54 protein-coding genes and 1 tRNA gene (2 of these 55 only partly in view) are annotated in these 57,671 nt (G+C 63.4%); 34 read left to right on the forward strand and 21 right to left on the reverse strand.

The window, feature by feature from the left end:
• The 3 genes from IE071_RS09035 to upp form a co-directional block, all read left to right on the forward strand.
• A protein-coding gene (locus tag IE071_RS09035) for an aminotransferase class III-fold pyridoxal phosphate-dependent enzyme (protein ID WP_189440751.1) crosses the window boundary here: on the forward strand, positions 1-285 show its 3' portion. It extends 1,212 nt beyond the left edge of the window; the window shows 285 of its 1,497 coding nt (coding positions 1,213-1,497); its start codon lies off the left edge, out of view; it ends in the stop codon at positions 283-285.
• 189 nt (positions 286-474) lie between these two features.
• Positions 475-861: a PsiF family protein gene (locus tag IE071_RS09040; RefSeq protein ID WP_189440752.1), complete on the forward strand. Its 387-nt coding sequence runs from the start codon at positions 475-477 to the stop codon at positions 859-861.
• A 108-nt stretch (positions 862-969) separates the two neighbouring features.
• Positions 970-1,614 (forward strand): uracil phosphoribosyltransferase, encoded by a 645-nt coding sequence (upp, locus tag IE071_RS09045; RefSeq protein WP_189440753.1) that lies wholly within the window; start codon positions 970-972, stop codon positions 1,612-1,614.
• A gap of 40 nt (positions 1,615-1,654) precedes the next feature.
• On the opposite strand, the gene pip is transcribed toward upp, so the two are convergent.
• Together pip and IE071_RS09055 are read right to left on the reverse strand one after the other, a co-directional pair.
• A complete protein-coding gene (gene pip / locus IE071_RS09050; protein WP_189440754.1) occupies positions 1,655-2,611 on the reverse strand; it encodes a prolyl aminopeptidase in 957 nt (318 codons plus the stop codon).
• 62 nt (positions 2,612-2,673) lie between these two features.
• Complete coding sequence (locus tag IE071_RS09055; protein ID WP_189440755.1) at positions 2,674-4,065, reverse strand: FAD-binding oxidoreductase; 1,392 nt, start codon at positions 4,063-4,065, stop codon at positions 2,674-2,676.
• Positions 4,066-4,185: 120 nt separating this feature from the next.
• Here IE071_RS09055 and serA point away from each other — a divergent pair, with 120 nt between their 5' ends.
• Complete coding sequence (serA, locus tag IE071_RS09060) at positions 4,186-5,418, forward strand: phosphoglycerate dehydrogenase (protein WP_189440756.1); 1,233 nt, start codon at positions 4,186-4,188, stop codon at positions 5,416-5,418.
• 45 nt (positions 5,419-5,463) lie between these two features.
• Here serA and IE071_RS09065 read toward each other — a convergent pair whose 3' ends face one another.
• From IE071_RS09065 to thrS, 10 genes are all read right to left on the reverse strand, one after another.
• On the reverse strand, positions 5,464-6,213 hold the full coding sequence (locus IE071_RS09065) for a hypothetical protein (protein WP_189440757.1): 750 nt from the start codon (positions 6,211-6,213) through the stop codon (positions 5,464-5,466).
• Between the two features lie 115 nt (positions 6,214-6,328).
• Positions 6,329-6,405 (reverse strand) — tRNA-Pro (locus tag IE071_RS09070).
• A 69-nt stretch (positions 6,406-6,474) separates the two neighbouring features.
• A complete protein-coding gene (locus IE071_RS09075) occupies positions 6,475-6,831 on the reverse strand; it encodes a MerR family transcriptional regulator (protein WP_056386704.1) in 357 nt (118 codons plus the stop codon).
• Complete coding sequence (gene ihfA / locus IE071_RS09080; RefSeq protein ID WP_007804491.1) at positions 6,812-7,111, reverse strand: integration host factor subunit alpha; 300 nt, start codon at positions 7,109-7,111, stop codon at positions 6,812-6,814. The genes IE071_RS09075 and ihfA overlap by 20 nt, the downstream gene beginning before the upstream one ends.
• 1 nt (position 7,112) lies before the next feature.
• Positions 7,113-9,491 carry a phenylalanine--tRNA ligase subunit beta gene (gene pheT / locus IE071_RS09085; RefSeq protein WP_189440758.1) on the reverse strand — a complete coding sequence of 793 codons (2,379 nt, stop codon included), beginning with the start codon at positions 9,489-9,491 and terminating at the stop codon, positions 7,113-7,115.
• Positions 9,492-9,528: 37 nt separating this feature from the next.
• Complete coding sequence (gene pheS, locus IE071_RS09090; protein WP_189440759.1) at positions 9,529-10,524, reverse strand: phenylalanine--tRNA ligase subunit alpha; 996 nt, start codon at positions 10,522-10,524, stop codon at positions 9,529-9,531.
• 109 nt (positions 10,525-10,633) lie between these two features.
• The gene (gene rplT, locus IE071_RS09095; RefSeq protein WP_072757645.1) at positions 10,634-10,993 is read right to left on the reverse strand and encodes a 50S ribosomal protein L20; all 360 of its coding nucleotides are present in this window, start codon (positions 10,991-10,993) and stop codon (positions 10,634-10,636) included.
• 16 nt (positions 10,994-11,009) lie between these two features.
• Entirely contained in the window at positions 11,010-11,207 is a 198-nt protein-coding gene (gene rpmI, locus IE071_RS09100) for a 50S ribosomal protein L35 (protein WP_072757646.1), read from the reverse strand.
• A gap of 233 nt (positions 11,208-11,440) precedes the next feature.
• Positions 11,441-11,965, reverse strand: coding sequence for a translation initiation factor IF-3 (infC, locus tag IE071_RS09105; RefSeq protein ID WP_072757647.1), 525 nt, complete (start codon positions 11,963-11,965; stop codon positions 11,441-11,443).
• 44 nt (positions 11,966-12,009) lie between these two features.
• On the reverse strand, positions 12,010-13,911 hold the full coding sequence (gene thrS, locus IE071_RS09110) for a threonine--tRNA ligase (protein WP_189440760.1): 1,902 nt from the start codon (positions 13,909-13,911) through the stop codon (positions 12,010-12,012).
• 253 nt (positions 13,912-14,164) lie between these two features.
• Between thrS and IE071_RS09115 the strand changes: the two genes are divergently transcribed.
• Positions 14,165-15,169 (forward strand): NAD-dependent epimerase, encoded by a 1,005-nt coding sequence (locus IE071_RS09115; RefSeq protein ID WP_189440761.1) that lies wholly within the window; start codon positions 14,165-14,167, stop codon positions 15,167-15,169.
• 13 nt (positions 15,170-15,182) lie between these two features.
• Here the strand turns inward: IE071_RS09115 and IE071_RS09120 are convergent, their stop codons facing one another.
• From IE071_RS09120 to map, 3 genes are all read right to left on the reverse strand, one after another.
• Entirely contained in the window at positions 15,183-15,632 is a 450-nt protein-coding gene (locus IE071_RS09120) for a CopD family protein (protein WP_189440762.1), read from the reverse strand.
• An 80-nt stretch (positions 15,633-15,712) separates the two neighbouring features.
• Positions 15,713-18,361 (reverse strand): [protein-PII] uridylyltransferase, encoded by a 2,649-nt coding sequence (glnD, locus tag IE071_RS09125; RefSeq protein ID WP_189440763.1) that lies wholly within the window; start codon positions 18,359-18,361, stop codon positions 15,713-15,715.
• Positions 18,362-18,426: 65 nt separating this feature from the next.
• Positions 18,427-19,191, reverse strand: a complete 765-nt coding sequence (map, locus tag IE071_RS09130; RefSeq protein ID WP_189440764.1) for a type I methionyl aminopeptidase — start codon at positions 19,189-19,191, stop codon at positions 18,427-18,429.
• 312 nt (positions 19,192-19,503) lie between these two features.
• On the opposite strand from map, the gene rpsB reads away from it, so the two are divergent.
• From rpsB to dnaE, 17 genes are all read left to right on the forward strand, one after another.
• Entirely contained in the window at positions 19,504-20,379 is an 876-nt protein-coding gene (rpsB, locus tag IE071_RS09135) for a 30S ribosomal protein S2 (RefSeq protein WP_189440765.1), read from the forward strand.
• 93 nt (positions 20,380-20,472) lie between these two features.
• Positions 20,473-21,351 carry a translation elongation factor Ts gene (gene tsf, locus IE071_RS09140; RefSeq protein WP_189440766.1) on the forward strand — a complete coding sequence of 293 codons (879 nt, stop codon included), beginning with the start codon at positions 20,473-20,475 and terminating at the stop codon, positions 21,349-21,351.
• 214 nt (positions 21,352-21,565) lie between these two features.
• Positions 21,566-22,288 carry a UMP kinase gene (pyrH, locus tag IE071_RS09145; protein WP_189440767.1) on the forward strand — a complete coding sequence of 241 codons (723 nt, stop codon included), beginning with the start codon at positions 21,566-21,568 and terminating at the stop codon, positions 22,286-22,288.
• Between the two features lie 65 nt (positions 22,289-22,353).
• Complete coding sequence (gene frr, locus IE071_RS09150; protein ID WP_189440768.1) at positions 22,354-22,911, forward strand: ribosome recycling factor; 558 nt, start codon at positions 22,354-22,356, stop codon at positions 22,909-22,911.
• A 25-nt stretch (positions 22,912-22,936) separates the two neighbouring features.
• Entirely contained in the window at positions 22,937-23,677 is a 741-nt protein-coding gene (uppS, locus tag IE071_RS09155; protein ID WP_189440769.1) for a polyprenyl diphosphate synthase, read from the forward strand.
• Positions 23,678-23,686: 9 nt separating this feature from the next.
• Positions 23,687-24,505 carry a phosphatidate cytidylyltransferase gene (locus IE071_RS09160; RefSeq protein ID WP_189440770.1) on the forward strand — a complete coding sequence of 273 codons (819 nt, stop codon included), beginning with the start codon at positions 23,687-23,689 and terminating at the stop codon, positions 24,503-24,505.
• Position 24,506: 1 nt separating this feature from the next.
• Positions 24,507-25,682: a 1-deoxy-D-xylulose-5-phosphate reductoisomerase gene (locus IE071_RS09165; protein WP_189440771.1), complete on the forward strand. Its 1,176-nt coding sequence runs from the start codon at positions 24,507-24,509 to the stop codon at positions 25,680-25,682.
• A 36-nt stretch (positions 25,683-25,718) separates the two neighbouring features.
• Positions 25,719-27,065, forward strand: a complete 1,347-nt coding sequence (gene rseP, locus IE071_RS09170) for an RIP metalloprotease RseP (protein ID WP_189440772.1) — start codon at positions 25,719-25,721, stop codon at positions 27,063-27,065.
• Positions 27,066-27,263: 198 nt separating this feature from the next.
• Positions 27,264-29,681 (forward strand): outer membrane protein assembly factor BamA, encoded by a 2,418-nt coding sequence (gene bamA, locus IE071_RS09175; protein WP_189440773.1) that lies wholly within the window; start codon positions 27,264-27,266, stop codon positions 29,679-29,681.
• Between the two features lie 121 nt (positions 29,682-29,802).
• Positions 29,803-30,831, forward strand: coding sequence for a UDP-3-O-(3-hydroxymyristoyl)glucosamine N-acyltransferase (gene lpxD, locus IE071_RS09180; RefSeq protein ID WP_189440774.1), 1,029 nt, complete (start codon positions 29,803-29,805; stop codon positions 30,829-30,831).
• Positions 30,824-31,297 (forward strand): 3-hydroxyacyl-ACP dehydratase FabZ, encoded by a 474-nt coding sequence (fabZ, locus tag IE071_RS09185; RefSeq protein WP_189440775.1) that lies wholly within the window; start codon positions 30,824-30,826, stop codon positions 31,295-31,297. The genes lpxD and fabZ overlap by 8 nt, the downstream gene beginning before the upstream one ends.
• On the forward strand, positions 31,294-32,067 hold the full coding sequence (lpxA, locus tag IE071_RS09190) for an acyl-ACP--UDP-N-acetylglucosamine O-acyltransferase (protein ID WP_189440776.1): 774 nt from the start codon (positions 31,294-31,296) through the stop codon (positions 32,065-32,067). Before fabZ ends, lpxA begins: the two co-directional genes overlap by 4 nt.
• Positions 32,068-32,129: 62 nt before the next feature.
• On the forward strand, positions 32,130-33,347 hold the full coding sequence (lpxB, locus tag IE071_RS09195; protein WP_189440777.1) for a lipid-A-disaccharide synthase: 1,218 nt from the start codon (positions 32,130-32,132) through the stop codon (positions 33,345-33,347).
• A 70-nt stretch (positions 33,348-33,417) separates the two neighbouring features.
• Positions 33,418-33,996 carry a ribonuclease HII gene (gene rnhB / locus IE071_RS09200; RefSeq protein ID WP_229792814.1) on the forward strand — a complete coding sequence of 193 codons (579 nt, stop codon included), beginning with the start codon at positions 33,418-33,420 and terminating at the stop codon, positions 33,994-33,996.
• A gap of 223 nt (positions 33,997-34,219) precedes the next feature.
• Positions 34,220-34,417 carry a hypothetical protein gene (locus tag IE071_RS09205; protein ID WP_189440779.1) on the forward strand — a complete coding sequence of 66 codons (198 nt, stop codon included), beginning with the start codon at positions 34,220-34,222 and terminating at the stop codon, positions 34,415-34,417.
• A 96-nt stretch (positions 34,418-34,513) separates the two neighbouring features.
• On the forward strand, positions 34,514-35,062 hold the full coding sequence (locus IE071_RS09210) for a TlpA family protein disulfide reductase (RefSeq protein ID WP_189440780.1): 549 nt from the start codon (positions 34,514-34,516) through the stop codon (positions 35,060-35,062).
• A 109-nt stretch (positions 35,063-35,171) separates the two neighbouring features.
• On the forward strand, positions 35,172-38,711 hold the full coding sequence (gene dnaE, locus IE071_RS09215) for a DNA polymerase III subunit alpha (RefSeq protein WP_189440781.1): 3,540 nt from the start codon (positions 35,172-35,174) through the stop codon (positions 38,709-38,711).
• A gap of 130 nt (positions 38,712-38,841) precedes the next feature.
• Here the strand turns inward: dnaE and IE071_RS09220 are convergent, their stop codons facing one another.
• Entirely contained in the window at positions 38,842-39,219 is a 378-nt protein-coding gene (locus IE071_RS09220; protein WP_189440782.1) for a YajD family HNH nuclease, read from the reverse strand.
• Positions 39,220-39,380: 161 nt separating this feature from the next.
• On the opposite strand from IE071_RS09220, the gene IE071_RS09225 reads away from it, so the two are divergent.
• The 6 genes from IE071_RS09225 (at position 39,381) to IE071_RS09250 (ending at position 45,104) form a co-directional block, all read left to right on the forward strand.
• Positions 39,381-40,337, forward strand: coding sequence for an acetyl-CoA carboxylase carboxyltransferase subunit alpha (locus IE071_RS09225; RefSeq protein ID WP_189440783.1), 957 nt, complete (start codon positions 39,381-39,383; stop codon positions 40,335-40,337).
• Positions 40,338-40,457: 120 nt separating this feature from the next.
• The gene (locus tag IE071_RS09230; RefSeq protein ID WP_189440784.1) at positions 40,458-41,672 is read left to right on the forward strand and encodes a hypothetical protein; all 1,215 of its coding nucleotides are present in this window, start codon (positions 40,458-40,460) and stop codon (positions 41,670-41,672) included.
• Between the two features lie 73 nt (positions 41,673-41,745).
• Entirely contained in the window at positions 41,746-42,489 is a 744-nt protein-coding gene (locus IE071_RS09235; protein ID WP_189440785.1) for an NYN domain-containing protein, read from the forward strand.
• Positions 42,486-43,787: a tRNA lysidine(34) synthetase TilS gene (gene tilS, locus IE071_RS09240; RefSeq protein ID WP_189440786.1), complete on the forward strand. Its 1,302-nt coding sequence runs from the start codon at positions 42,486-42,488 to the stop codon at positions 43,785-43,787. Before IE071_RS09235 ends, tilS begins: the two co-directional genes overlap by 4 nt.
• Before the next feature lie 182 nt (positions 43,788-43,969).
• The gene (locus IE071_RS09245) at positions 43,970-44,227 is read left to right on the forward strand and encodes an exodeoxyribonuclease VII small subunit (protein ID WP_189440787.1); all 258 of its coding nucleotides are present in this window, start codon (positions 43,970-43,972) and stop codon (positions 44,225-44,227) included.
• Positions 44,211-45,104 (forward strand): polyprenyl synthetase family protein, encoded by an 894-nt coding sequence (locus IE071_RS09250; RefSeq protein ID WP_189440788.1) that lies wholly within the window; start codon positions 44,211-44,213, stop codon positions 45,102-45,104. The genes IE071_RS09245 and IE071_RS09250 overlap by 17 nt, the downstream gene beginning before the upstream one ends.
• Before the next feature lie 75 nt (positions 45,105-45,179).
• On the opposite strand, the gene IE071_RS09255 is transcribed toward IE071_RS09250, so the two are convergent.
• Together IE071_RS09255 and pmbA are read right to left on the reverse strand one after the other, a co-directional pair.
• Positions 45,180-45,578, reverse strand: a complete 399-nt coding sequence (locus tag IE071_RS09255) for a DUF4870 domain-containing protein (RefSeq protein ID WP_189440789.1) — start codon at positions 45,576-45,578, stop codon at positions 45,180-45,182.
• 138 nt (positions 45,579-45,716) lie between these two features.
• Positions 45,717-47,084: a metalloprotease PmbA gene (pmbA, locus tag IE071_RS09260; protein ID WP_189440790.1), complete on the reverse strand. Its 1,368-nt coding sequence runs from the start codon at positions 47,082-47,084 to the stop codon at positions 45,717-45,719.
• A gap of 106 nt (positions 47,085-47,190) precedes the next feature.
• On the opposite strand from pmbA, the gene IE071_RS09265 reads away from it, so the two are divergent.
• From IE071_RS09265 to IE071_RS09275, 3 genes are all read left to right on the forward strand, one after another.
• Positions 47,191-47,433, forward strand: a complete 243-nt coding sequence (locus tag IE071_RS09265) for a DUF1653 domain-containing protein (RefSeq protein ID WP_189440791.1) — start codon at positions 47,191-47,193, stop codon at positions 47,431-47,433.
• A 44-nt stretch (positions 47,434-47,477) separates the two neighbouring features.
• Complete coding sequence (gene yjgA, locus IE071_RS09270; RefSeq protein WP_189440792.1) at positions 47,478-48,032, forward strand: ribosome biogenesis factor YjgA; 555 nt, start codon at positions 47,478-47,480, stop codon at positions 48,030-48,032.
• Between the two features lie 543 nt (positions 48,033-48,575).
• A complete protein-coding gene (locus IE071_RS09275; RefSeq protein WP_189440793.1) occupies positions 48,576-49,442 on the forward strand; it encodes a TIR domain-containing protein in 867 nt (288 codons plus the stop codon).
• Positions 49,443-49,712: 270 nt separating this feature from the next.
• Here the strand turns inward: IE071_RS09275 and IE071_RS09280 are convergent, their stop codons facing one another.
• A complete protein-coding gene (locus IE071_RS09280) occupies positions 49,713-50,024 on the reverse strand; it encodes a hypothetical protein (protein ID WP_189440794.1) in 312 nt (103 codons plus the stop codon).
• Positions 50,025-50,080: 56 nt separating this feature from the next.
• Here IE071_RS09280 and IE071_RS09285 point away from each other — a divergent pair, with 56 nt between their 5' ends.
• A complete protein-coding gene (locus IE071_RS09285; RefSeq protein ID WP_189440795.1) occupies positions 50,081-50,422 on the forward strand; it encodes a hypothetical protein in 342 nt (113 codons plus the stop codon).
• A gap of 818 nt (positions 50,423-51,240) precedes the next feature.
• The gene (locus IE071_RS09290; protein ID WP_189440796.1) at positions 51,241-52,110 is read left to right on the forward strand and encodes an NUDIX hydrolase; all 870 of its coding nucleotides are present in this window, start codon (positions 51,241-51,243) and stop codon (positions 52,108-52,110) included.
• A 187-nt stretch (positions 52,111-52,297) separates the two neighbouring features.
• On the opposite strand, the gene tldD is transcribed toward IE071_RS09290, so the two are convergent.
• Entirely contained in the window at positions 52,298-53,737 is a 1,440-nt protein-coding gene (tldD, locus tag IE071_RS09295; protein ID WP_189440797.1) for a metalloprotease TldD, read from the reverse strand.
• 134 nt (positions 53,738-53,871) lie between these two features.
• On the opposite strand from tldD, the gene IE071_RS09300 reads away from it, so the two are divergent.
• Positions 53,872-55,077, forward strand: coding sequence for a sterol desaturase family protein (locus IE071_RS09300; RefSeq protein WP_189440798.1), 1,206 nt, complete (start codon positions 53,872-53,874; stop codon positions 55,075-55,077).
• A 9-nt stretch (positions 55,078-55,086) separates the two neighbouring features.
• Here IE071_RS09300 and IE071_RS09305 read toward each other — a convergent pair whose 3' ends face one another.
• Positions 55,087-57,671, reverse strand: partial view of a YhdP family protein gene (locus IE071_RS09305; protein WP_189440799.1) — the 3' portion only. 1,342 nt of this gene lie beyond the right edge of the window; only the last 2,585 of its 3,927 coding nucleotides appear in the window; the start codon falls outside the window, past its right edge; it ends in the stop codon at positions 55,087-55,089.

Consider the following 57,671-nt stretch of genomic DNA (forward strand, 5'->3'; position numbering starts at 1 on the left):
AAGCTCAGCGCGCTGAAGAACGAGCTGGGCGGCCTGATCACCAAGGTGCAGGGCACCGGCCTGCTGTTCTCCTGTGAGCTGGCCCCGGAGTACAAGTGCTACGGCGCCGGCTCCACCGAGGAATACATGCGCGAGCACGGCGTCGGCGTGATCCACGGCGGCGTCAACTCGCTGCGCTTCACCCCGCACTTCAACGTCACCAGCGCCGAAATCGATCTGGTCGTGGCACATGTGCGCAAGGCGCTGCTGGAAGGTCCGCGCAAGGCCAAGGCCGAGGCGGCCTGATCAGCCGCCCCGCCCCCTCCTGCCTGAGTAAATGCTTTGCTCAGGACATATCTGCGGCAATGCAGTCAGGCTGTGTTGTCGTAGATGAATGCGGCGTGCACTGAATATCTGGTGATCTACCACCGCAATCGTCAGCCAGCATAGACTTGCGTCGCCGGCAGCTGCCGGTCACCTAGGGAGGACTCCACCATGTCGATGTCACTACGCCTGCTTGCCATCAGCACCGCTTTCGCCTTTGCCGGCGCCGCCTTCGCAGCGGCACCGCAGGCCGGCACTGCCGCTCCTGCCGCCAAGACGCTCAGCTCGTCGCAGCAGCGCATGTCTGATTGCAGCAGTGCCGCGAAGGGCAAAAAAGGGGCCGACTACAAGAGCGCAGTAAGCACCTGCATGAAGGGTGGCAGCACGACCGCGGCAACACCCGCCGCAGCCGCACCAATGACCGCCAAGCAGACCCAGCAGGAAAAAATGAAGAGCTGCAATGCTGACGCCAAGCTCAAGGCGCCCACCGGCGCGGCGCACAAGGCGTTCATGAGCAGCTGTCTGAAGGGTGGGGCGGCAGCTGCCGCCACGCCGTAATACTCGGGCCCTGCACACGCAGGCATGCTCATGCGTGCGTGTGCAGGGCTGCTTCGCTAAGCTCCTTGACTGTCGCGCGCACTGCGCCATCGTTGAAGACAGTCACTCATGAAGATCGTCGAAGTCCGTCATCCGCTGATCCAGCACAAGCTCGGCCTGATGCGCCGTGCCGGCATCAGCACCAAGGAATTCCGCGAGCTGGCCTCCGAGGTCGCCGCGCTGCTCACCTACGAAGCCACCAAGGATCTGGAAACCGTCGCGGAACAGATCCACGGCTGGGCCGGCCCGCTGCAGGTGCAGCGGATCAAGGGCAAGAAAATCACCATCGTGCCGATCCTGCGCGCGGGCCTTGGCATGCTGCCGGGCGTACTCGACATGATCCCGTCGGCCAAGGTCAGCGTGGTTGGCGTGCAACGCGACGAGCACACGCTGCAACCGATCGCCTATTACGAGAAGCTCAGCGGCCGCATGGACGAACGCATCGCGCTGATCGTCGACCCGATGCTGGCCACCGCCGGCACCCTGATCGCCGCCGTCGACATGCTGAAGGCCGCCGGCTGCAAGCGCATCAAGGGACTGTTCCTGGTCGCCGCGCCGGAAGGCCTCAAGCGCATCGAGGCCGCGCATCCGGATATCGAGATCTACACCGCTTCGATCGATGAGCGCCTGAATGAGCACGGTTACATCTTGCCCGGCCTTGGCGACGCCGGCGACAAGATCTTCGGCACCAAGCAGTTGCCAGCAACCGACTGAACGTCAGTCGCCGGACTTGCCCGGCAAAGCGACCATGGATTCAGCGACCGAATCGGTCAGTCGCTTCCAGCAACTCATGCATGTTACCCGGCTCGAACGCGGAATGGCCGGCATCTTGCACGATGCGCAGGTCGGCTTCGGGCCAGGCACGATGCAGGTCCCACGCACTGCGCAGCGGGCAGACCACGTCGTAGCGGCCCTGCACGATCACTGTGGGAATGTTGCGGATGCGGTCGACGTTGCGCAGCAGCTGGTCGTCGTGCTCGAAGAAGCCGCCGTTGACGAAGTAGTGGCATTCGATGCGCGCGAAGGCCAGCGCGAACTCGTCCTCGGCGCTGGACTCGATGTGCGACTTGTCCTGCCACAGGAAGCTGGTGGCGCCCTCCCATACCGACCAGGCGCGGGCCGCATCGGTGCGTGTTTTCGGATCAGTGCTGATCAGGCGACGATGATAGGCGCTCATCAGGTCGCCGCGCTCGACTTCGGGAATCGCGTTGAGATAGGTCTCCCACGCGTCCGGGTACAGCGCGTCGCAACCCTTCTGGTAGAACCACTCCAGCTCCCAGCGACGCAGCATGAAGATGCCGCGCAACACCAGTTCGGTCACCTTGTCCGGATGCGTCTGCGCATACGCCAGCGCCAAGGTGGAACCCCACGAACCGCCGAATACCTGCCAGCGGTCGATCGCCAGATGCCCGCGCAGACGCTCGATGTCGGCGACCAGGTCCCAGGTGGTGTTGTCGGTCAGCTCGGCATGCGGGGTGGACTTGCCACAACCGCGCTGGTCGAACAGCACAATGCGGTAGATCGCCGGATCGAAGAAACGCCGGCACTTCGGATTGGTGCCGCCACCCGGGCCACCGTGCAAAAACACCACCGGTTTGCCGTTCGGATTGCCACTCTGCTCGTAGTACAGCGTGTGCAGCCCGGAGACTTTAAGCATGCCGCTGTCGAAGGGCTCGATCTCGGGGTACAGCGAACGCAGCGGAGGTGACATGGCGGTTCCTCAACACGAACGGACAAGCCGCGTAGATTAACATGGGCCTCGTTTGGAGGCCCTCAGTCGTCCGCGAACAGCTTGCCCGGATTGAGGATGCCGTTCGGATCGAACACCTTGCGCACCCCCCGCATCAGCGCGATTTCCGCCGCACTGCGGGTGCTTTCCAGATAGTCCCGCTTGACCAGTCCGATGCCATGCTCGGCCGAGATGCTTCCGCCATGACGCTGCAGGGTTGCCGCCAGCAGCTTGGTGACGTGCTCGCACTGGGCAATGAAAGTTTCCTCGGCCAGATCATCCGGCCGCAGCACGTTGATGTGCAGGTTGCCGTCGCCGATATGGCCGAACCAGATCACCTCGATCTGCGGGTACTCGCGCGCAAGCAGCGCCTGCATCTCATGCAGGAACGCCGGCACCGCGCTGATCCGCACCGACACATCGTTCTTGTACGGCCGCTGCGATGCCAGGCTTTCGGTAATGCCTTCGCGCAGCCGCCACAACGCGGCCGCCTGCGCCTCGCTCTGTGCGATCACGCCATCGCTGACCCAGCCCTGCTCCAGCGCATGCTCGAACGCCGCCAGCGCGGCATCCTGCGCCGCTTCGTCAGCCGCATCGAACTCGGCCACCACGTAGTACGGATAGTCACCGTCGATGGCGCGCTGTGCGCCATGCGCCAGTACATGCTCAAGCGCGCGATCGGTAAAGAACTCGAATGCCTGCAGCGTCAGGCGCGCGCGAAACAGTGCGAACACCTGCATCAACGCATCCATGTCCAGCAACGCCAGCAACATCACCTGCGACGGCGGCGGTGGGTCGGTGAGCTTCAAGGTGGCTTCCACCACGATGCCCAGCGTGCCTTCCGCGCCGATCATCAGCTGACGGAAATCGTAGCCGCTGGAGTTCTTGATCAGACCACGATTGAGCTCAAGCAGCTCGCCGTTGCCAGCCACCACTTTCAATCCGACGATCCACTCGCGCGTATTGCCGTAGCGGATCACCCGGATGCCGCCGGCATTGGTGGCGATATTGCCGCCGATCGAGCACGAACCACGGGCGGCGAAATCGACCGGATAGATCAGGCCATGGCTGCGAGCGGCTTCATGCACGGTCTGCAGGATGATGCCCGCCTGCACGGTAAGCGTGCGATCGACCGCATCGAAGTCCAGCACGCGGTTCATCCGCTCCAGGCTCAGCACCAACTCGCCGTTGGCTGCCACTGCCCCGCCGGACAAACCGGTGCGGCCGCCGGACGGGACGATTGAGACCTGCTGTTCGTTGGCCCAGCGCACGATCGTCTGCACCTCGTCGGCGCTCGTCGGCAACGCGATCGCCAGAGGCGCCGGTGTCCAGCGACGGGTCCAGTCACGGCCGTAATGTTCCAGATCACCCGCTGCGGTGAGCAGGCGCAGATCGGGCAGTCGATGGGACAATTCGGCTAGACGAGGGTCGGACATGCTGGGCTCCGGAGTATTCCCACAGCCTGCCAGCCGCATCGCCGCGCGTCCAGTGTTGCAGCGCCGCAAATCGTCTCCAGCTCTGGCATAGTAGGGACTCCTTCCTGCCCGGGCCGACGCATGCAAACCTCCTACCCTCGCCAAGACATCAAGGTGTTGCTACTGGAGGGCGTCAGTGCCAGCGCGGTCGAGAACTTCAAGCGCGCCGGCTACAGCCAGGTCGAGCTGCATGCGAAATCACTGCCGGATGCCGAACTGAAGGCACGCATCGCCGACGCGCACATCGTCGGCATCCGCTCGCGCACACAACTCAGCGAGGATGTGCTGGCACACGCCAAGCGGCTCATTGCGGTGGGCTGCTTTTGCATCGGCACCAATCAGGTCGACCTGACTGCCGCGAGAAAACTTGGCGTGCCGGTGTTCAACGCGCCTTACTCCAACACGCGCAGCGTGGCCGAGCTGGTGATCGCTGAGGCGATCATGCTGCTCCGCGGTATCCCGCAGAAGAACGCGCTATGCCATCGCGGCGGCTGGACCAAGTCCGCCGACGGCAGCTACGAGACGCGCGACAAGGTGCTTGGCATCGTCGGTTACGGCCACATCGGCACCCAGGTCGGCGTGCTCGCCGAGAGTCTGGGCATGCGGGTGATCTTCCACGACATCGAAACCAAGCTGTCGCTGGGCAATGCGCGCGCGGTGTCCAGTCTCGACGAACTGCTGGAACGCGCCGACGTGGTCACCCTGCACGTGCCGGAAACGCCCGCCACGCAACTGATGATCCGGCGCGAACAGCTGGCGAAGATGCGTGCCGGCGCGATGTTGATCAATGCCTCGCGCGGCAGCGTGGTGGATATCGACGCGCTGGCCACCGCACTGCGCGAGGGTCATCTGGCCGGCGCTGCTGTGGATGTCTTCCCGGTCGAACCGAAGGGCAACGACGATGCCTTCGTCTCGCCGCTGATCGGCATGGACAACGTGATCCTCACGCCGCACATCGGCGGCAGCACGCTGGAGGCGCAGGACAATATCGGCATCGAGGTCGCCAGCAAGCTGATCCGCTACAGCGACAACGGCTCGACCCTGTCGGCGGTGAATTTCCCCGAAGTCACCCTGCCCGAACATCCCAACAGCCGCCGGCTGCTGCACATCCACCGCAACGTGCCGGGCATGCTGTCACGCGTCAATGAACTGTTCTCGGCCGGCAACATCAACATCGACGCCCAGTTCCTGCAGACCGACAGCGAAGTCGGCTACGTGGTGATCGATGTCACCGCCGATGCCGCGCAGGCCACCGTGTTGAAGGAGCAACTCGCGGCGATTCCCGGTACCTTGCGCAGCCGTGTGCTGTATTGATCCGGATGGCGGCAGCCCATGCGAACGCGCAGGCCGCCGCAACAATCAGGTTGCCGATGTACGGACCTTGCCCCGCCCGCTTGCCAGTTTCTTGCCGACTGCCGGCTTCTTCGCCGGCAGCGTCCCTACTTCACGACTAGCACCACGTCCACCGGTCGCAGCCGCCTTGCTCTTGGCCGCTGCCTTGCCGGAAGCACGACGCTCCACCCGATGCTCCTCGCGAAACGCCGAGGCATAAGCTTTCAACTCATCGCGCAGCTTCGCGCTGGTAGCGGGCGCGCGGTCGATGTGCTGCAGCATCTGCTGCATCAAGTCGTAATCGTGATAGTCGCGGTACGGCTTGAGATCGAGATCCGCCGGAACCTTGCTCAATCGCTCGTCACCGATCGATTTCACATACTTCTGCATGAAGCGGTCATACGCCTTCCAGGTGATGCGCTCGGCGTTCACTGCCGCCTCTTCAGCACGGGTGGCGATCTGATGGGCATGCAGATAGTGCAAACCGAGCTGATCGATCAGGGTTTTCTCCACTTCCTCGTGCAGGATCAGGAAGCGATCCACTTCGATGGTGCGGCCACGGAAGGTAAAGCTCTTCGGCAGATGGCGATCGATGTAAATCGTCTTGCCGTCCTGGCTGTAACCGGCGAGGTAGGGGATGTCATGCTCACGATCGAGGTTCTTGACCCGGCGCAGGATCGCGTCCAGCGCACGATCCAGCATCAACGCCGACACATACCAGTCGGGCGCCTTCAGCTTGATGTGGGGTGCATCCGGGTGACAGCAGTTCGACGGCATACGCAACACCTCCGGGTGGGAATCCGGAGACAGCCTAGCGCGCCGTAACCTGCGGCGTCGCGTGTGCACAAACGACAACGGCGCCCTCAGGCGCCGTCACGTGACTCTTGCGAATTGGTCGGGGCGGCCGGATTTGAACCGACGACCCTCTGCCCCCCAGGCAGATGCGCTACCAGGCTGCGCTACGCCCCGACTGTTCGGCAAGACGACTAGTCTAACAGCTCACCGGGTCATGCCGGAAGCCACTGACGTGTATGCGTATCAGCGGCGCAGCAGAGTCAGTACTTCTTCCAGCTCCATCCGCACCTGACGCACGATCTGGTGCGAGATGCTCGCCTCCATTCGCGCCTGCGGGCCTTCCAGTCGCGCACGCGCGCCGGTGATGGTGAAACCCTCGTCGTACAGCAACGAGCGGATCTGGCGGATCATCAACACATCGTGGCGCTGGTAGTAGCGACGATTGCCGCGACGCTTGACCGGATTGAGCGCGGGAAACTCCTGTTCCCAGTAACGCAGCACATGGGGCTTCACACCGCACAACTCGCCCACCTCACCGATGGTGAAGTAGCGTTTGGCCGGAATGGCAGGCAGTTCGGTGTTATTCCCTTGATCCAGCATAGCCCTCGACTCTTACCTTGAGTTTCTGTCCCGGTCGGAACGTCACCACGCGGCGTGCGGAGATCGGAATCTCCTCACCGGTTTTCGGGTTGCGTCCCGGTCGCTGGTTCTTCAGCCGCAGATCGAAATTGCCGAAACCGGACAACTTCACCTGCTCGCCGTTTTCCAGTGCTCCGCGAACGACCTCGAAATAGGCGTCCACGAATTCCTTCGCCTCACGCTTGTTGAGGCCTACATCGAGGAAAAGCCGCTCGGCCATTTCCGCCTTGGTCAGCGCCATCTCATCCTCGCAACTTTGCCTTGCATGTTTGCTCCAACGCAGCTACCGCTTCGCGCACGCAGCGATCCGCGTCGTCGTCAGTAAGGGTGCGTGAAGCGTCCTGTAAAATCAAGCCCATAGCGAGACTTTTTCGGCCTGCTTCGACCCCTTTGCCGCTGTAGCGGTCGAACAACCGCAGTTCCTGCAGCCGCGTACCGAGACTGCCGCGAACGGCCTGTTCAATCTGTGACCAGCTGATCTCTTCCGGCAGATCCATCGCGATGTCCCGGCGCACCGCAGGAAATCGCGGAACCGGCTGTGCCAGCGGCAGGCGGCGCGCCAGCAGTGGTTCCAGCGCCAATTCCAGCACGTGCACGTCGGCACCCAGATCCAGCGCCTTGGCCAGTTGTGGATGCAGCGCACCGAGATAACCGACGGTTTCACCGTCGCGTGCCACCCGTGCGCCACGGCCCGGGTGCAACCAGCCGGGCAGGCCATCGGCGTGCACCGACCAGCGCTGCGGCTCGCCGCCCCAGGCGATCAGGGCATCCAGATCGCCCTTGAGGTCATGGAAGTCCAGCTGACGGGACGGCTCGCCCCATTGCTCGCCGCGCGCGTTGCCGCAGGCGACGATCGCCAGGCTCGGGGTCTCCACGGGCGGATCGCCCGCCGCAAATACCCGGGCCACCTCGAACAGGCGCACGCGCTCCTGTTGGCGCGCACGGTTATGCCGCAACGCCTCGATCAGACCTGGCAGCAACGACGGGCGCATGATCGCCAGATCCGCGGACAACGGATTGGCCAGCGGCACCAGTCGTTCGGTGAAATCCCAGCGTGCCAGCAGCTCGGCAGGCACGAAGGACAGGTTCACTGCCTCGTAGTAGCCCCGTGCTGCCAGCTGCTCACGCAGCGCCAACTCGTTGATGCGCGCTTCCGGCTCGATCGCCAGCGCCAGCGCGCCGGCCGGCGAATGCGTGGGAATGTTGTCGTAGCCGAAGATGCGCGCCACTTCTTCGATGAGGTCTTCTTCGCGCTCGATGTCGAAACGGCTGCTAGGCGCGGTGATCTGCCAACCCTCGGCAAGCGCCTCGACCCGCATGCCCAGCGCGGTGAAAATGCGTGCCACTTCGGCATCGGCCACGTCCACGCCCAGCACGCGCTTGAGGCGCGTACGGCGCAACACCACGGTCGCCGGCTTCGGCAGGTCAGCCAGGTTTTCGGCGACCAGTACCGGGCCGGCATGGCCACCGGCAATCGACAGCAACAGCTCGGTAGCGCGTTCCAGCGCGCGGCGCGGCAATTCAGGATCGACGCCACGCTCAAAGCGGTGCGAGGCATCGGTATGCATGCCGAGCTTGCGCGCACGCCCCATGATCGCCGCCGGTGCGAAGTGCGCGGCTTCCAGGAAGATGTTGCGGGTGGCGTCGGTGACGCGCGAATCGAAACCACCCATCACGCCGGCCACAGCGAGCGCCTTGTGTTCGTCGGCAATCAGCACAAAGCCCTGGTCGAGTTTTGCCTCATAACCATCGAGCAGCTTCAGCGGTTCGGCAACACGCGCATGACGCACCACGATGTCGCCCTCGAGCTTGTCGTTGTCGAACGCATGCAGCGGCTGGCCCAGCTCCAGCATCACGTAGTTGGTGATGTCGACCACCGCGCTGATCGGGCGCAGGCCAGAACGACGCAGGCGCTCGGTCAGCCACAGCGGGGTATGCGCGGCTGGATCGATGCCTTCGACAATGCGGCCAAGGTAACGTGGTGCGTCCTTGCCGGCTTCCAGCCGGATGCCGCGTTTCGCGTCGCCCGTCACCGGAGCAACACCCTGTGCAGGTACCTTCACCGCACTGCCAAACAGTGCAGCGACGTCATGCGCGAGACCGACCAAGCCCAGGCAATCCGGACGATTCGGCGTGAGCTTCAATTCGATGCTGGCATCGGGCAGGCCCAGGTAATCGGCCAGCGACTGCCCCACCGGCGCATCCAACGGCAGTTCGAGCAGGCCGGAGGCATCGGCATCGATGCCAAGTTCCTTGGCCGAACACAGCATGCCGAACGATTCGACGCCACGCAGCTTGGCGGCCTTGATCGCGATACCACCGGGAAGGTTCGCACCGACGGTAGCCAACGGCACCTTGATGCCGACGCGCGCATTCGGCGCTCCGCAGACGATCTGCAGCAACTCGCCCTGCCCCGCATCCACCTTGCACACCTGCAGACGATCGGCTTCGGGATGCTTCTCGGCAGCGACGATCTCGGCCACCACCACGCCGGCCAGGCCTTCGCCCAGCACCGTCAGTTCTTCCACTTCCAGCCCGGCCATGGTCAGCGCATGGGCCAGTGCGGCGCGATCGGCCTTGATCTCGACCAGCTCGCGCAGCCAATTCTCGGAGAATTTCATCGTGTCTTTTCCTGCTGGCCCAGCTCAATACAAGGAATCAGGCGAACTGCTTGAGGAAGCGCAGATCGTTCTCGAAGAACGCGCGCAGATCGGAGACGCCGTAACGCAACATCGCAAAGCGCTCCACGCCCAAGCCGAAGGCAAAACCCGTGTAGCGCTCCGGATCGATGCCGCAGTTCGCCAACACGGTGGGATGCACCATGCCGCAACCCAGCACCTCCAGCCAACGCGTGCTGCCGTCCTCGGCATCCCAGCGGATATCCACCTCGGCTGAGGGTTCGGTGAAGGGGAAATAGCTGGGGCGGAAACGCATCTCGAAATCGCGCTCGAAGAACGCGCGGATGAATTCGGACAGCGTGCCCTTGAGATCGGCGAAACTGGAAGTCTCGTCGACCAGCAGGCCTTCGATCTGGTGGAACATCGGCGAATGGGTCTGATCCGAATCGCTGCGGTAGACCTTGCCCGGCGCGATGATACGGATCGGCGGCTGCCGACCCTTCATCGAGCGGATCTGCACCGGCGAGGTGTGCGTGCGCAGCAGCCGACCGTCACCGAAGTAGAACGTGTCGTGCATCGCACGCGCCGGATGATGTGGCGGGAAGTTCAATGCCTCGAAGTTGTGCCAGTCGTCCTCGATCTCCGGGCCGTCGGCTCGCTGGTAACCGAGCCGCGCGAAGATCGCGGAGATGCGCTCCAGCGCACGTGTGATCGGATGGATGCCGCCACGTTCGCCATCGCGTCCCGGCAGGCTGATGTCGAGCTTTTCAGAAGCGAGACGACGATCCAGCTCGGCCTGTTCCAGTACCTGCTTGCGTGCGGTCAGCGCATCGGCGAGGCGGTCTTTGACCCGATTCACCTCGGCGCCACGCGCCTTGCGCTCGTCCGGCGCCAGCGCGCCGAGCGCCTTCAATGCGGCAGTGACAATGCCGCTCTTGCCCAGCAGGCCGACGCGAAGCGCATCGAGCGCCTCCAGCGTGTCGACCTTGTCGATTTCGGCCTGCGCCTGCGCGGCGCGGCTGTCCAGATCATCCATTGATGCGATTCCGGCTTGAGGATCCACAGAAACGAAAACGGGGAGGAGACCATGGCCTCCTCCCCGCTTGCTTTACATCATATCGTGCTGACGCAGGAGCGTCCGACGATCAAGCGGCCAGACTGGCCTTCGCTTTCTCGGCGATCACCTCAAACGCCTTGATGTCGTGCACGGCGATATCAGCGAGGACCTTGCGATCAACGGTGATACCAGCCTTGCTCAGACCATTGATCAGGCGGCTGTAGGACAGGCCGAACATGCGCGCAGCGGCGTTGATACGGACGATCCACAAGGCGCGGAACTGACGCTTGCGCTGCTTGCGGCCGATGTAGGCGTACTGACCAGCCTTGATGACGGCCTGGTTGGCAACGCGGAAGACCTTGCGGCGGGCGTTGTAATAGCCCTTGGCACGACCGATAACTTTCTTGTGACGACGACGGGCGGTAACGCCACGCTTTACACGAGCCATGGTTTATCTCCTCGTCTTACAAGTACGGCAACATGCGCGCTACACCGGGGGTGTCACACGCCTTGAGGTGGTTCTTGGCACGCAGGCCACGCTTCATCTTGGTCGACTTCTTGGTCAGAATGTGCGACTTGAATGCGTGACCGCACTTGATTTTGCCCGATGCGGTCTTGCGAAAACGCTTCGCCGCCGCCCGGTTGGTCTTGATCTTGGGCATGGGAATGCTCCTTGTATGGGACACGCCTGCAAGTAAGGCGGCCCCGGTTTCTGACTGATCTGGCGGTGATCCCATTCTCGATTGAGTCTGGACCACGCTTTCCGTCCTGCCATGATCGGTTCACGACCCTTCCTGCGGGTCGAACCGGCGATTATACGGACTAAATGTGCCGGATACCAGCTGCGCGGATATCGGCAAGAAAACGGCGACCGATGGGTCGCCGTTGGTCTTGACTACTTCTTCTTGGGGCCGATCATCATGACCATCTGGCGCCCTTCGAGCCGCGGGAACGACTCGATCTGGCCGTTCTCGCCGACGTCTTCCTGGATCTTCTTGGCCAGGTTCTGGCCCAGATCCTGATGCGACATCTCGCGGCCACGGAAGCGGATGGTGACCTTGACCTTGTCGCCTTCCTCGAGGAAGCGAAGCATGTTGCGCAGCTTGATCTGGTAGTCGCCCACGTCCGTGACCGGACGGAACTTCACTTCCTTGATCTCGACCTGCTTCTGCTTCTTCTTGGCGGCCTGCGCCTTCTTCTGGGCTTCGAACTTGAACTTGCCGTAATCCATGATGCGGCAGACCGGTGGGTCGCCGTTCGGCTGGATCTCGACCAGATCCATGCCGGCTTCCTGCGCCAGCGCGAGTGCCTCGTCACGGGTCAGGATACCGAGCTGTTCTGCCTCGGCACCAATCACACGAACCCGCGGAACGCGGATTTCCAGGTTACGACGGTTGCCCTTGTTGTCGGTGGTAGCGATACCACGATCCTCCAGAAGAAGTAATGAAACTGACCGATCGGCGCTCAGCGCCGGGTTTCGGTCACCAGTCGCTCAACGAAATCGGCCAGCGGCATGCTGCCCAGATCCTCGCCCGAGCGGGTACGCACGGAAACCGCACCCGTCTCTTTCTCGCGGTCACCGACCACGAGGAGATAAGGCACTTTCTGCATCGTATGCTCGCGGATTTTATAGCCGACTTTCTCGTTGCGCAAATCCGATTGTACCCGGAAACCTTTGTCGACAAGGGTTTGCGTCACTTGGCTGACGTAATCGGCCTGTGCATCGGTGATATTGAGTACCACCGCCTGTATCGGAGCCAGCCAAGGCGGCAGCAGGCCGGCGTGGTGTTCGATCAGGATGCCGATGAAACGCTCCATCGAGCCCACGATGGCCCGATGCAGCATCACTGGATGCTGTTTCTGCGAGTGTTCGTCCACGTATTCGGCGCCCAGGCGCTCGGGCATCATGAAATCGACCTGCATGGTGCCGACCTGCCAGGCCCGGCCGATCGAATCCTTCATGTGGTACTCGATCTTCGGGCCGTAGAACGCGCCCTCACCCGGCAACTCCTCCCAGGCGACGCCGGCGGCGGACAACGCCGCACGCAAAGCCGCCTCCGCGCGATCCCACACCGCGTCGTCGCCGATGCGCTTGTCCGGGCGCAGCGCGATCTTCAGGCCGACGTCCTCGAAACCGAAATCCGCGTAGACCTGCATCGCCTGGCGGTGGAACGCGGTGACCTCCGACTCGATTTGCTCAGCCGTACAGAAGATGTGGCCGTCGTCCTGGGTGAACGCACGCACGCGCATGATGCCGTGCAACGCGCCAGACGGCTCGTTGCGGTGGCAACCCCCGAATTCGCCGTAGCGGATCGGCAACTCGCGGTAGCTGTGCAGGCCGGTGTTGAACACCTGCACATGGCCGGGACAGTTCATCGGCTTCAGCGCGTAGGTGTGCTTTTCCGACTCGGTGAAGAACATGTTCTCGGCGTAGTTGTCCCAGTGCCCGGACTTCTTCCACAACGACACGTCCAACACCTGCGGGCAGCGCACTTCCTGGTAGCCGCTGCGCTTGTAGACACCGCGCATGTACTGCTCCACGGCCTGCCAGATCGCCCAGCCGTTCGGGTGCCAGAACACCATGCCCGGGCTTTCCTCCTGCTGGTGGAACAGGTCGAGCTGCTTGCCGATCTTGCGGTGATCACGCTTCTCGGCCTCTTCGAGCTGAAGCAGGTAAGCCTTCAGATCCTTGTCGTTCAACCATGCGGTGCCGTAGATGCGGGTCAGCATCGCGTTGTTGGAATCGCCGCGCCAATAGGCGCCGGCCACCTTCATCAGCTTGAACGCGCGCAGCTTGCCGGTGTTCGGCACGTGCGGACCGCGGCACAGGTCGGTGAATTCGCCCTGCGAATACAGCGACAGCGGCTCATCGGACGGAATCGACTCGATGATCTCGGCCTTGTAGTTCTCTCCCATACCGCGGAAGAACGCTACTGCTTCGTTGCGCGACTTCACGCTGCGCGTCACCGGCAACTGCTCGGCGACGATCTTTTCCATCTCCGCCTCGATCTTCGGCAGATCGTCCGGCGTGAATGGGCGCTCATAGGCGAAGTCGTAGAAGAAGCCGTTGTCGATCACCGGACCGATCGTGACCTGCGCCCCCGGATACAGCCGCTGCACGGCCTGCCCCATCAGATGCGCGGTGGAGTGGCGCAGGATTTCCAGCGCCTCGGGACTCTTGTCGGTGACGATCTGCAGGCTGGCGTCGTGCTCGATCGGGAAGCTGGCATCCACCAGCTGGCCGTCGACCTTGCCGGCCAAGGTTGCCTTGGCCAGACCGGCGCCAATCGAGGCGGCCACGTCCTGCACGGTAACGGAGTGATCGAACGGCCGCTTGCTGCCGTCGGGTAGCGTGATCTCAATCATGGGAACCATTCTCTGAAAAGCAAAAAAGGGCATCCGCCCTTCTTTGAAAAATACCAAGGCGTGGAGGGATCAGCAGTGGAAACGTGTAGTTGCCATGTCGCACACTCGGCTGGCGCAGAGCGCGGGCCACCTTAGGTCTTGTGGATGATGTCGAAACGCTAGTTTAGCTCAAATCGGCTGTCAATCCTCGCCTATGCGGCCATGCAGACAGGCCGTCAGCGATAGAATGAGGGCCATTATCCGAGGACCGTCCATGCGCATTCTGGTTACCGGCACCGCCGGCTTTGTCGGCGCCGCCTTGGCGCAGCGCCTGCTGGCTCGCGGCGATGAAGTCTACGGCTTCGACAACCACAACGATTACTACGACCCGGCGCTGAAGGAAGCCCGGCTCGCACAATTTGTCGATCATCCGAATTACACCCATCAGCGCGCCGACCTGGCCGACGCCGCCGCAGTGGATCATGCGTTCGCCACATTCATGCCACAGCGGGTAGTGAACCTCGCCGCGCAGGCTGGCGTACGCTACTCACTGCAGAATCCACGCGCCTACGTGCAGAGCAATCTGGTCGGTTTCGTCAACATTCTCGAAGCCTGCCGGCATGGTCGCATCGAGCATCTGGTCTACGCCTCATCCAGCTCGGTCTACGGGGCCAACCGCAAACTGCCATTCGCGGTGGAGGATGCGGTCGATCATCCGGTCAGCCTGTACGCCGCCAGCAAGAAGGCGAACGAGCTGATGGCGCATACCTATAGCCATCTATACGGCCTGCCCACCACCGGTCTGCGCTTCTTCACCGTGTACGGACCCTGGGGTCGGCCGGACATGTCGCCGATCCTGTTCGCCGACCGGATCAGCCGCGGCGAACCGATCGACGTGTTCAACCACGGCAACCACAGCCGTGACTTCACCTATATCGACGATATTGTCGAAGGCGTGATCCGCGCACTCGATCACCCGGCCGCGCCCGATCCGGACTACAACCCAGAGTTGCCGAATCCGGGTACATCGAACGCGCCGTATCGCGTCTACAACATCGGCAACGACCAGCCTGTGCAGCTGATGCGCTTCATCGAACTGCTGGAGCAGCACCTGGGCCGCAGCGTCGAGAAACGCCTGCTGCCGATGCAACCCGGCGACGTGCCCGACACCTGGGCGGATGTCTCCGCGCTGCGCCGCGATGTCGGTTACGCACCAGGCACGCCCATCGAGCAAGGCGTGGAAAAATTCGTGGCGTGGTATCGCAACTATTACGGGTAGCGTTGAGCCAGCCTCAGAATGGCTTGGCGATCACCAGAAAGATCACCGCAAGCAGCAACAGCACCGGCAGCTCGTTGAGCCAGCGCAATGCCCGCGACGACGGCAACACACCGCCCGCGGCCTTGCGCTTGAGCAGACGGCCGCACCCGATGAAATACGCGAGCAGCACGGCGACCAGGGTGAGCTTGGCGTCGATCCAGTGCGTGCCTGCCGTCATGTTCGGCAATGTGGCGGGAAACACTCGCCAGCCCTGCCACAGCGTCAACCCGAACACGAACGCGAGGCCGAACATGTTGTGGCCGAACTTGTACAACCGTCGCCCCATCAGCTGCAGCCGTGCCTGTACTGCCGGCTCGTTCGCCGTCTCGGCCAGATTCACCAGGATCCGCGGCAGATAGAACACCGTGGCCATCCAGGCGATGACGAACAGCAGGTGCAACGATTTGATCAACAGATAGGTCATGACGAAGATATGTGGCCACCGCGGTGTGCAGCGGTCCGATGATAACGCGCACCCGACGGATCGCAGCGACGCTGCGGCGTTCAGTCCCTCACCGGCCCAATTCGCTCCAGCAGCGCCTGCAACAGATGCTCCTGCTGTGCCGCATCGAGCGGTGCATTGTGCCGATCGGTCAACTGGAAGAAGTCCTCCACGCGCTCGCCAAACGTCGCGATGCGTGCGTCATGCACGCGCACTTCGGCCTGGAGCATGATCTGCGCCACCGCGGCCAGCAGGCCGGGACGATCCGCACCGACCAGCGCGAGCTGAGTTCGATCACCGGCGGCATGGAAACTGATCTGCGGCGTCATCTGGAAATGCTTCTGATGACGCGACATGCCGCGTTTGCTCGGCTGCACGCCGGCGGATTGCGTCAACGCACGCTGCAGTCTTTGCTGGAGCTCTTCTGCGCGCGCCGTGCTCACCGGTTGCTGGCTGTCCGCATCCAGCAGCAGGAACGTATCCAATGCCATCCCGGTCGGCGAGCTGAGGATGCGCGCCTCCATCACCGAAAAGCGCAAACGATCCAGCACTGCCGTAACGGTAGCGAACAGACCATCGCGATCAGGCGTGTAGATAAACAGCTCGGTGCTGCCGCGCACCGACAGTGGATGCACGGCGACCAAGGGCACCGCCCCGTTCGCACGCAGAATGGCACTGGTCTGCCAGGCGATCTGCTCGGGCCGGTGGCGCAGGAAGCTGAGCTGCGGGAAGTCGGCCCAGATCCGTACCACGTCGGCCTCGGCGTAGCCTTCGTTCATCAGTAGCGCCAGCGCATATTCGGAGCATTCGTGCACACGCACGCCGATATCCCTCGGCAGCTCCACATCGCTGCGCAAGGCATAACGGGTGGCTACGCACAGGTCGGACAGCAGTCGATCCTTCCAGCCGTTCCACAGTCGCGGACTGGTGCCGATGATGTCCGCGATGGTCAGCAAGTACAGCTGACCGAGCCGCTCGCGCTCGCCGACCAGTTCGGCAAACCGGTGCACCACGTCCGGATCGGTGATGTCCTGACGCTGCGCGGTGGTACTCATCAGCAAATGCCAGCGCACCAGCCAGGCTACCCGCTCGACATCGCCCGGCGGCAGACCCAGCCGCGCGCAGAACGCACGCGCATCCTGCTCGCCCAGCACCGAATGATCGCCGCCACGACCTTTCGCGATGTCATGGAACAGCGCCGCCAGCAACAGCACTTCGGGCTTGGGCAGACTGGCCCAGATTTCGCAGCCCAGCGGGAACTCATGCCGTGCCGCCGTATCGGCAAAGCGTGCCATGTTGCGCAACACGCGCAAGGTGTGTTCGTCGACCGTGTAGACATGGAACAAGTCGTATTGCATGCGCCCGAACACCTTGCCGAACGCAGGCAGGATCGCCGCCAGCAGGCCGTGCCGATTCATCCGCCACAACGCATCCACCGCCGGCGCTCCACGCCGCAGCAGTTGCAGGAAGACCGCCAGCACGTCGTCGTCATCGGCCAGCTTGCCACCATGCACGGCCGTAGCCTGATGGATGCGCCGCATCGTGTCGGCGCTGAAGCCGACTACGCCGGGCTGATCCAACCGCGCGATGAAAATCTCCACCAGCGCGGCCGGCCGCCGCATGAACAACTGCGGATCGCGCGCCGCCAGCCGCGAGCCATAGCGCAGGAACTCGGCCCCGACCGGCTGGGCCTCGCCCGGCGTCTCCAGCATTTCCACAAAACGCTCGGCCACCTGCACGCCGAGCCGCTCGACCTGGCTGGCCGCACGGTAATAACCCTGCATGAACTGCTCGACGCCGAGATTTTTTTCATGCTCGTCCTCGAAGCCCAACCGGGTGGCCAGCGCACGCTGGTAGTCGAACAGCAGTCGCTCCTCCGGTCGGCCGGCTTCCAGATGCAACGCATAGCGATAACGTCGCAAGGTGGCTTCAGACTGCTCCAGCGTGGCCAGTTCGGCCGGATCGAGCAGATTTTCGGCCACCATGCCGGGCAGGTCGTCCACATGCGCCAGTCGCCGCGCCATCCAGCGCAACGAGTCGAGCGTGCGCAAGCCGCCGGGACCATCCTTGAGGTTCGGTTCGAGGTTGTAGGCCGTGTCGTCGTAACGGGCGTGCCGGGCATCGCGCTCGGCCAGCCGTGCGGTCAGATATTCCTGTGGCGGCCACAACGCGGGATCGTCCACGATGGCGCGCAATTGGGCATCGAATGCCGGATCGCCAGCCAGCCGTCGCGCATCCAGCAGACTGGTGAACACGCTGGCGTCCTGTGCCGCCAGCGCGCGGCATTGCGCCGGATCGCGCACGGCATGGCCGACCTTCAGGCCGATATCCCACAAGGTGGCGAAGAACTGCTCCAGCGCGCGCAGTCGGGCCGGCTCGGGCGCTCTCACCAGCGCCAGCAAGTCCACGTCGGAATACGGAAACAGCAGGCCGCGACCAAAGCCGCCGATCGCGAACAGCGTCGTCTCGCTGACTTCGCCGAGGCAGGCCATCCATACATGCGCCACCACCCGCTGAACCAACTCACCACGTCGCCGCGCCAGCGCGCTGGCATCGGCACCATCACGAAACGCCGTGGCCAGCACGCGATCGACATCGCCAAGCAGTTGTCGCAACGCGCGGCGCGCTTCGACGGAAACGCCGGAACGCGGCACTGCCACAGGCAGGCGCGGCAGCGGCGGCAAGGCAACGAGGCTTGGTGTCGGCGACATGGCGGGACGGAACTCCGTGAGCACCTGGCGACTTGCTAGGGAGGCGGCAACTGGCCGCCTCTACATCAGGCGTCCGGCCATGCCGTGAGGATCTCGTAGCCGTCGTCGGTCACCGCAATGGTGTGCTCCCACTGCGCCGACAGCGAATGATCCTTGGTCACCACAGTCCAGCCATCCGGCAGCTGCTTGGTCTGCGGCTTGCCGGCATTGATCATCGGCTCGATGGTGAAGGTCATGCCCTTCTTCAATTCGACACCGGTACCGGGCTTGCCGTAATGCAGCACCTGCGGCTCGTCGTGATAGACCTTGCCGATACCGTGGCCACAGTATTCGCGCACCACCGAAAAACCGGCCGCCTCGGCATGCTGCTGGATCGCATGACCGACATCACCCAAGGTGGCGCCGGGACGCACAGCCTGAATGCCGCGCATCATCGCCTCGAATGCGGTGTCGACCAGCCGCTTGGCCAGCACCGACGGCGTGCCGGCGATGTACATGCGGCTGGTGTCGCCGTGCCAGCCATCCTTGATCACGGTGACGTCGAGGTTGACGATGTCGCCGTCCTTGAGCACCTTGCCCTCGTTCGGAATGCCATGGCAGATCACATGGTTGACCGAGGTGCACAGGGTTTTCGGAAAGCCGTGGTAGCCGACGTTGGCCGGAATCGCCTTCTGCACGTTGACGATGTGCTCGTAGGCGAGCCGGTCCAGCTCCTCGGTGGTGACACCGGGCTTGACGTGCTCCTTCAGCATGGCCAGCACTTCGGCCGCCAGCTTGCCGGCAACACGCATGCCTTCGAGGTCTTCGGGGGATTTCAGGGTAATGGCCATGGATTCCACTTCATGTGGCGACAGAAGCCCAGAAAATCCAGCAACTTGCCGCTGCGCCGGCGGACCGGCTATAATTTCGGAGTTTTGCTGACCTGACACGATCGTTTTGATGATCGTTGCAGCGCAAAGCGAACCGGGATTGTAACCGCCCCGCGGTACAACACCCAACCAACGCCACACACGTATCGGCACCGCCTTCGGGGTGCTGCGGCACGCCCACCAACAAAATCGGGCAAGTCGCGGTCGAAGCCGGGGATGCGTGGAGGTCCCAACCCCCAGGTCCTTCAAGGACCATTGCAAGGAGTTACACCCATGGCACAAGTCACCATGCGTCAGATGCTCGAAGCCGGCGTCCATTTCGGTCACCAGACCCGTTACTGGAACCCCAAGATGGCTCCGTACATCTTCGGCGCCCGCGGCAAGATCCACATCATCAATCTCGAAAAGACCCTGCCGCTGTTCACCGACGCGATGAATTTCCTGTCGGGCCTGGCGCAGAAGCGCGGCACCGTGCTGTTCGTCGGCACCAAGCGTTCGGCCCGCGAGCCGTTGGCTGAAGAGGCCGCACGCGCCGGCATGCCGTTCGTCACCTCGCGCTGGCTCGGCGGCATGCTGACCAACTTCCGCACCGTGAAGCAGTCCGTTTCGCGCCTGAAGGAGCTGGAAGCAGCCGAGACCGACGGTTCGTTCGAGAAGCTGGTCAAGCACGAAGTGCTGGCCCGTCGCCGTGAGCGCGACAAGCTGCAGGCCTCGCTGGGCGGCATCAAGGACATGAACCGCCTGCCCGACGCGCTGTTCGTGATCGATATCGGCCACGAAGACATCGCCGTGCAGGAAGCCAAGAAGCTCGGCATCCCGGTGATCGCCGTGGTCGACACCAACTACAACCCGGAACTGGTCGACTACGCCATCCCGGGCAATGACGACGCGATCCGCGCGATCCAGCTGTACGCCCGCGCCGCCGCCGACTCGATCCTGGAAGGCAAGGCCGCCGCGCCGGCTGCCGCCCAGGGCGACGCGAACGACTTCGTCGAACTGGACGAAGAAGGCAACCCGGTCGCCAAGATCGATCGCAAGCCGGCCCCGCGTCGCGATGCAGCTCCCAAGAAGAGCGCTGGCGCCCCGCGCCGTGATGGCGGTCGTGATGGCGGTCGTGGTTCGCGCAACGACGGCGCCCCCGCCAAGTAAGCCTGGCCACGGCGCTTCGGCACCGGATCAATCAGCGATAACGCGCCGCGGCATGCCTTGCCGCGGCGCCATCAAAGCATTAGAGGACTACCGATGAGCAATATTTCCGCACAACTGGTCAAGGATCTGCGTGAGCGGTCCGGCGCCGGCATGATGGAATGCAAGAAGGCGCTGGTCGAGAACAACGGCGACATCGAAACCGCGATGGAATGGCTGCGCAAATCCGGCCTGGCCAAAGCCGACAAGAAGGCCAGCCGCGTCGCCGCAGAAGGCCGCATCGTGGCCGCCCAGGCTCCGGGCAAGGCCGTGCTGGTCGAAATCAATTGCGAGACCGACTTCGTCGGCAAAGATGCCAGCTTCCTGAAGTTCAGCGATGCCGTCGCCGACGTCGCGCTGAACTCCGGCGCCACCGACATCGACGCGCTGAAGGCTGCCGCCTACCCGGGCGCCAGCAATGTCGAGGAAGCCGCCAAGGCCCTGATCGCCACCATCGGCGAGAAGATCGACGTGCGCCGCATGGCCCGCGTTGAGAGCAACGGCGTGATCGGCAGCTACATCCACGGCGGCCGCATCGGCGTGCTGGTGGCGCTCAAGGGTGGCTCCGAGGAGCTGGCCAAGGGTGTCGCGATGCATGTCGCCGCGATGAACCCGGCGCATATCCGCGCCGAGGACGTACCGGCCGAGTTCCTGGCCAAGGAAAAAGAGATCGCGCTGAGCCTGATGTCCGACAAGGAAAAGGCCAAGCCGGCCGACATCCTGGAGAAGATCATCGCCGGCAAGATCCACAAGATCGTGTCCGAAGTCACCCTGCTCGGCCAGCCCTACGTGCTCGACACCAATGTGACCGTGGCGGACGCGCTGAAGAAGGAAGGCGCCGACGTCATCTCGGTGGCCCGTCTGGCTGTCGGCGAAGGCATCGAGAAGGTACAGGAAGACTATCTGGCCGAAGTGGCCAAGGCGATGCAGGGCTAAGCAGCCTGCAAGACCATCGATCTGCGAAAAGCCGCGGGAAACCGCGGCTTTTTTTGTGGGCGAATCCTTCTCGGATTCACGCCAACACGCGATCCGGAGCAACTACTGGAAGCCCCTGCCTAGTGAATTGCAGCGACGGTCTGCACCGGCTTTCCCGACAGGGACCCGCTGCCGCTACAATACGGCGGTTTGCCACACACAATCCGGAGATTCCATGAGCGACCAGCCCAAGTACCATCGCATCCTGCTCAAGCTCTCCGGTGAAGCCCTGATGGGTGACGCCGACTACGGCATCGATCCGAAGGTGATCGGCCGGCTCGCCGACGAAATCATCGAGGTACAGCGCACCGGCGTGCAGATCGGTATCGTAATCGGCGGCGGCAACATCTTCCGCGGCGCCGGCCTCGCTGCCGCCGGCATGGATCGGGTCACCGGCGATCACATGGGCATGCTGGCCACCGTGATGAACGCGCTGGCGATGCAGGATGCGATCGAGAAGCGCGGCGGCTTTGCGCGCGTGACCAGTGCGATCCAGATCCACGACGTGGCCGAGGACTACATCCGCCGTCGTGCCATCCGCCATATCGAGAAGGGCCGCATCGTGCTGTTTGCCGCCGGCACCGGCAATCCGTTCTTCACCACCGACTCCGCTGCTGCGCTGCGCGCGGTGGAAATCGGTGCCGACCTGCTGTTGAAGGCCACCAAGGTGGACGGCGTGTACACCGCCGATCCAGCCAAGGACCGCAACGCCACCCGTTACGACCGGCTCGGCTACGACGACGTGATCGAGCGCAAGCTGGCCGTGATGGACACTGCCGCGATCGCGCTGTGCCGCGACCAGCAGATGCCGCTGCGCATCTACGACATGACCGTGCCGGGCAATCTGATGCGGATCATGCAAGGTGAAGCGATCGGCACCATGGTCGACGCCGGCTGAACGTTCCGGCATCCAAGTTCGTCACTGCTATAATCGAATGTTGCAGATTTACCGGGAAACGCCACATGCTCAATGACATCAAAACCGATGCCCAGACCCGCATGGGCAAGAGCATCGACTCGCTCAAGCACGACCTCACCCGTATTCGCACTGGTCGCGCCAGCACTGCGCTGGTGGATCACATCAAGGTGTCCTACTACGGCGCTGACATGCCGCTGACCCAGGTCGCCTCGGTGTCGCTGTCCGATGCGCGCACGATCATCATCACGCCATGGGAAAAGACCATGGTGGCGCCGATCGAGAAGGCGCTGATGGCCTCCGACATCGGCATCACGCCGACCACCGCCGGCACCGTGATCCGCCTGAACATGCCCGCGCTCACCGAAGAGCGCCGTCGGGAACTGGCCAAGCACGTCGGCCATGAAGGCGAGAACGCGAAGATCGCGATCCGCAACGTGCGCCGCGACGCCCTGCAGCAGGTCAAGGACCTGCTCAAGGAAAAACTGATTACCGAAGACGACGAAAGCCGCGTCGACGACGAGATCCAGAAGCTTACCGACAAGGCCGTCAAGGACGTCGACGTCGTGTGCAAAGCCAAGGAAGAGGAGCTGATGGCGCTCTGACGAGGCCATCATCCTTCCTCATTCCATGACCAAGGCCCAGGTTTCGCAGGTTCCGCGCCATATCGCGATCGTGATGGATGGCAACGGTCGCTGGGCCAGGGCCCGTCACCGCCCGCGCAGTTTCGGCCACAACGCCGGCCGCAAGGCTGTGCGCGCGACGATCGAATCCTGCCTGCGCGAGGGTATCCAGGCGCTGACCCTGTTCGCGTTCTCCAGCGAAAACTGGCTGCGGCCGCAGGACGAGGTGGGCGCCCTGATGAGCCTGTTCGTACGTGCGCTGGACAAGGAAGTCGACGAACTGCACGGTCATGGCGTGCGGCTGCGCTTCATCGGCCATCTCGATGCATTCGACGAATCCTTGCGCCAGCGCATGCAGGCCGCGATGACCCGCACGGCCGGCAACGACAAGCTGCAGGTGAATATCGCGGTGAGCTACGGCGGCCGCTGGGACATCGTGCAGGCCAGCCGCCAGGCCGCCGCCGCGGTGGCGCGCGGTGAATTGCGCGTCGACGAGATCGATGAGGCCAGGTTGGGTGAGTGGATGAGCCTGGCCGAACTGCCGCCGCTGGACCTGTTCATCCGCACCGGCGGCGAATGCCGCATCAGCAACTTCCTGCTGTGGCAGGTGGCGTACGCCGAACTGTACTTTACCGATACCCTGTGGCCGGACTTCGACCAGGCTTGCCTGCGTCAGGCCATCGAAGACTATGCCCGCCGCGAGCGCCGTTACGGTCGCACCAGCGCGCAGGTTGCCACCACTTCCTGAAGGATTTCCATGCTGCTACAGCGCACCCTTACTGCCCTGGTGCTCGCGCCACTGGTGATCCTGCTCATCCTGCTGTCGTCGACCGCGGTGTTCGCGCTGATCGCCGCGGCGGCGTTCCTCGCCGCGTTGTGGGAATGGGCCCAGCTCAGCGGACTGAAGAACCAGTCCGCACGGATCGGCCTGCTGGTTGCTGCCGCGGTCGTGTTCGCCCTGCTGTGGTACGGACATGCCGGCATCACGACACCCGTGCTGCTGGCGGCTGGCGTGGCGTGGTGGCTGCTCGCCTGCCTGTGGCTGCGCCATTTCGCGTTCGGCGCCGCACCCACGGCAGAGAACCGCACGCTGAAACTGCTGGCCGGGGCGTTCGTGCTGTTCCCGGCCTGGATCGCGCTGATAAGCATCCATGAGCGAGAGCCCCATGGGCACTGGTGGACCCTGCTGGCGCTGGTGATTGTCTGGGCTGCCGACATCGGCGCCTATTTCAGCGGCCGCACGTTCGGCAAGCGCAAGCTGGCGCCGCAGATCAGCCCGGGCAAGACCTGGGCCGGCGCCTACGGTGCGCTGGTGGCCGGGGTCGTGGTGACGCTGCTCGGTGGCTGGCTGCTTGACGTGCGGGGCGCGCCGTTGCTTGGCCTGGCCCTGCTGGCCCTGCTTACCGTAGCTGTATCGATCGTCGGCGACCTGATCGAGAGCCTGATGAAGCGGCATGCCCAGGTGAAAGACTCAGGCACCATCATTCCCGGCCATGGCGGCCTGATGGATCGACTGGACAGCGTGTTTGCCGCGCTGCCGGTGTTCGCCGCCGGCCTGTTGCTGTTGGGCCTCTGACATGAAGAACGTCGCCGTTCTTGGCGCCACTGGCTCGATCGGTGGCAATACGCTCGATGTCATCGCGCGTCACCCGGAGCGCTTCCGCGCCACCGTGCTGACCGCGCACCGACAAGTCGAGGCGCTGGCCGAGTTGTGCATCCGGCATCGACCGCAGCTGGCGGTGATCGCTGATCCGGCGCTGGAGGCCGAACTGGCACGCCGTCTCGCCGCCGCCGGCGTTCGCTGCGCGGTGGCCAGCGGCCACGCCGCGCTGACTGCCGCTGCTGCGGGCGAGTTGTGCGACACCGTGGTCGCCGCGATCGTCGGTGCTGCCGGACTGGATTCCACCCTGGCCGCGGCGCGCGCCGGCAAGCATCTGTTGCTGGCCAACAAGGAATCCATCGTGATGGCCGGCCCGCTACTGCTGGCGGCCGTCGCAGCCGGCGGCGGCGCACTGGTCCCGGTCGACTCCGAACACAACGCGATCTTCCAGTGCCTGCCCGGTGGACGACCGGATCTGCGCGCGAGCGGCGTGCGCAGGCTGATCCTGACCGCCTCTGGTGGCCCATTCCGTGGTCGCACCCGATCCGAACTGGCCGACATCACGCCGGAACAGGCCTGCAAGCACCCGAACTGGGTGATGGGCCGCAAGATCTCGGTCGATTCGGCCACCTTGATGAACAAGGGCCTGGAAGTGATCGAGGCACATCACCTGTTCGGCGCCCCGGCTGAGGCGATCGACGTGCTGGTGCACCCGCAGAGCCTGGTCCATTCGCTGGTCGAGTACGTCGACGGCTCGGTGCTGGCCCAGCTCGGCAATCCGGATATGCGCACCGCGATCGCCCACGCGCTGGCATGGCCGGAGCGAGTCGAGGCTGGCGTGGCACCGCTGAACCTGGCCGCCTGCGCACCATTGCAGTTCGAGCCACCGGATCTGACCACCTTCCGCTGTCTGGTACTGGCGTTCCAGGCGCTACGCGCCGGCGGCGACGCCCCGGCCGTACTGAATGCAGCCAACGAGGTCGCCGTGGAAGCGTTTCTGGCCGGCTCGCTGCCGTTCCTGTCGATCGCCGATGTGGTCGAGGCGGTACTTGCGGAACTGCCGGCGCAAGCCGTGGTCGATGTTGGGACCCTTGCTGAACGCGATCGGGTCGCCCGCGAGGCGGCCCGGCGCATTCTGCGCAATGCTTGCTGATATTCTTGCTTCGATGACTTTTCCGTACGGTACTTGATGACTCCCTTCTTCGGCTCGGCGTTCTGGTTGCTGGTCACGCTTGGCGTGCTGGTCACTTTTCATGAATTCGGCCACTACTGGGTCGCACGCCGCTGTGGCGTCAAAGTGCTGCGTTTCTCGATCGGTTTTGGCAGCGCGATCTGGAAGCGCGTGGGCCGCGATGGCACCGAGTACCAGATCGCCGCGATCCCGCTGGGCGGCTACGTCAAGATGCTCGACGCCCGCGAGGGCGAGGTCGATCCCGCCTTGCGCGACCAGGAGTTCACCGGCAAGTCGGTGTGGAAACGTATCGCGATCGTCGCCGCTGGCCCGGGTTTCAATCTGATCTTCACCATCGCCGCGTTCTGGCTGATGTTCATGCTCGGCCGTCCGGACGTGGCACCCATCGTGACCGCTGCACCGCAGAGCATGGCCGCCGAGGCCGGCATCCAGCCCGGCGATCGTATCCTCAGCATCGATGGTCGCACGGTGGGTACCTTCACCGACGCGATGGACGTGGTAGTCAATGCCCTGCTCGGGCGTGCGCCGCTGCCGCTCACGGTGCGTGGCAGCGACGGCCGTACGCGGCAGCTAGTGCTGCCGCTGGATCAACTGCCGGCCAGCCAGCCTGTCGATCAATACCTGAAAAAGCTGGGTCTGGATCTGGCACCATCGCCGGCCATCGCCGCCACCGTCATGCCAGGCAAGCCGGCCGCATTGGCTGGCATGCAGGGCGGCGACCGCATCGTGGCAGTCAATGATCAGCAAGTCGCCGATTACTCCGTCTTCCAGAAACTGGTGCCTGCCGAGGCAGCCAAGTCGCCTCACCTGAAGCTTGCCATCGAACGCGATGGCAAGCCGATGCTGCTGACCATCGATGCGCGCCGGGAATCCCTGGAAGGCCAGCCCGTCAACTGGGTGATCGGCGTCAATGGCCCTGGGCCCGAACAAGTCACTTTGCGCTACGGTCCGATCAAAGCGCTGAGCGCCTCGTTGCAAGCCACCTGGCGCAATAGTGCGCAGACCTTCAACCTGATCGGCAAGATGGTTACCGGGCAGGCTTCCACCAACAATCTGTCCGGTGTCATCGGCATCGCGACGGTAGCCAATCAATCCGCGAACATGGGCCTGCCCTGGTTCCTGCAGTTCCTGGCATTGGTGTCACTGAGCCTGGCGATCCTCAACCTGCTGCCGATCCCGGTCCTGGATGGCGGACACCTACTGTATTATCTTGTCGAGTTGATCAAAGGCAGTCCGGTCAGCGAGCAGACGATGATCGTCGGCCAGTACATCGGCCTGGCATTGCTGTTCACCCTGATGGGGCTGGCGTTCTACAACGATATCCACCGCATGCTGCTGTCGTGACACCCATGACCGGTGACCGCAGCATGCCGACGACACGCCAGCCTGCGCCAGCCGCAGTACGGCGCGGCGGCGTGTCAAGCGATGCATTCCTCCGGTGGAATGCGGACTCTCTTTCGAGGCAGGGCTCGTCCCTGCCTCATGCGTTGATCGGGGCGGCCACGCTGGCCGCTCCATCGAAATAACCCAACGGAACCGACGATGAAGCGTATCGCCGCGCTGATCCTGCTTGCCTCCCTCTCCGCCAATGCGTTTGCATTCGACCCGTTCGTGGTGTCGGACATCCGCATCGACGGCCTCAGCCGCATCACGGCCGGTACCGTGTACAACTACCTGCCGGTGGCCAAGGGCGACCGGCTGACCAACGACGAGGCCCAGCGGGCCATTCGCGCGTTGTACCAGACCAAGTTCTTCAGCGATGTGGAAATGGATCGCGAAGGCGACATCCTGGTGATCAAGGTGGTCGAGCGACCGTCGATCGCCAAGCTGACCCTGCGCGGCAACAAGGACATCAAGACCGAAGACCTCACGAAAGGCCTGAAGGAAATCGGCCTCAGTGAAGGCGAGACCTTCGATCGGCTGGCACTGGACAACGTGCAGCAGGAATTGATCCGGCAGTATTACAACCGCGGCAAGTACAACGTGTCGGTCACTCCGCACGTGACTCAACTGGACCGCAACCGCGTCGCCGTCGAGATCGAGATCCGCGAGGGCAAGGCGGCCAAGATCAAGGAACTGAACATCCTCGGCAACCATGCGTTCGCCGACAAGGACATCCGCGACGGTTTCGAATCCAATACCAGCAACTGGATGTCGTGGTATTCGAAGGACGACCAATATTCGCGTGAAAAGCTTTCCGGCGATCTGGAAAAACTGCAGTCGTATTACATGGATCGTGGCTACGCCGATTTCGGTGTCGACTCCACCCAGGTGGCGATCGCGCCGGACAAGCGCGCGATGTACATCGACGCAAGCATCAAGGAAGGCGAAATCTACAAGGTTTCCGACGTCAAGCTGCTCGGCGAACTGATCCTGCCGGAGGCGACGATGCGCCAGCTGGTCTTCGTCAAGGTTGGCGAGACCTTCAACCGCGGTGCCATCGAGGCGAGCTCAAAGGCGATCAAGGCCGTGCTGGCCAATATCGGCTATGCCTATGCCAAGGTCACCCCGGTCCCGAAGCTGGACAAGGACAAGCGTACCGTCGATCTGACCATGTACGTCGAGCCGGGCCAGCGCGTGTATGTGCGTCGGGTGGTGTTCGCCGGCAATACCCGTACCGAAGACACCGTGCTGCGCCGCGAGCTGCGGCAACTTGAGGGTTCCTGGTATTCGCAGGCAGCGATCGACCGCTCCAAGATCCGCCTGCAGCGGCTTGGTTACTTCAAGAAGGTCGACATCGACAAGAAGCTGGTCCCGGGCACTCAGGACCAGGTCGACGTCAGCGTCAAGGTCGAGGAACAGTCCGCCGGCAGCATGCAGTTCGGCGTCGGCTATTCGCAGTACTCCGGCATCATCCTGAACGCCTCGGTGTCGCAGAACAACCTGTTCGGCACCGGCGACAGCTTCTCGATCAGCGGCCAGCGCAGCAGCTATCAAACCAGTATCGGCCTGAATTACTACAACCCGTATCTGACCGAGAACGGCGTCGGTATCGGCTACAGCGCCAACTATTCGAAGACCGACTACGGCAATACCGATTTCGCGAACTACTCCACCAGCGCCAAGAGCTTCTCCAGCTATCTCGGCATTCCGATCACCGAGACCGACAGCCTGCGTCTGGGCCTGGGCATCAGCAGCAACAAGATCAACCTGTTCCAGGGTTACAGCCCTCAGGTGCTGCTCGATTACCAGGACCAGATCGGCAACAAGACCATCCACTCGTGGACCGGCACGGTGGGCTGGAATCACGATACCCGCAACGGCTACTGGGCGCCGACCCGCGGCGGCCTGATTTCGGCCTCGACCGACGTCGCCCTGCCCGGCTCGACCGTGCAGTACTGGAAGCTCTCCACCGAGATCAACCACTACTGGCCGATCGGCAAGGGCTTCGTGCTGTATCTGGATGGCCAGGTCGGCTACGGCAAGACTTACGGCAGCAATGGCATCAGCGATACGGCTTTCGATGCGCTGAAAGCAAGCAGTGCCGCCGCAGATCCCACGCACATCCTGACCGACATGCGTCAGGACTTCCCGTTCTGGGAGAATTTCTACGCCGGTGGCGTGAAAGACGTGCGTGGCTTCCAGGACAACACACTCGGTCCGCGCATCTGCATCGACGGCAGCACGCCAGACAAAAGCGGCAATTGCAGTGGCGGCTATTACGCGCAACCGATCGGTGGCGCGTTCAAGGTGCTCGGCACGGCCGAGTTGTACATCCCCATTCCCGGCCTGAAGGATGTCAACACCGCGCGCGTTTCGTGGTTTGTGGACGTCGGCAACGCTTACAAGGACTATCGCGATTTCAGTGCGAATACCTTGCGCGCATCGACCGGTGTATCGCTGCACTGGCAGGCACCGATCGGCCCGCTGATCATCAGTTTCGCCATGCCATTCCGTACCCAGGCCGATGACGGCCATTACGAGGAGCGGATCCAGTTCACTTTCGGCAGTACGTTCTAAGCTGATCCGAAAACCAGGGAACCCGGAAAGCGCGGTCATGCCGCGCTTTCTTTTTGCCAAGCGGACGCGCTGCACGCCGCGGCGTCACCCCCTACAATGGCTGGCAGGTTCCGGAGCAAGCATGAGCGCAATCAACCACACCGTGGCCGCACTGGCCGAGCGATTCGCACTGACGGTCAAGGGCGATGGCACGCGCGTCATCGATGGCGTCGGCACGCTGGCCGGCGCCACGCCGAGCCAGCTGAGTTTCCTCTCCAACAGCAAGTACACCACCCAGTTGGCCGCAACGCGTGCCGGCGTGGTGGTGCTGCGCGAGGAAAACCTGCCCGACTGCCCGGGTTCGGCCCTGATCGCCAAAGATCCCTACGTCGCCTACGCACAGATCGCCGCGCTGTTCGAACGACTGCCGGCGGCACCGTCGGGTATCCACCCCACGGCCGTGGTCGCCGCCAGTGCGCGGATCAGCGCCAGCGCCAGCATCGGTCCCTGCTGCGTGATCGAGGACGGCGCGGTGATCGAGGACGGCGTGATCCTAGGTCCGCATTGCATCGTCGGTGAACACTGCACCGTCGGCGCGCAATCGCGGCTGGTGGCGCGCGTGACCCTGGTTACCCGGGTCACTCTGGGCAGGCGCGTGCTGGTGCACCCCGGCGCGGTGATCGGCTCGGACGGGTTCGGCCTCGCGTTCGACAAGGATCACTGGATCAAGCTGCCGCAGCTCGGCGGCGTGCGCATCGGCGACGACTGCGAGATCGGTGCGAACACCACGATCGACCGCGGCGCACTGGACGACACCGTGCTGGAAGAGGACGTGCGGCTGGACAACCAGATCCAGATCGCCCACAACGTATACGTCGGCGCGCATACCGCGATGGCCGGCTGTGCGGCGGTGGCCGGCAGCGCAAAAATCGGCCGCTACTGCATGATCGGCGGCAATGCCGGCGTGCTGGGCCATCTGGAACTGGCCGACCGGGTTACCATTACCGCCAAGAGCCTGGTCACGCATTCGATTCGCGAGCCAGGTGAATATTCTTCCGGCGTGCCACTGCAGGACAACCGCCAATGGCGGAAGAATGCCGCACGCTTCAAACATCTGGACGAGTACGCGCGCCGGTTGTCGGCGCTGGAGAAGGACAGCAACAATGAGTGAGAAAAACGCGAGCATGTCGTTGCCGATCAACGTCGAGCAGATCCAGGAACTGTTGCCGCATCGCTACCCGTTCCTGCTGGTCGATCGCGTGATCGAGATCGTGCCCAATGTCAGCGTGGTCGCGATCAAAAACGCGACCATCAACGAGCCGTTCTTCCAGGGCCACTTTCCCGGCCACCCGGTCATGCCTGGCGTGCTGATCGTCGAGGCGATGGCGCAGACCGCCGGGCTACTGACCCAGATCAGTCGCCGCCTCAATGGCGACAACGGCAGTCCGCTGTTCTATCTGGTCAAGATCGACAATGCGCGTTTCAGCGCGCCGGTGGTTCCCGGTGACCAGCTGCGCCTGGAAGTCACCCAGAAACGCCTGGTGCGTGGCATGGGCCTGTTCGTGGCGCGAACCCTGGTCGACGGCAAGGAAGTGGCCAGCTGCGAACTGATGTGTGCCGCGAGGGCGGAAAAATGATTCATCCCACCGCGCTGATCGACCCTTCCGCCGTCATCGGCGCCAACGTCAGCATCGGCGCCTACAGCGTGATCGGCGCCGATGTGGAAATCGGTGATGGCACGGTGATTGGCCCGCATGTGGTGATCGAGGGGCCGACGAAAATCGGCCGCGACAATCGCATCACCCAGTTCGCCTCGCTGGGTGGTGCGCCGCAGGACAAAAAATTTGCCGGTGAGCGTACCGAGCTGGTGATCGGTGACCGCAACCTGATTCGCGAATTCGCCACCATCAATCGCGGCACCGGCGACGGCGGCGGCATCACCCGCATCGGCAACGACAACTGGGTACTCGCCTACGTCCACGTGGCACACGACTGCCAGATCGGCAACAACATCGTGTTCTCCAACTACTCGGCGCTGGCCGGGCATGTGGAGATCGGCGACTGGACGATCATGTCCGGCTATTCCGGCGTGCATCAGTTCTGCAAGGTCGGTGCGCACGCCTTCATCGGCATGGGCTGTCTGGTCGGCCATGACGTTCCGCCGTTCGTGATGATGGCGAACGAGCAGCAGGGTCGTCCGCGCGGTATCAACAGCGAAGGCCTGAAGCGCCGTGGCTTCGACGCCACCCGTATCGCAGCGATCAAGCGTGCCTACCGCACCTTGTACATGGCCGGCCTGTCACTGCCCGAGGCACGCGAAAAACTGGTCGAACAGGCGCAGGAAAGCGACGACGTGCGGGCCATGCTCGAGTTTCTCGATCACAGCGAGCGATCGCTCGCCCGATAAGCGTGAAACGCTTATCGGGAAATCAAACACGCGTCTTGCTCTGACTTTCCGTAGGAGACGAAATGCAAAACATCGACGTCTCCATGCATGCTCCGCTGATCGCCATCCTCGCCGGCGAAGACTCCGGCGACCAGCTCGGCGCCGACCTGATCATCGCGCTGCGGCAGCGTTATCCGCAGGCACGTTTCGTCGGCATCGGCGGTGCGCGCATGCAGGCGCAGGGCTTCGAATCCTGGTACGACATCCGCGAACTGTCGCTGTTCGGCTTCAGTGAGGTGATCAGCCACCTGCCCCGACTGCTGCGCTTGCGCAAGGCACTCGTTGCGCGTCTGCTGCAGGCGAAGCCCGCCGTGGTGATCGGCATCGACGCACCCGATTTCAATCTCGGTGTGGAACAACGACTGAAACAGGCCGGCCTGCTGACCGTGCATTACGTCAGCCCGTCGGTGTGGGCCTGGCGCGAAAAACGGGCGGAGAAAATCGGCCGCAGTGCCCACCGCGTGCTCTGCCTGTTTCCGATGGAGCCACCGATCTACGCCAAGCACGGCATCGACGCCCGCTTCGTCGGCCACCCGCTGGCCGACCGTTTCGCGCTGGTGTCCGACCGTGTCGGTGCACGCGACTTTCTGCAGCTGCCGCAGCAGGCGCCCGTGCTGGCCGTGCTGCCCGGCAGTCGACCGTCCGAGGTGGCGCGACTCGGCCAGATTTTCATCGATGCCGCCAACCGCGTCGCCGCCGCATTGCCGGGGTTGCGCATCGTGATCCCGGCGGCCAATCCGCAGGTACACGCCAGGCTCAAGGAACTGCTGAGCAATGGACCGCGCGATGAATCCGCGCCATTACTTCTGGACGGCCATGCGCATGAGGCCATGCTGGCTGCCGATGTGGTGCTGCTGGCATCCGGCACCGCCACGCTGGAGGCGATGCTGGCCAAGCGGCCGATGGTCGTGGGTTACCGCGTTGCGCCACTGAGTTACCGCATCGCCCGCGCCATGAAAATGCTGAAGACCGATGTCTATGCGTTGCCCAATATCCTGGCGCGCGCTAGTGGTCTCGACGGCGACCTGCTGGTGCCCGAACTGATGCAGGACGACTGCACGGCCGGGAACCTGGCCACCGCCACACTTGCGCTGTTCCGCGACAGTGAGCGACGTGGTGCGATCGTCGCTGCATTCGAGCAGTTGCATCAGGCATTGCGCGGCGGCCTGGAAGGTCACGCGGGAGATCGCGCGGCCGCGGCCATTGCCGAATTGATCGATGCGAAGCATGCCGTTGGGTAGGTTCCTTGCGAGCACCAGCCCCTCATCCCAACCTTCTCCCCACAGGGGAGAAGGGGCAAACGCAAACAGCATGCTTGTAGCCGGTGTGGACGAAGCTGGCCGGGGTCCGCTGGCCGGTCCCTTGGCGGTAGCTGCCGTGATCCTCGATCCGGCTCGCCCGATCGTCGGCCTCAACGATTCCAAGAAACTCAGCGAGGCGAAGCGCGAAGCGTTGTATCCGCAAATTATCGAGCGCGCGCTGACGTATTGCATCGTGTTGATCGAGCCGGAGGAGATCGATCGTCTGAATATTTTCCAGGCCACCATGGCCGGCATGAGCCGCGCGGTAGCCGGCCTCACACCGGCGGCGCATGAGGCGCTGATCGACGGCAACAAGCTGCCGAAGGATCTGCCCTGCCGTGGTCGCGCGATCGTCGGTGGCGACGCGCTGGAGCCGGCGATCAGCGCCGCCTCGATCCTAGCCAAGGTTAGTCGGGATCGACTGATGATGGCGCTCGACGCTGTTCATCCCGGTTATGGTTTTGCCATCCACAAAGGCTATCCGACCCCGGCGCACCTGAGCGCATTGCAGCAGCTCGGGCCATGCGTGCAGCATCGCCGCAGCTTTGCGCCAGTGCGCGTGCTGCTGGATCAGGCGCGACTGTTCTGATCGTCCTGCGCGAATAACCACACGTAACAACCCTGATCACGAAGCTCGCTGAGATTTATCCGCATAGGCCATTAGTCTATGCAACTTTTCCACGTGCGCGCGCATCCTTATCTTCAAGGAGCCCACGCTGCACGGATGCGCCAGTCCCACCGGCCCGTCCCTACCCGCCGGCCTGCTCACCAGCGAACTCACACGCGTTCGTCAAGATCGCAGGAGTCTTGCCATGATGCATCCGCAAACACACCCGATTACCCCGAAGCCGCTGACCACGGCACCTGCATGGGAGTCGGCTACCGCCGTCGCCGGCGTCGACGAAATCCCGATGGCTCATCTGGACTACAACCTGCATCCGTTGCTGGTGCAAGGTCTCGAACACTATGTAGTTTCCGCCGGCGAGGACGAGCGTTTCTGCATCCGTTGAACAAGCCATCGGCATTGGCCTGGACCGTGAGAGTCGACGCTTCCTCGCCTCTCTGCATGTTGCTACGCTGGCAATGAGCCAAAGGGGACGGACAACATGCGCGGAATCGCGATAGCAGTGCTTGGGTTGCTGCTCAGTTGCAACGTAATGGCCGGCGACAAGCCGGGACTCAAGCCGGGCGATACGCCGCCGGACATGTTGGGCACCACCCAGCGCGGTCAGGACGTGACCATTTCCTCACTGCACGGCAAGATCGTGGTGATCAGTTTTTGGGCCACCTGGTGCGGGTACTGTATGCAGGAAATACCGGTACTGGCGAAGCTGCAGGCATTGGCTACCCAGCGTGGCCTGCCGCTGCAGGTGGTGGCCGTCAATCATCGCGAGGATCGCGACACCTTCGTGCGGACCTCGCGCGTACTGCGCAAGAGCTTGCCAGAACTGCTAGTCACCTGGGACCGCGACGGCTTGATCGGCAAACCCTACGGCGTCAGCGGCATCCCGGTGATGGTGATGCTGCATCGCGACGGCACCATCGCGCATATCCATGTCGGCTATGGCGAAGACATGCTGGATACCCTGCTCGGCGAGATCAACGCCCTGTTGGTCGAACAACCGACGGCCACGGCGAGCGTCGCAATACACTGAACCCGGCGGGTGCCAGACGCCAGCACGCTTTGCACAAACGCGACGGAAGTCAATCTTGCTGCTTGGGAGGCGCCCGGTTAGCCTGCATGGACTCACCGCGCAAATCTGCATGACCGTCCGCTATACCCACCTGCACCTGCACAGCGAATATTCGCTGGTCGACTCGACCATCCGCATCAAGGCGCTGGTCGCCGCGTGCGTGCGCGACGGCATTGCGGCGGTGGCGCTGACCGACGAATGCAACATGTTCGCGCTGGTGAAGTTCTACAAGGCGTGCAACGCGGCCGGCATCAAGCCGATCGGTGGCTGCGACCTGTGGATCAGCGCGCCGGACGACCCGCGCCCGTGGCGGCTCACCCTGCTGTGCCAGAACCGCGAGGGTTACCTCAACCTGTCGCGGCTGGTTTCGCGGGCATGGCAGGAAGGACAGCATGGTGGCCGCGCGCTGGTCGAAGCCGGCTGGCTGACTGCGGACGCCAGCAAGGGCCTGATCGCCCTGCTCGGTCGCGACAGCGAGGTTGGTCGCATCGCAGTGAACCAGGGCATCGAGGCGGCGCTGGTGAAGCTGCGCCCGCTGACCCGGCTGTTTCCCGAGCGGCTGTACCTTGAGCTGACCCGCTGCGGCCGCGACGGCGAGGAAAACTGGAACACCGTCGCACTGACGCTGGCCACCGAACTCGGCCTGCCGGTGCTGGCCAGCAACGACGTGCGCTTCCTGAAACAGGACGACTTCAGCGCGCACGAGGCACGCGTGTGCATCAACCAGGGCCGCGTGCTGGCCGATCCGAAACGTCCGCGCGACTACAGCGATCAGCAATACCTGAAGACGCCCGACGAGATGGCCGCGCTGTTTGCCGACCTTCCCGAGGCACTGGAAAACAGCGTCGAACTGGCCCGGCGCTGCAACCTGGAACTGGAGTTCGGCAAGTACTACCTGCCCGACTTCCCGGTGCCCGCAGGCTACAACCTCGACAGTCACATCCGCGAGCTGTCGCGGCAGGGCCTGAAGGAACGCCTTGCATTGGCGCCGCTCGCCGCCGGTTACACGCTGGCCGATTACGACGCGCGGCTGGAACGCGAGCTGGACGTCATCATCAAGATGGGCTTCCCCGGCTACTTCCTGATCGTTTCGGACTTCATCCGCTGGGGCAAGGACAACGGCATTCCGGTCGGCCCGGGCCGCGGCTCCGGTGCCGGTTCGCTGGTCGCATGGGCGCTGAAGATCACCGATCTGGATCCGCTGCAGTTCAACCTGCTGTTCGAGCGCTTCCTCAATCCCGAACGCGTGTCGATGCCCGACTTCGACATCGACTTCTGCATGGATCGCCGCGACGAGGTGATCGACTACGTGTCGCGCAAGTACGGCCGCGATCGCGTCAGCCAGATCATCACCTACGGCTCGATGGCGGCCAAGGCCGTGCTGCGCGACTCCGGCCGCGTGCTGAGCATGCCGTACGGTCAGGTCGACCGGCTGGCCAAGATGGTGCCGCCGCGACCGCTCGATCTCACGCTGTCCGACGCACTCGGCCGCTCGGAGAAGTCGAAGAAAGAGACTGACCGCGTCGTCAAGGAATTCTGCGAAGCGTATGAGCAGGACGAAGACGCCCATGCGCTGATCGACCTCGCGCTGAGTCTGGAAAACCTCACCCGCAACGCCGGCAAGCACGCCGGTGGCGTCGTGATCGCGCCGACCCCGTTGACCGACTTCGCGCCGCTGTACTGCGAAGCGGGCGGCGGCGGCGTGGTGACCCAGTACGACAAGGACGACGTGGAGGCGGTCGGCCTGGTGAAGTTCGACTTCCTCGGCCTGCGCACGCTGACCATCATCGACTGGGCGGTGAAGGCGATCAACGTGCGCCGCGCGAAAAGCAGCGAAGCGCCGCTGGATATTTCGCAGCTGCCGCTGGACGATCCGAAGCCGTACGAGCTGCTGAAGAAGGCGCAGACGGTCGCGGTGTTTCAGCTTGAATCCTCCGGCATGCAACGCATGCTGAAGGACGCCAAGCCCGACCGCTTCGAAGACATCATCGCGCTGGTGGCACTGTACCGTCCCGGCCCGATGGACCTGATTCCCAGCTTCATCGCGCGCAAGCACGGTCGCGAGGAAGTGGAATATCCCGACCCGCGCGTCGAACCGATCCTGCAAGAGACCTACGGCATCATGGTCTACCAGGAGCAGGTGATGCAGATGGCGCAGATCGTGGGCGGCTACTCGCTCGGCGGCGCCGATCTGCTGCGCCGCGCGATGGGCAAGAAAGACGTCGAGAAGATGGCGAAGGAACGCGCCAAGTTCCGCGAGGGCGCCGCGAAGGACGGACTGGCCGGCGACAAGGCCGACACCATCTTCGACCTGATGGAGAAGTTTGCCGGCTACGGCTTCAACAAGTCGCACGCCGCCGCCTATGCGCTGGTGTCGTATCAGACCGCATGGTTGAAGGCGCACTACCCGGCCGAGTTCATGGCCGCGACGATCTCGTCGGACATGGACAACACCGACAAGGCGGTGACCTTCCTCGACGAATCGCGCGCGCTCGGCATCACCGTGCAGCCACCGGACGTCAATGCGTCCGAGTACATGTTCGTCGCGGTCGAGCCGAAGGTGATCCAGTACGGACTCGGCGCGATCAAGGGTGTTGGCCAGGGTGCCTGCGAGGCGATCGCCGCTGAACGCATACACGGCAAGTACACCGACCTGGCTGACTTCTGCCGTCGGGTCGACCCGACCAAGCTCAACCGCCGCGTGCTGGAAGCGCTGATCCTCTCCGGTGCGCTGGATGCGCTGGCGCCGAACCGCGCCAGCCTGATGCTGCAGCTGCCCGACGCGATCAAGGCCGCCGAACAGCATCTGCGCGACAAGCAGTCAGGCCAGAACGACATGTTCGGTGCCGCGATGGGTGCCCTGACACCGGTGGTGCACATCAACCTGCCGACCGTACCGGAATGGCCGCTGGAGCAGAAGCTGCAGGGCGAGCGCGACACGCTCGGGCATTACCTGTCCGGCCATCCGACCGACCCGTGGAAGGACGAACTGGCCCAGCTGTCCACCTGCCCGCTGGGCGAGATCGCCGACCGCTACCAGCCGCCGAAGCCACGCAAGAACGACGACGGCGACAACAACCGCTTCCGTCGCGGCCCCGACACACCGTGGACCGTCGCCGGCATGGTCACCGCCGTGCGCAAGCGCGGCGATAGCGATGCGTTCGTGCGGCTGGAAGACGGCAGCGGCATCATCGAGGTGAGCTTCTTCGGCGAGCTGTACCAGCAAGTCGCGCCGCTGCTCACCCGCGACCAGATGCTGATCGTCGATGGCGGTCTGCGCATCGACGACTTCTCCGTCGGCGGCTTCCAGCTGCGCGCACGCAGCGCCATTTCACTGGCCGATGCCTGCCGCAAACATGCGCGGTTGCTGCAACTGAAATTGAACGGCGTCGGCCCCGATTTCATCGCCCAACTGCAGCATGTGCTGGCCGGCTACCGCGGCGGCCGCGCCAGCGTGATGCTGCACGGCTACCGCAACCGCAACGCCCAGGCCGACATCGAACTGGGCGAAGCGTGGCGCGTGGATGCCATCCCCGACCTGCTGCGCGCCGTGCGCGCGCTGCCCGGCGTGCAGGCGACCCGTCTGCGCATCGTCAAGCAGCAAGACTAACCCCGCTTGCGTTGCTCCCTCCCCTGCTTGCAGGGGAGGGCTGGGGAGGGGTTCGCTCTTGATCTGAAAGTCAAAAGCTTTACCCCCTCCCAACCTCCCCCTGCACGCAGGGGGAGGAGCTAATGAACACTCACTTCTTGCCCCGCTCCAGCATCGCCTTCAGATCCGCAAACGGATTGCCGGTAGCCGGCGGCGCATCCTCGACTTCCATCACTCCACCGCGCACATGGTCGATATGCCGCGAGTGTTCGTTGTCGTGGCAATACACGCACAACAATTCCCAATTGCTGCCATCTGGCGGGTTGAAATCGTGATCGTGGTTGCGATGGTGCACGGTCAGTTCCTGCAGGTTCGCGCGGGTGAACTCGCGTGCGCAGCGGCCGCAGATCCACGGATACATCTTCAGCGCGCGCTCGCGATAGCCCAGTTCGCGCTGCTCGGCGTTGCGCCGGGCCTCGGCCACGATGCGGTCGAGCTTGGCGTTGTCGATGGGCGGTTTGATCGGCATGGTCGGACCCGGTTCGTGCAGTGCTGGATGGGGCGGACGATAGCGCAATCGGCCGGTACACGGCAGGCATCTGCCGAACCCGTCACAGCCATACGGCGGCGTTCTCGCGTTTTCCTGCGGGACGGTATACTGAGCCGCTTCTGTGCCATGAAATGCAACGAATGAACCCAAACTTCCTCGATTTCGAACAACCGATCGCCGAACTGGACGCGAAGATCGAAGAACTCCGCCATGCCAGCAGCGGCCAGGCGTTCAATATCGACGAGGAAGTCGGCCGCCTGCGCGAAAAGCTGAAGATCAAGACCGCCGACATCTTCCGCAGCCTCAACTCCTGGCAGACCACCCAGCTGTCGCGCCATCCGGCGCGGCCGTACACGCTCGACTACATCGGCGTGATCTGCGAGGAATTCCACGAACTGGCCGGTGACCGCATGTATGCCGAAGACGCCGCCATCGTCGGTGGCCTCGGCCGCATCAACGGCCGGCCGGTGGTGATCATCGGCCACCAGAAAGGCCGCAATACCAAGGACAAGGTGCGCCGCAACTTCGGCATGCCGCGCCCCGAGGGTTACCGCAAGGCGCTGCGCCTGATGAAGATGGCCGAACGCTTCGGCCTGCCACTACTGACCCTGATCGACACCCCGGGAGCCTACCCCGGCGTCGGTGCCGAGGAACGTGGCCAGAGCGAGGCGATCGCCCGCAACTTGATGGAAATGGCCGAACTGAAGGTGCCGATCGTGTGCACCGTGATCGGCGAAGGCGGCTCCGGCGGCGCACTGGCGATCGGCGTCGGCGACCGCACCTTGATGCTGCAGTACTCGACCTATTCAGTGATCTCGCCGGAAGGCTGCGCCTCGATCCTGTGGAAGAGCCCGGATAAGGTGAAGGATGCCGCCGAAGCGCTCGGCATGACCGCGCCGCGCCTGCTGGAACTGGGCCTGATCGACAAGCTGGTGCGTGAACCACTCGGCGGCGCCCACCGCAACCCGCGTTCGATGGCCATACGCCTGAAAGCCGTGCTGCTGAACCAGCTCGACGAACTGGAAGCGATGCCGCTGCCCGATTTGCTGGAGCAGCGTTACAAGCGCCTGCGCAGCTACGGCGCGTATCAGGGGTAACACCCCGCTCGCACGGATCGATCGGCCGCGTGATGGACAAGGTCAAACGCCGGTTGCCGCACGAGCGTCCCGTGCCAAGTTCGGCCGATCTCTTAGATCCCGACAACGCAAGGAGCGCACATGCACCGTCTATCGTTTGCCACTCTGCTTATCTGGCTGTCCTCGGCGCTCGTCATGGCACCGGCACTGGCAGGACAAACGCCGATCAGGTCGAAAGCGGAGCTGACCCGCTATCTGCAACACATTCCACTGAACAGTTCGCCCCTGGATCGCCTGTCACCAGGCGGTCGAAAACGGTTCCTTGACCAACTCGACTTCGGACAGCAAGGACTCCGCGGCCTCGCTCTGGATGATCTGGATAGCGAACTGACGCATCCGCAGATCATGCAGTTGCTCGCCCTGTTCGGCGAGGAAAAATCGGCGCCGGAGGGACTTACATCAGCGGTACAAGCCCGTCGCCAACGCGAACGCGCACTGGACGCCGCCGCCCAAGGATGCGCCGTGGAAAGCTGCCCGGAAAGCGACATGGAGCGGCGCTATGACGAACTGATCCTGCAGAAGAGCGGCACTTCCATGCCGGATGCGGAGCGCTTCGCTCTTGCTGGTCAGCGCTACGACCACTTGTTCGGCAATTACCAGACACCTGATCGCCTGCGCTCACTCAGCTATACCGACCTGAGATTACTCAAGCGCGCCGTTGAAAATGCAGTGTTTTACATACCCAGTCCGACGCATATCGCCCAGTTGCAGATGGATCTGACCGAGATGCAGCGACGGGACATGGTGGAAGACAAGGACTATGCACGGCTGCATCAGGCACTGATCGCGAACCGCGATTTTGACACCGCAAACGCGCTCGTACGCAGCCATCCCGGCATGGGCGTCGACACCGTACCAGCCTTCCACAAGCCAGCATCACTGCCACGGGAACAACCCACGGCGCTGACCGTGAACGCGCGGGACGACACGATGTCGCGCCAAGCCTTCGACTTGTCCGCGCCATTGCGCATCGTGGTGGTTGCCTCCTGCCACTTCTCGCAGGATGCTGCGCGCGCAATCGAGGCGGACGCGCAGTTGCGACCCATCTTCGCTAGCGATGCGATCTGGCTCGCCAGCCAGAACGAATACTTCAGTTCTGTTGCCGACTGGAATCGTGAGTTTCCGGATCAGCCGATCCACATCGCCTGGCAGAACAGCGAATGGTCGATGCTCGACAGCTGGGCGATGCCCACGTTCTACGTGTTCCGCCACGGTCGCCTGGTAAAGAAGTTCAGCGGCTGGTTCGACGTCAAGACGCTGAAGCATTCCCTGCGCGAAGCGGGCGTCCTTCACTGAGGTTACGACATCCCGGCAGCAGCCTGTCCAGCCGCGCTACCATCGTTGTCACAAACACTTGCGGGGAGTCACCATGGCCCACGACACCACCAAGCTCGCCGTATTGATCGACGCCGACAACGCACGGCCGGCGATCGTCGAAGGTCTGCTGGCCGAGATCGCCAAGTACGGCACGGCGCACGTCAAGCGCATCTACGGCGACTGGACCAAGCCCGATCTCAACGGCTGGAAGGAAGTGCTGCTGCGTCATTCGATCCAGCCGATCCAGCAATTTCGTTACACCGTGGGCAAGAACGCCACCGATTCGGCGATGATCATCGACGCGATGGACCTGCTCTATGCCGAGCGCTTCGACGGTTTCTGCATCGTCTCCAGCGACAGCGACTTCACCCGACTCGCCTCGCGCATCCGCGAGTCCGGGCGCATCGTCTACGGTTTCGGCGAGAAGAAGACGCCCGAGCCGTTTCGTACCGCCTGCGACAAGTTCATCTATACCGAAGTGCTGGCCGGCATCACCGAGACCGAAGCCGCCGCCGCACCGAAACCGCGTTCGCCGAAGGAACTTCGCGGCGACACCCGTCTGGTGAATCTGCTGCGCAATGCCATCGAAGCCACCTCGGACGACGATACCGGATGGGCGCAACTTGCCCGCATCGGCCAGATCATCAGCAAGCAGTCGCCCGACTTCGACTCGCGCAACTACGGTTACGCCAAGCTCAGCGGACTGATCAAGGGCATTGGCCTGTTCGATACCGAGGAACGCCAGATCGGCAATGGCAAGCATCTCTACGTGCGACCCCGCACTGCCAAGAAGTGAGCAATCCGCTGCACCAGCATTTGAGCGACGCACTGGCGGCCACGCCATCTGGGCCGCTGTGCGTAGCGTTCAGCGGCGGCCCGGATTCCACCGCATTGCTTCACGCGCTGACGCAATTGCCCGAGGCACGCACACGCGGCCTGCGCGCCTTGCATGTCGACCATGGCCTGCATGCCGACAGCGCTGCGTGGGCCGAACACTGCGAGAGCTTCTGCGCCACGCTGGCGTTGCCATGCGAAGTGCTGCGCGTGCAGGTCGACAGCAGCAAGGGCGAAGGCCTGGAAGCCGCCGCACGGCGCGCGCGCTACGACGCTCTCGCCACGCAACTGTGCGACGGCGAGTGGCTGCTGCTCGGTCATCACCGCGATGATCAAGCCGAGACCGTGTTGCTGAAGCTGCTGCGCGGCGCCGGGCCGGAAGGGCTGGGCGGCATGCGTGCGCTGCGCCCGTTCGGGCGCGGCCAGCTGTGGCGGCCTTTGCTGACGCTGTCGCGACGGCAATTGCGTAACTACGTCGAAGCGCACCAGCTGGATTGCATCGACGACCCCTCCAACAGCGACACCCGCTTGGCTCGCAATCAGCTGCGCCAAGAAATCCTGCCTAGACTGATGCAGCACTGGCCGCAGGCGGTGGATTCGATCCTGCACAGCGCCGCACTCAGCCGCGCCGCTGCGGATGCGCTGCGGGTGCAATGGCTGGCCGCGTTCGACGCGCTGCATGATCCGGCCAACGCCAGCCTGCACGCTGCTGGCTGGCTCGCGCTCAACCCCGCGCTGCGCGAGCCGCTACTCGACCACTGGCTGCATGCCCGCAGACTGCCGGCACCCACTACCGCGCAACGATGGCAGATCGAACGCCAGTGCGGCGCACGCGCCGGCCAGTTGCCGTGCATCCGCTGGGCCGGCGCTGAATTGCATATCTGGAAGGGTCGGCTGTGGGCGCTGCCGCCCGAGGTGGTCGTCGACATCAACTGGACATCGTCCTGGCACGGCGAGCCATTGGTGTTACCCGGCGGTGGCCAGTTGTCGCTGACCGATCCCAGCGCTCGCCTCACCGAGCCGCTGAACATGCGCCTGCGCCGCGGCGGCGAGCGCATCAAGCCCGCCGGCGATGCACATACCCGCGAACTACGCGACCTGTTCCAGCAGGGGCTGGTGCCGCCGTGGCAACGCGCGACCTGTCCGCTGCTGTATGCCGGCGACGAACTGGTCGCAGTGGCCGATCGCTGGGTCAGCGCACGCGGCGCGGCGATTTTCGAGCAGGCCGGTGCACGGCCACAGTGGCAGCCGGCGCGCTGATCTGCTTCGACAGGCGGTACGAAGGAGCGCTCCCTCTCCTCAATCCTTTCCCGCCAGCGGGAGAGGAGGCGAACGTGCCGGACGAGTTCGCAACTTCGTATATGACTATGACGTCAGCGTTTCCTTGATAGATCAGCTTTCTGGATTGATTCCGGACGGCCGCTGCGTTAGCGTTGCGGGCCATGGCCAAGACCGCACCCGCATCAGCAAAAACCCCGCCCGCCGTCGACTTCGAGCATTCCCTGGATGAGCTGGAGCAGCTGGTCGCGAAGATGGAAGGCGGCGAGTTGAGCCTGGACGAATCGTTGGCCTCGTTCGAGCGCGGCATCGGCCTGTTCCGCCACTGCCAGCAGTCGCTGCAACAAGCCGAACTGCGCGTGCGCCTGCTGCTTGATCCCGATGCCCCTGAAAGCGCCGAACCGTTTGAACCCGAACTCTGAGCTTGGTCCTGAACTGCAGTCGCTGATCGTCCGTGCCGAACAGGCACTGAGCCACAGCCTGCCACCGGCCGAACAATCCCCTGCCGACCTCCATCGCGCGATGCGCTACGCCGTGCTTGGCGGCGGCAAGCGGCTGCGTCCGCTACTGGTATACGCCGCCGCACATGCGCTCGGCGAAGACGGCCCGCAGCTCGATGCAGCGGCCTGCGCGGTGGAGCTGATCCACGCCTATTCGCTGGTGCACGACGACCTGCCCGCGATGGACGACGACGCGTTGCGTCGTGGCCGCCCGACCTGCCACATCGTGTTCGGTGAGGCGATGGCGATCCTCGCTGGCGACGCGTTGCAGGCACTGGCGTTCGAGCTGCTGGCCGATGACCCCAGGATCGACGCGAACACCGGCATGGCGATGCTGCGTGCCCTCGGCCGCGCCTGCGGCGCTGAAGGCATGGCTGGCGGCCAGGCACTCGACCTCGCCGCGGTCGGCCACCCGCTGACGCTCATCGAGCTGGAACACATGCACGCTTGCAAGACCGGCGCGCTGATCCGTGCCTCGGTGCAACTCGGCGCGCTGATCGCCAGCGCCGATGCCGATACGCTGAACGCGCTGGATCGCTACGCCCATGCCGTCGGCCTGGCGTTCCAGGTGCGCGACGACATCCTCGATGTGGAAGGCGAATCGGCGGTGATCGGCAAGACCGCCGGCAAAGACGCCGCCGCCGACAAACCCACCTTTCCCTCGATCATCGGCCTCGACGCATCGCGCGCGCGGTTGGCCGAGCTGACCGACGACGCGCTCGCCGCGATCACGCCGCTGGGTGAACGCGGCGAACTACTGCGCGAGCTGGCGAACTACGCCGCACACCGCCGATATTGAGCGAGGCGGATCGGATTCGGTGCAACGAAAAGGGCGGCTTGCGCCGCCCTCATTTCATTGCGCAGAACGCAAGGCTCAGTTGACCAGTCGCAGCGCGAACGGGTAGCGGTAGGTGGTGCCCTCGTTGGCCTTGATCGTGCCGAGGATCACGAATACCAGCCAGAGGATCACCAGCACCGGCAACAACAGCATTCCGATCAGGACGAAGAACAGTATCCAGCACACGACGGCGGCAATGGCCACGGTAATGTTGAAATTCAGCGCCTCTTTGCCCTGGTCGTTGACGAACGGCATGGTGTCTTTCTTGATCAGCCAGATCACCAGCGGGCCGATGATGCTGCCGAACGGAATCACCAAACCGGCCAGCGCCGACAGATGCGCGAACATCGCCCACTGACGCTCTTCGGCGGATGGACCCACGGTTACCGGTTCGCTCGGCGGAGGCGGAATGACAGACTCGGGTGGAACGCTCATGCGTGTCTCCTTGAAGTCAGAACTTGCGTCGACAGCTGGTCTATGGACAGCTGGCCGGCCGCGCCGGTTGCGTGGATGCTAGCAAGCCTTGACAGCTTTGCCGAGTGAACTTGCGACCTATGAAAACCCTGCGGCTGGCTACTCGCCCGCCACCGTCATCCGCTCCAGCAGGATCGAGCCGCTGAGGATGTGCGAACGCGGGTCGACATCGGTGCCCACGGCGACGATGCCGGCGAACATTTCGCGCAGGTTCGCCGCGATGGTGATCCCTTCCACCGGATACGCGATCTGCCCGTGCTCGACCCAGAAACCGGACGCGCCACGCGAATAGTCGCCGGTGATGGTGGACACGCCCTGACCCATCACCTCGGTGACCAGCAGGCCGGTGCCCATGCGCCGCAGCAGACCGGCGAAGTCATCCCGCGCGTGATCCGCACTGCCCGGATCGACGATCAGATTGTGGATGCCGCCGGCATTGCCGGTCGATTCCAGCCCGAGCTTGCGTGCCGAATAGCTGCCCAGCACGTAGCGCGCCAGCACGCCGCTTTCGATCAGCGCGCTGTCGCGGGTTGCCACGCCTTCGGCGTCGAAGCTGCTGGAACCCTGGCCACGCATCAGCTGCGGCCGCTCGTTGATGTTGAGCCACGACGGCATCACCGACTTGCCGACGTGATCGAGCAGGAAGCTGGCCTGGCGATACAGCGCGCCACCGCTGACCGCACCGAGCAGATGCCCGATCAGCCCGCGCGCCAGCTCCGGCACGAACAGCACCGGGCACTCCCGCGTCGACAGGCTGCGCGCGCCCATGCGCGCCAGCGTGCGTTCGGCGGCCTTGTCGCCGAGCGCCTTCGCGCTCATGAAATCGCCGGCCGCACGCACGCTGTCGTACCAGTAATCGCGCTGCATGCCGTCTTCGTCGCCGGCGATCAGCGCCAGCGACAGCGAATGCCGCGTGCCGCGCTCGCGTCCGACAAAGCCGTGCGAGTTCGCATACACCGACACGCCCTGCCCGGCCTGCACGCTGGCGCCGTCGGAATTGCTGATGCCGGCATGCGCACGGCCGGCGTCCTCGATCTCGATGCCCAGCTCGATCGCACGCGTGGTGTCGATATCCCACGGATGCCACAGGTCGAGATCGGGAAATGCCGTGGCCATGCGCGCGGCATCGGCCAGGCCGGCGGCCGGATCGGCCTCGGTGAAGCGCGCGATCGCGCAGGCCTGGTCCAGCGTGGCCTGGATCGAATCCGGATGCAGGTCGGCGGTGCTCGCCGAACCCTTGCGCTGGCCGAAGTACACGGTAAGGCCGAAGCCGCGGTCGCGCGTGTGCTCGACCGTCTCCACCTCGCCCAGCCGCACGTTCACGCTCAGCCCGGTGTCGATGCTGGCGGCCACCTCGGCCTGGCTGGCACCGGCGGCGCGGGCGCGGCGGATCACGTCCTCGGCCAGTTCGGCCAGCCGGTCAAGTTCGTGCAGGCTGCGGTCCTGGCTGATGGCAACTTCGCTCACGTGGGGCTTTCCTGGGGGTTAGACGGGTAGAATAAGCGGTTCGCGACCGCTGGACCTCCGAAATGGGGTCACGGCGGCGAAATGAAAAGAGCTGCGGAGAACGCCCATGCAACCCACCGCCGGCATCTATCGTCACTACAAGGGTCAGCGCTACCGCGTGCTGGGCACCGCGCATCACAGCGAAACGCTGGAACCGCTGGTGGTCTATCAGGCGCTCTACGGCGAACATGGGCTGTGGGTGCGTCCGGCCGCGATGTTCTGCGAAACCATCGAGCTGGATGGCGAACCGATCGCCCGCTTCGCGCTGGAGCAAGCCGAAGCCACCAGTGACGACAACACGCACAGCTGACCACCCAGCACCAGATCCATGCACCACAACTGGAATTGAAACCCGTGAGCCCGAGCCGCAGCCGCAACCAACACGAACTCGACGAAGAGGATTACGGCCCCAGCCGCACCCAGCAGCGCCGCGAGGCACTCGCCGTGCTGGTCCTGGCGCAGCAACTGGTCGATCTGCAGCCGAGCCGACTGGCCAAGCTGTCGCTGCCCGACGACGTGCGCCACGAGATCGACGTCACCCGCCGCATGACCGCCCACGGCGCGAAGAAGCGCCAACTCGCCTTCCTCGCCAAGGTCATGCGCCGCTACGGTGACGATGACTTCGCGGCGGTGCGCGCCGAACTCGGCGAGAACCGCGAGAAGCAGCGCCAGGAAAACGCCGCGATGCATCGCCTCGAAGCGATGCGCGATCGCTTGATCGCCGAGGACGAGGGCGCGCTGTCGGAATTGATCGCCGAGCATCCGCAGGTTGATCGTCAGCATCTGCGGTCGCTGGTGCGGCAGGCGCGGATCGAGAAGGAAGTCCCGAACAAGCCGCCAAGGGCGTATCGGGAGATTTTTCAGTTGTTGAAGGATCTGGCGAAGCCGGATGATTCGGCCGAAGGCTGAGTGATTCGCGGCACCTTGCGCGACGCGCGCTTGTAGGCAATCCCCCCACAGTCGTCATTCCGTTGAAGGCCGCATCGCTCAGTCGTTATTCCTGCGAAAGCAGGAATCGCATCTGCTCTTCTGCGCACTCTGGCATTCAGAGCCGAAGAGCTTTCGTCTGCCTGCGGCAGCCGAGTTACTTTCTCTTTGCGTGGCCAAAGAGAAAGGCCACCCCGCTTGGCGCTTGCCGCCCATCCCTGGGCGGCAAGTCCGTGAGCCGGAGCCGGGCTTTTCGACAGGACTCCTGTCCTGGCGAAAAGGAGTCGCCATCCATGTCGACTCCCCTGCGGGCCTGTCGTCCCCGCCTCACCGCCGCACAGGGGCCCCGGTAGAGCAGCGGGCCATCGTGGCCCGCACTCTTTGGAAGAGCCGGAGCAAAGCAGAGCTAGAGCAAAAGGCCAGAGCTGCGGCTGAAGGATCTTGGTCTGAAATTCTGCCCGCTGGAGATGTATAACTCGATCTAGATCGATTTCTTAATAGTTGACCCTCAACACAGGCAATTCCATGGCCCGCGCAAAAGCACCTGAACGAAAGACTGCATCTCTTACAGTTGAGCAGATGCAATCTGCCGTTAAGAAGATCGAACGACGCATTGCCGATCTAGAAGAATTTGACGTCGGTTCAATCCGCGAGCGTTGGGATCCGGTCGTGGAAGCTCTTAAGAAAAGAGTGAATAGCACCCTTCAAGAAGTTCTCGGGCATGACACGATCGAGTACGACGAATACTCGATTAACTCTCTGGATACCCTGCCGCTGATTATGGGCGGCGGCCCCGACCCCATCCAAAAGGTTCATGCTGGATATCGAATAGGCATTGAACGAGAGCAGTTGAAGCTAAAAACTCTCCGCGACATTCTTCAAGAACGCATCGACGATTCGCAAGGATCTTCAGCTCAACAAGCCGCACCCACCAAGGCTCGTGAAAGTACACGCCAGGTTTTTGTGGTACACGGTCATGACAACGGCTTAAAAGAGACGGTCGCTAGATATCTCTCGAAGTTGGATCTCAAACCAGTTGTTCTCCATGAGCAGCCAAACCAAGGCAAGACAATTATTGAAAAGTTTGAAAAGCACGCCGATGTAGATTTTGCGGTTGTGCTTTTCACGCCTGACGATGTTGGCTATCCAGTCAACTATCCGGAACAGTCCAGGCCAAGGGCTCGCCAAAACGTTGTTCTTGAGCTTGGTTTCTTCATGGGCGCACTGGGACGTCACCGAGTTTGTGTTTTGCACCCCGGAGATATTGAGCTTCCCTCTGATTATTCCGGGGTGCTTTACCTTCCTCTAGATGCCGGTGGCGCATGGCGGTTCCTGCTCGCCAAAGAGATGAAAGCGAGTGGCATGCAAATCGACCTTAACCTAGCCGGCTAATAGATGACTAGCAGTTAATCTAGATCTAAACCGCTTCACAGTGCGACTTAATTTGGGTATTGACTTGTAATAACAGCTCATCTCACTCAGGACCAAAGAGTCATCTACGCCGTAGGGGCCATTATCCTCTGCTGTCACGAGATCGAGCGTCATTTAAAATTCATAGTCCCGTTCGCAAACGCTGACGCCCCTGATCTAAGCTCAATTCTCGTTCGGCGAAATAAGCTCTCACGGAAATCACTTGGTGAAGTTGCTGGGCAGTTTGTGGAGTCAGCGTCCGGCGACATACAAACCATTCGCGCGCATATCAAAGAAATCGTTCATCAGAGCAATGATCTCGTACACCATTTTGGAGATATATACGGCAAACACCTCGCGGCTGGTAAGCACGATGAAGTACTCGCAACTCTCAGCCTTCAACACCAACAAACGGCAAACTTCCTGCGCGCTCTTCAGGAAATTGTAATTTCGCTTGCAGAAACGATGCGCGATACAACGTTTCGAGACACTGAGCAGTACGACGATCTGGCCGCGATATGCGAGAGTGCGCGCGCAGCACTTGTAAGCTAACAATTCGTTCAAGGCGGACGGCTATGCCACCGCTTAATTCAGCAGTTAGACGTCAGGGGACGTAAGTTATGAGCGCGCAAGACAAGTATGAAGCGGATTTCGGGGCGGATCTGGACTCAGTGATCATGGAGGCGTCCAAAGACACGCTCGACTTCTCGTACCTTCGCACTTTGCTGCGCAAGCCAAGCGAAGCAAACGCGATTGAGATCGGCCTTGAGCATGACATCTCTGCGGAAGTGACAGCGCTTTGTTACATGTTCGCTCAAGCTCACATGGCCGAAAAATGGCTTGGCACGCTCCAAGTCATCTTTTCACGCGAAAAAGACGTCATGCCTACCTTAATAACTCCGTCAAGCAATTCTCCATATTTCGCCTTAACGCTCTTTTGGGGGGGAGGGCTGGTCCTTTAGTTAAAGCATTTGACGACAGATTTTGGCGAATGCCGTCCAACCCAAAATTTTTTAGTCTCACGCTGGGCGATGAGTGATGGAAAAACAAATTCCTCCCCAGCTTTGCGCTTTTCCTAAGGCTTCACCGCCGCTTAATTCAGGCATCAAGGGTCCGGCTTCTTGGCTCTTCCGCTCTCGCAACCGCGCAGCGGTTGCGTACCGAGTGCGGGCCAGGATGGCACGCTGCTCCCGAGGCCCCTGTGCGGCAGTGAGGCGGGGATGACAAGCTGCGAAGCGGGAGTCGACAAGGATGTCGACTCCTTTTCGCTAGGACAGGAGTCCTGTCGAAAAGCCCGGCACCGGCTCACGGACTTGCCGCCCAAGGATGGGCGGCAAGCGCCAAGCGGGGTGGCCTTCTCTTTTGGTTACTTTTCTCTTGGCCACGCAAGAGAAAAGTGACTCGGCTGTCGCAGGCAGACGAAAGCTCTTCGACTCTGATGCCAATGCGCAGAAAAGCAGAAGCGATTCCTGCCTTCGCAGGAATGATGAGCGTGAGGGTCTGAAGCGAGGCCGAAGCTTACGAGGCGGTGCCACCCACCGTCATCGAATCAATCTTCAACGTCGGCTGCCCCACGCCAACGGGCAAACTCTACCCATCCTTGCCGCATACGCCCACACCCTCATCCAGCGCGATCACGCTTCGATCGTGCCGGACACTGGAATGGGATCGGGTTGATTGTCTTGCGGCAAAAGATCATAAATAGATGAGTTCTCCCCCTTCTGCCCTGCGCGGTCTCCGCTGCCCCGAGCGCTGCCCTCATTTCAACCAGGAGTGAGTTATGCCTTACGCCTATACGGTTGTGTGGTGCGACAACGCCGCCGCTCGTGATGTGCTTCTAGCAACCAAGCGATTTACCGCCAGCCGTTTCAACGGCGCAGCGGTGGCGCCGCCCGTGCTCCTGCACGGTGCCGGCCAGGCGTGTTTTCCCGGTGGGCGGATCAATCCGGGCGAAACGCCGCAGGTCGCCGCCGACCGGGAGTTTCTGGAGGAGACCGGAATCGACCTGACGTTGCCGCTGACTGTGGCGACTTACCACATCACGCATACCCATTTGATCAACCGCCCGCAGTTCTCCACGCTCTATGTGAAGCTTGCTGCTCTCGCGGACCTGAATCAGTTGGCGGCCGATATCAATCTGAACATTGGCGCCAACACGCCCGCGGACCAGGAGCATGCACAGGTCCAGGTGATGGCGGAAGCCAACGTCGCAGCCGCGCTGGGGCCCAGCCCTCTGATTCCCCCGGCGGGCTGGTACGGACCGCCACGGATGGCGCAGCTGGCAGGGATATTCCGGGTTCATCAGGCGGGTGCCTGGCACCAGATCGCCGCCGGCTTTGTCGCACCAGGACTGCGCGCGATGGTGACCAATGAGCTGAATGCACCATTCAACTGGCACGGACTCAGCATCGGCGATCTGCATCTGGCTGCGGCGGCGGCCCCGGTGGTCGCGGTAGTTCTGGGCGGTGGCCCGGTGGTGATGGTGCCGCCGGTCCTGCCACCGCCCGTGGTTGGCGGACCTGTACCGGTGGCGCACGGCTGGAACCTGGGAATCGCCAGGCGGAATCTGGTGCTGATGACCGCGATCCTCGCCTTGGGTCTCTCGGCAGCAGTCGCCATGTACCGAAATCTCTACCCGGACCAAGAGTAATAGCTCTGCTATTTCCGGCGGATCGCCAGTCATCGATCCGCCACCGGAGTCGATGAAATTTTCATGGGCGCCCAGTCTTTTTTTCACCGACGCTTGGCGAAGCGGATGGGTAAGATCATCCGCGAGGCACGCAAACACAGTTGCCCGGCGCAGGGTGCCGGCGGCTGCGCCGGATGCCGAGGTGGTGTCAGGAGGCGGTGCCACCCACCGTCATCGAATCAATCTTCAGCGTCGGCTGCCCCACGCCCACCGGCACACTCTGCCCATCCTTGCCGCACACGCCCACGCCCTCATCCAGTGCCAGATCATTGCCAATCATCGACACCCGATTGAGCACATCCGGACCCGAGCCAATCAACGTAGCCCCCTTCACCGGCCGCGTGATCTTGCCGTCCTCGATCAGATACGCCTCACTGGCCGAGAAGGTGAACTTGCCGTTAGTGATGTCGACCTGGCCACCGCCGAAATTCGGCGCATACAAACCCTTCTTGACCGAGCGGATGATCTCGGCCGGATCATGCGAACCGGCCAGCATGTAGGTGTTAGTCATGCGCGGCATCGGCAGGCTGGTGAACGACTCGCGGCGGCCATTGCCGGTCGGTGCCATGCCCATCAGCCGCGCGTTGAGCTTGTCCTGCATATAGCCTTTTAGAATGCCATCCTCGATCAGGGTGGTGCATTCGGTCGACGTGCCTTCGTCGTCGATGCTGAGCGAACCGCGACGGCCCTGCAGCGTGCCATCGTCGACGATGGTGACGCCCTTGGCGGCGACGCGCTGGCCGATGCGGCCGGAGAACGCGGAGCTGCCCTTGCGGTTGAAGTCGCCTTCGAGGCCGTGGCCGATCGCCTCGTGCAGCAGCACGCCGGGCCAGCCGGGGCCGAGCACGACGGTCATGTTGCCGGCGGGTGCATCGACCGCATCCAGATTCACCAGCGCCTGACGCACGGCTTCGTCGGCGAACGCGAGCGCGCGGCCGTTTTCGACCAGCTCGCGATAACCGTAACGACCACCGCCGCCGGAGTTGCCCTGCTCGCGCCGGCCGTTCTGCTCGGCGATTACCTGCACGCTTAGCCGCACCAGCGGGCGCACATCCGCGGCAAGCGTGCCGTCGGAGGCAGCGATCAAGATCGTGTCGATGGTGGCAGCCAGACTCACGATCACCTGCTTCACGCGCGGGTCGCGCGAGCGCGCATACGCATCGACCTCGCGCAGCAGCGCGATCTTGTCGGGGTTCGGCAGGCTCTCGATCGGGTCGATCGCCGGATACAGCTGACGCGCGCCGTTCAAGGCCAGTGGCTTGCCGGCGCCCTTGCCGTCGTGCGCGATCGCACGCGCCGCCCTAGACGCTTCCAGCAGCTGCGGCAACACGATCTCGTCGGAATAGGCGAAGCCGGTCTTCTCGCCGCTGATCGCGCGCACGCCGACACCCTGCTCGATCGAATGGCTGCCGTCCTTGACGATCCCTTCTTCCAGCAGCCACGACTCGCTGCGCGAATGCTGGAAATACAGGTCGGCGGCGTCGATCGACGGGCCCATCAGCTGGGTGAATACACGGTCGAGGTCGCCGGTGGCGATGCCGCCGGGGGACAACAACTTGCTTTCGGCTAGCGCGATCAGGGAATCCATGGGGCTTTAGTTCGTCTGCTGTCGATCAGGAACTATCCCACATGGGGTTGCCGCCGGCCGCTTTAAAGCCTCGACGCGGGCGCTGGGCTACCATGCACGGCAATGCCAGCCGGCGCCTGACGTGAAGGATCAGCATGAGCGAACACTCCAAACGCGAGGCCGCCCGCGAAGCCCTGAGCCACGCCGTGAAAGCGCCCGTCGCGGAAACCCGCACACTGCTGAACGACGCCGGCGAGATGAAGCCGGGCCAAGGCTGGATCACCAGCACGATTGCGCTGTCACTGGGCTTCCTGTGCCTGCTGGCGGTGCTGGCGTTCCACTTTCCGCAATACCTGACCACGCCGGATCTGCGCCACAAGTATTCGGTCGACGTGATCCGCCAGCTGCTGCTGGTCGGGCTGCTGGTGGCCGGCGGCATCTCGCTGGGCAATCTCATCCTGAACCGTCAGCGCAACCTCAACGTCGTGGCATTCCTGCTGGTTTTCGCGGCGGTCGCGCTGGGCGGCTCGCGTGTGCCGGTGGGCGAATTCCCCGACCACACGCCGTACCTTGGGCTGGACTGGTTCATCCTTGACCTGCTCGGCTCCACGCTGATCTTCGTGGTGATCGAGAAACTTTTCCCGCTGTACAAGGGCCAGGCGATCTTCCGCAAGGAATGGCAGACCGACCTGAAGCACTTCGCGGTGAATCATTTCATCGTGGGCCTTGCACTGTTGACGGTGAACTTCCTGCTGCACCATCTGTTCGGCTGGCTGGTCAGCAGCAACTTCCAGCAGACCGTGCGCGACATTCCGTTCCTGCCGCAACTGCTGCTGTGCGTGCTGGTAGCGGACCTGGCGCAGTACTGGACGCATCGCGCGTATCACGAGGTGCCGTTCCTGTGGCGCTTCCACTCGGTGCATCACAGCGTGAAGACGATGGACTGGTTGGCCGGTTCGCGCCAGCACATGCTGGAGCTGATCTTCACCCGCGTGTGCGTGCTGGCGCCGCTGTACATCCTCGGCTTCAGCGAGGCGGCGATGAACGGTTACATCCTGATCGTGGGTTTCCAGGCGGTGTTCAACCACGCCAACGTGCATCTGCCGTGGGGACCGCTGAAATACGTGCTGGTGACGCCGGACTTCCATCACTGGCATCACGCTTCCGACGACGAGGCGATCGACAAGAACTACGCCGCGCACTACGCGTTTCTCGATTACCTGTTCGGCACCGCGGTGAAATCGAAGAACAAGTTTCCGGAGCGCTACGGCGTGGTCGGCGATTACATGCCGGATGGCTTCGTGAAGCAGCAGCTGTTTCCGTTCCGCGGCAACAAGGCGCCGGACGAACCGCCAGCGTAATCACACAGGTTACGGATGAATCAAGCTGGCTGGCGCAGGTGGTCTCACACTGCCTGCCGCCGCCGGCAACAGACCCGCCGGCGGCAAAGCCACGCTACCGGCAGCGGCCGGCAAGCCGGCGGCTTGATTGAGCAGGGGCGCCGTGGCGCCATGCTTCTCGATCAGGGTCATCACCGGCTTGTCCCAGGTGCCGGTGATCTTGTAACGCGCACTGGCCGCCTGATTCAGACCCTTGCCGAGCAGACCCTGCACGGCGAAGCCGGCCGCCGCACCGATCGGGCCGCCGACCACCGCACCGACCAGCGGCAGGCTGTTGCCGACATGCGGCACCACCCGCATCTCCTGGTCGTAGTCCTTGGCGCGCAGACCGGTGCGACCGGTGATGCTGATATTCGCCGACGAACCGGCGATCACCAGGTTGTCGGTGGTGGCGTTGCCGTTGGACAGATGGAAGTCGCCGGCAATCGAATCGAACCCCAGCCCCTTGCCGAACACATCGCCGAAATCCAGGGTGAGCCGGCGCGGCAGTTCGGCCAGCGAGACCAGTCCGAGCAGGCGCCCCACGCCCGGCGATGTCGCTTCGGGAATGCGGCCATTGCTGACGTTGATGCCGAGGGTGCCGTCCATCGTGGCCAGTGACAGTGCGCTGGGAGCGCCGGGCCAGCTGGCGTCGAGCTGGTCGTGCGTCTTGCCGCCATTGACGAGTCCGTCAAAACCGAACGCCCCCATCATCGCGCCAAGATCCTCGGCCGAGAAATTGATGCGCATGTGGGTGTGGCTGTTGCTGGCGCTGCCGTTCCAGTCGCCGCTGGCATTGATCTGCACGCGGCTGGACAGCGCGCGCAACTGTTCGATATGCAGTCCGGTCGCGGTCGGCCAAGTCTCTAATCGCGCTTCGCCGAGTTTCGCATCGCCCAGACGCAGGTCGCCGATCCACAGATGGAACGGCGGCAGCGCAGCCGGGTTGATGCCGGTGTTGGCAGGATCGGGCGTCGGCACCACGACGGCATTCGCCCCGGCAGCCGGCGGCGGGGTCGTATCTTTCGGCCAGTACAGGCGCTGCAATCGCGCGGTGACACCGCGCTTGTTCAGCTCCTGGGTCGGCACGCTGAAGTTGCCCGCCATCGCGGCGCCATCCACGTCCACGCTGAGCAGATCGGGTTGCGGCGTGGCACGCAGTTTCAGCGGCCCCATCGGGCGGCCGAACCAGCCAGCCTGATCGGTGCTGACGTCGATGCTTTCCAGTCCCGGGCCATCGCCACCACTGCCGGCTACCGTCTGCCGCACCCAGCCGGTGATGTCCAGTTGGCTGGCGCGGCCACGGATGCGCAGATCGCGGGCCGGCAGCTGCTGCGGCATCTGGTTGCCGAACGCCAGGGTGCCTGCCAGTGGGCGCTGCGCGCCGTCGGACAGGCGCAGGTGTCCACGCATCACATCGCCCAGCCCCAGCTGCAGATCGCTGCCGCTGACCGGCAGGCTCATCGTCAGGTGCAGTGGCAGGCTTGCCGCCGCCGGCTTGTCCAGCGGCGACGGCAGCGCCAGCGCGATCCCGCTCAGTGGCGAATCGATGCTGAGGGTTTGCGCCAGCGCATCGCTGCCCGGCACATGCGCGATGGTGAAGCCGATAGCGAAATCGCTGCGGCCATCGGCCAGCTGACCCAGCCACTTCAGCGATGGATAGTCCTGCACCAGTTCGGTCATCTGGTAGCTGCCCTGCAATTGCGCCGACAGCACGGTGGCCGGGTCGCTGTTGGCTGCCGCGATCGCCAGAGTCAGTTTCGACGGCTGACCGCGAAAGCCGGCATCCAGCGGGCCGGCCTGCATTCCATGCAGGTCGAAGCGAAGCGGGCCGTTGAGCTTGTCCAGCTTGAGGTTCCAGTCCGGCGCGCTGAGATCGGCGTCCTTCAATTGCGCACTGCCGTCCAGTTGGGCGTCCTCGGCCTTCTGCAGCGGCAGGGCCAGATGAAACTGGAACGTGCCGCTGCCGCCCAGATTCAGCTTGGCCAAGGTATCGGCCTCACGCATGGCGATCGGGCTCTTGCGCGCAAACTCCATCAGGCTAGCGCCGCTGCCGTTGCCCTGCACACTGAGATCGAGCAGGCCCTCGGCGAAATCCGGGATCAGCGCTACCGCCTTGTCCGCCTTCACGCCGAGCGAGTGGCCGGCACTGGCTTCGACCAGCATGCCGTTGTTGACGAAGCTGGCCACTGCACTGACACCCTCGGCGCGCGGCCACTCCTTGCCATAGTCGAGGATCAGGTTGCTGATCGCCACACGCGCCTCGAACCGCCCTTCGTTGTGGCGGAATGGCCAGTCGCCGAGATCGCCGCGCACCAGCACCTGCGCCTGGTCGAGACGGCCCGACACCAGCCCCCGATCCAGCCAAGCGATGGTGCCCGGCGACATCGAGCCGAGCGGCCAGAACAGTTTGGCCGCTGGCACGTCGGCGTGATCGAGGGTGGCGTAGAGGTCCATGAACGGATGGCCTTGCGCCGGCAAGGTCACTTCGCCGCGAGCCTGCCCGGCATAGCCGACACCGACGAAATCCAGCGTATCGACGCCGATATGCCAGTCGCCGTCCTGCGGCCAGAACG

The sequence above is a fragment of the Rhodanobacter panaciterrae genome (genome assembly GCF_014651895.1).
Lineage (GTDB): Bacteria > Pseudomonadota > Gammaproteobacteria > Xanthomonadales > Rhodanobacteraceae > Rhodanobacter > Rhodanobacter panaciterrae.

Bases quoted from the DNA above. Each gene is read 5' to 3' on its own strand.
- IE071_RS09040 (WP_189440752.1), top strand. From the start codon at position 475: ATGTCGATGTCACTACGCCTGCTTGCCATCAGCACCGCTTTCGCCTTT.
- upp (WP_189440753.1), top strand. From the start codon at position 970: ATGAAGATCGTCGAAGTCCGTCATCCGCTGATCCAGCACAAGCTCGGC.
- pip (WP_189440754.1), bottom strand. From the start codon at position 2,611: ATGTCACCTCCGCTGCGTTCGCTGTACCCCGAGATCGAGCCCTTCGAC.
- IE071_RS09055 (WP_189440755.1), bottom strand. From the start codon at position 4,065: ATGTCCGACCCTCGTCTAGCCGAATTGTCCCATCGACTGCCCGATCTG.
- serA (WP_189440756.1), top strand. From the start codon at position 4,186: ATGCAAACCTCCTACCCTCGCCAAGACATCAAGGTGTTGCTACTGGAG.
- IE071_RS09065 (WP_189440757.1), bottom strand. From the start codon at position 6,213: ATGCCGTCGAACTGCTGTCACCCGGATGCACCCCACATCAAGCTGAAG.
- IE071_RS09075 (WP_056386704.1), bottom strand. From the start codon at position 6,831: ATGCTGGATCAAGGGAATAACACCGAACTGCCTGCCATTCCGGCCAAA.
- ihfA (WP_007804491.1), bottom strand. From the start codon at position 7,111: ATGGCGCTGACCAAGGCGGAAATGGCCGAGCGGCTTTTCCTCGATGTA.
- pheT (WP_189440758.1), bottom strand. From the start codon at position 9,491: ATGAAATTCTCCGAGAATTGGCTGCGCGAGCTGGTCGAGATCAAGGCC.
- pheS (WP_189440759.1), bottom strand. From the start codon at position 10,524: ATGGATGATCTGGACAGCCGCGCCGCGCAGGCGCAGGCCGAAATCGAC.
- rplT (WP_072757645.1), bottom strand. From the start codon at position 10,993: ATGGCTCGTGTAAAGCGTGGCGTTACCGCCCGTCGTCGTCACAAGAAA.
- rpmI (WP_072757646.1), bottom strand. From the start codon at position 11,207: ATGCCCAAGATCAAGACCAACCGGGCGGCGGCGAAGCGTTTTCGCAAG.
- thrS (WP_189440760.1), bottom strand. From the start codon at position 13,911: ATGATTGAGATCACGCTACCCGACGGCAGCAAGCGGCCGTTCGATCAC.
- IE071_RS09115 (WP_189440761.1), top strand. From the start codon at position 14,165: ATGCGCATTCTGGTTACCGGCACCGCCGGCTTTGTCGGCGCCGCCTTG.
- IE071_RS09120 (WP_189440762.1), bottom strand. From the start codon at position 15,632: ATGACCTATCTGTTGATCAAATCGTTGCACCTGCTGTTCGTCATCGCC.
- glnD (WP_189440763.1), bottom strand. From the start codon at position 18,361: ATGTCGCCGACACCAAGCCTCGTTGCCTTGCCGCCGCTGCCGCGCCTG.
- map (WP_189440764.1), bottom strand. From the start codon at position 19,191: ATGGCCATTACCCTGAAATCCCCCGAAGACCTCGAAGGCATGCGTGTT.
- rpsB (WP_189440765.1), top strand. From the start codon at position 19,504: ATGGCACAAGTCACCATGCGTCAGATGCTCGAAGCCGGCGTCCATTTC.
- tsf (WP_189440766.1), top strand. From the start codon at position 20,473: ATGAGCAATATTTCCGCACAACTGGTCAAGGATCTGCGTGAGCGGTCC.
- pyrH (WP_189440767.1), top strand. From the start codon at position 21,566: ATGAGCGACCAGCCCAAGTACCATCGCATCCTGCTCAAGCTCTCCGGT.
- frr (WP_189440768.1), top strand. From the start codon at position 22,354: ATGCTCAATGACATCAAAACCGATGCCCAGACCCGCATGGGCAAGAGC.
- uppS (WP_189440769.1), top strand. From the start codon at position 22,937: ATGACCAAGGCCCAGGTTTCGCAGGTTCCGCGCCATATCGCGATCGTG.
- IE071_RS09160 (WP_189440770.1), top strand. From the start codon at position 23,687: ATGCTGCTACAGCGCACCCTTACTGCCCTGGTGCTCGCGCCACTGGTG.
- IE071_RS09165 (WP_189440771.1), top strand. From the start codon at position 24,507: ATGAAGAACGTCGCCGTTCTTGGCGCCACTGGCTCGATCGGTGGCAAT.
- rseP (WP_189440772.1), top strand. From the start codon at position 25,719: ATGACTCCCTTCTTCGGCTCGGCGTTCTGGTTGCTGGTCACGCTTGGC.
- bamA (WP_189440773.1), top strand. From the start codon at position 27,264: ATGAAGCGTATCGCCGCGCTGATCCTGCTTGCCTCCCTCTCCGCCAAT.
- lpxD (WP_189440774.1), top strand. From the start codon at position 29,803: ATGAGCGCAATCAACCACACCGTGGCCGCACTGGCCGAGCGATTCGCA.
- fabZ (WP_189440775.1), top strand. From the start codon at position 30,824: ATGAGTGAGAAAAACGCGAGCATGTCGTTGCCGATCAACGTCGAGCAG.
- lpxA (WP_189440776.1), top strand. From the start codon at position 31,294: ATGATTCATCCCACCGCGCTGATCGACCCTTCCGCCGTCATCGGCGCC.
- lpxB (WP_189440777.1), top strand. From the start codon at position 32,130: ATGCAAAACATCGACGTCTCCATGCATGCTCCGCTGATCGCCATCCTC.
- rnhB (WP_229792814.1), top strand. From the start codon at position 33,418: ATGCTTGTAGCCGGTGTGGACGAAGCTGGCCGGGGTCCGCTGGCCGGT.
- IE071_RS09205 (WP_189440779.1), top strand. From the start codon at position 34,220: ATGATGCATCCGCAAACACACCCGATTACCCCGAAGCCGCTGACCACG.
- IE071_RS09210 (WP_189440780.1), top strand. From the start codon at position 34,514: ATGCGCGGAATCGCGATAGCAGTGCTTGGGTTGCTGCTCAGTTGCAAC.
- dnaE (WP_189440781.1), top strand. From the start codon at position 35,172: ATGACCGTCCGCTATACCCACCTGCACCTGCACAGCGAATATTCGCTG.
- IE071_RS09220 (WP_189440782.1), bottom strand. From the start codon at position 39,219: ATGCCGATCAAACCGCCCATCGACAACGCCAAGCTCGACCGCATCGTG.
- IE071_RS09225 (WP_189440783.1), top strand. From the start codon at position 39,381: ATGAACCCAAACTTCCTCGATTTCGAACAACCGATCGCCGAACTGGAC.
- IE071_RS09230 (WP_189440784.1), top strand. From the start codon at position 40,458: ATGCACCGTCTATCGTTTGCCACTCTGCTTATCTGGCTGTCCTCGGCG.
- IE071_RS09235 (WP_189440785.1), top strand. From the start codon at position 41,746: ATGGCCCACGACACCACCAAGCTCGCCGTATTGATCGACGCCGACAAC.
- IE071_RS09245 (WP_189440787.1), top strand. From the start codon at position 43,970: ATGGCCAAGACCGCACCCGCATCAGCAAAAACCCCGCCCGCCGTCGAC.
- IE071_RS09255 (WP_189440789.1), bottom strand. From the start codon at position 45,578: ATGAGCGTTCCACCCGAGTCTGTCATTCCGCCTCCGCCGAGCGAACCG.
- IE071_RS09265 (WP_189440791.1), top strand. From the start codon at position 47,191: ATGCAACCCACCGCCGGCATCTATCGTCACTACAAGGGTCAGCGCTAC.
- IE071_RS09275 (WP_189440793.1), top strand. From the start codon at position 48,576: ATGGCCCGCGCAAAAGCACCTGAACGAAAGACTGCATCTCTTACAGTT.
- IE071_RS09285 (WP_189440795.1), top strand. From the start codon at position 50,081: ATGAGCGCGCAAGACAAGTATGAAGCGGATTTCGGGGCGGATCTGGAC.
- IE071_RS09290 (WP_189440796.1), top strand. From the start codon at position 51,241: ATGCCTTACGCCTATACGGTTGTGTGGTGCGACAACGCCGCCGCTCGT.
- tldD (WP_189440797.1), bottom strand. From the start codon at position 53,737: ATGGATTCCCTGATCGCGCTAGCCGAAAGCAAGTTGTTGTCCCCCGGC.
- IE071_RS09300 (WP_189440798.1), top strand. From the start codon at position 53,872: ATGAGCGAACACTCCAAACGCGAGGCCGCCCGCGAAGCCCTGAGCCAC.